This is a genomic window from Pseudomonas sp. GD04019, from assembly GCF_029837695.1.
GTDB lineage: Bacteria > Pseudomonadota > Gammaproteobacteria > Pseudomonadales > Pseudomonadaceae > Aquipseudomonas.
The window spans coordinates 449,990-493,057 of the sequence record NZ_JAOEEA010000002.1; the positions used below are offsets into that span (position 1 = coordinate 449,990).

Below are 43,068 nucleotides of genomic sequence, written 5' to 3' on the forward strand. Positions count from 1 at the left end.
GCGCGGTCAGGCCAACCACAAGCGTCCGTACTGGATGAGTAGCGAGGGGCTGCTGTACTTCGCCGGCCTGTGGGAGGCCTACCCGACGGCGGGGCAGACCTACCTGAGCGTGGCGATGATTACCGCGCCGGCCAACTATCTGCGCCGCCCGGTGTTGCTCGACCAGGCCGCTACCCGCGTTTGGCTCGATCCGCAGGCCTCGGTCGAGCAGTTGCAGACGTTGTTGGTGGCGCCGCAGCCCCAGTTGCGCGAGCGGGTGCTGAGTACGCTGATCAATGATCCTGCATTCGAGGGGCCGGAGTGTCTTACTCCGGGGTAGGTGGGATCGTCACTTGGGAGTGAATGGTGGACTGTTCGCTGCGCTCCTGAGTCCACCCTACGGGGTGGGGATGTTTGCTTCGTGGTATTCCGGGCGCTGGGCCAGGCCTTCCTTTAGTAGCTCTACCAGCAGGCGCACCTTGGGTGAGAGGTGGCGCTGCTGTGGGTAGAGCGCCCATACGGCGGTGTGCGGAGGGCGCTGTTGCGGCAGCAGGTCGACCAGCGCGCCGCTGCGCAGGTGCGGCTGTACGTAGTAGTCCGGCAACTGGCACAGGCCGAAGCCGCGCAGGGCGGCGTCGAGTACCGCCTCGCCGCTGTTGCAGCGCCAGTTGCCCTGCACTCGTTGGCTCAGCTCGCGCCCGTCCTGCTGGAAGCTCCACTGATCGCTGCTGCCGACCAGGCAGTTGTGCCGGCCCAATTCGGACAGCGAGTGCGGTCGGCCGTAGCGCTCCAGGTAGGCGGGCGCCGCGCACAGATGCATGACCCGTGGTGCCAGGCGGGTAGCGACCAGTCGCGAGTCCTGCAAACGGCCGAGGCGAATGGCCAGGTCCATGCTGCTGTGCAGCAGGTCGAGGGTCTGGTTGCTCAGTTCGATCTCCACTCGCAGCTGGGGATGGTGCGCCATGAACTGGTTGACTAGCGGCACGATGAAGCGCTCGCCGTAGGCCACCGCGCAGGTCATGCGCAGCAGACCCTTGGGTTCGTCGTTGAGGTCGCCGATGGCGCGCAGCGCTTCCTCGCGGGCGTCCTGCAGGCGTTGGCAGTGCTGCAGGAAGGTCTGCCCGGCCTCGGTCAGCGTCACCTTGCGCGTGCTGCGGTAGAACAGGCGGGTCTGCAGGCGTTCCTCGAGGCGCGCCACCTGGCGGCTGACCTGCGAGGTAGATAGCCCTAGACGCTGCGCTGCGGCGGCGAAACGGCCGCATTCGGCGACCGCGACGAACTCGTCCAGGCCTTCCCAGTTGCTCATCGATTATCCCTGGTTGGCAATAATGTTTTGCTGATTGCTTGGATTATCCAGAAAAACGCTGAGGTCTACACTCTCGGCACTTTTCATCCACTGGAGAACGTCCATGATCAAGTCCCGTGCCGCCGTCGCGTTCGGCCCCAACCAGCCGCTCAAGATCGTCGAAGTGGACGTCGCTCCGCCCAAGGCCGGTGAAGTGCTGGTGCGCATCGTCGCCACCGGCGTGTGCCACACCGATGCCTACACCCTGTCCGGTGCCGACTCCGAGGGCGTGTTCCCGTCGATTCTCGGCCACGAGGGTGGCGGCATCGTCGAGGCGGTGGGCGAGGGCGTGACCTCGGTAAAGGTGGGTGACCACGTGATTCCGCTGTACACCGCCGAATGCCGCGAGTGCAAATTCTGCAAATCCGGCAAGACCAACCTGTGCCAGAAGGTGCGCGCCACCCAGGGCAAGGGCCTGATGCCGGACGGCACCAGCCGCTTCAGCTACAACGGCGAGCCGATCTACCACTACATGGGCTGCTCGACCTTCTCCGAGTACACCGTGCTGCCGGAAATCTCCCTGGCGGTGATCCCGAAAGACGCGCCGCTGGAGAAGGTCTGCCTGCTCGGTTGCGGTGTTACCACCGGCATCGGCGCCGTGCTCAACACCGCCAAGGTGGAAGAGGGCGCTACCGTGGCCATCTTCGGCCTGGGTGGCATCGGCCTGGCGGCGATCATCGGCGCCAAAATGGCCAAGGCCTCGCGCATCATCGCGGTCGACATCAACCCGGCCAAGTTCGACGTGGCCCGTGAGCTGGGCGCGACCGATTTCGTCAATCCGAAGGACCACGCCAAGCCGATCCAGGAAGTCATCGTCGAGATGACCGATGGCGGCGTCGACTACAGCTTCGAGTGCGTCGGCAATGTGCAGCTGATGCGCGCGGCGCTGGAGTGCGCGCACAAGGGCTGGGGCGAGAGCGTGATCATCGGCGTGGCCGGTGCCGGCGAAGAGATCGCCACCCGTCCGTTCCAGCTGGTCACTGGTCGCGTCTGGCGCGGTTCGGCGTTCGGCGGCGTCAAGGGCCGCACTGAGCTGCCGAGCTATGTGGAGAAGTCGCAGAAGGGCGAGATCCCGCTGGACACCTTCATCACCCACACCATGGGCCTGGATGAGATCAACAGTGCTTTCGACCTGATGCACGAAGGCAAGAGCATCCGCACCGTCATCCACTACTGATGCCGGGCCGGGGGCCAAGGCCCCCGGCGCTCGACTCTCGGACGGAGCCATTCCATGACCCTCGAAATCGTTTCCAGCAACAAGAGCTGCGGCGGCTGGCACAAGCGCTACCGCCATCGCTCCACTGCGCTCAACTGCGACATGGTGTTCGCCGTGTACCTGCCTCCGCAGGCGGAGCAGGGCGCCAAGCTGCCGGTGCTGTACTGGCTGAGCGGCCTGACCTGCACCGACGAGAACTTCATGCAGAAGGCTGGCGCGCAGAAACTGGCCGCCGAACTCGGCCTGATCATCGTCGCCCCGGACACCAGCCCGCGTGGCGAAGGCGTGCCGGATGATGTGAACAAGGCCTGGGACTTCGGCCTCGGCGCCGGCTTCTACCTCAACGCCACTCAGGAACCCTGGGCGCGTCACTACCGCATGTACGACTACGTGGTGCAGGAGCTGCCGGCGCTGATCGAGGCCAACTTCCCGGTCACTGACAAACGCGGCATCGCCGGCCACTCCATGGGCGGCCACGGTGCACTGATCTGCGCGCTGAAAAATCCGGGGCGCTACCAGTCGGTTTCGGCTTTCTCGCCGATCACCAATCCGCTCAACTGCCCCTGGGGCGAAAAGGCGTTCTCCAACTACCTGGGCGACGACCGTTCGCGCTGGCGTGAGTGGGATGCCTGTGTGTTGCTGGCCGAGGCCACGGAGAAGCTGCCGATCCTGGTCGACCAGGGCGATCGCGACGACTTCCTCGAAGTCCAGCTCAAGCCCCAGGCCCTGCAGGCCGCGGCCAAGGCTGCCGAGCATCCGCTGACCTTGCGGATGCAGCCGGGCTACGACCACAGCTACTACTTCATCGCCAGCTTCATCGACGATCACCTGCGCCACCACGCGGTGGCGTTGGCCTGATCGATGAGCCTGCGCGAAGGGCTCGGGCTGCTACTGCTGCTGGGTGGGGTAGCACTGCTGCCTTTCGCCTGGTGGCTGAGCCGCGGCTGGCTGGTCGTCGCCCTGGCGCTGGTCTGCGTTGGCGGGCCGCTGTTCTTCACTGCGCGCCGGGCACGGCGCATGGCGCAGACGGATGATCGCTCCGGGCCGCTGGTACTCGGTGAGGCCAGGGGCTTTGCCGGGCATCGCGCCTTCGACGAATCCAGCGATGACTGATGTGTCGAGATGAGAAGGGTTCGCAGGGTGCCGCCCTGCGGTAGAATCGCGGCCTGATTTTTTCTAGGCCAGGTTTTCAGTCCTATGCGTATCGGTCACGGTTACGACGTTCATCGCTTCGGCGATGGCGATTTCATCACCCTCGGCGGTGTGCGCATTCCCCACAAGTTCGGCCTGGTCGCCCACTCCGATGGCGACGTGCTGCTGCACGCCCTGAGCGATGCGCTGCTCGGTGCTTGCGCGCTGGGCGACATCGGCAAGCACTTCCCCGATACCGACCCGACCTTCAAGGGCGCCGACAGCCGCGCGCTGCTGCGCCATGTGCTCGGTCTGATCCACGCCAAGGGCTATGTGGTCGGCAACGTCGACGCCACCATCGTCGCCCAGGCGCCGAAGATGGCGCCGCATATCGACACCATGCGCAGCCTGATCGCCGAAGACCTGCAGGTCGAGCTGGATGCGGTCAACGTCAAGGCCACCACCACAGAGAAGCTTGGTTTTACCGGCCGTGAGGAAGGCATCGCGGTTCACGCCGTGGCGCTGCTGGTAAAAGCATGACCGAGCTGGAACTGCTGGGCCCGCGCGCCCATGGCGAGGCCTGTGGCCAGGCCGTGCTCAAGGCCACCGCCGAGGACTTCCAGGTCGACGAGGTGCTGGATATTCCGCTGTCCGGCACTGGCGAACATTTGTGGCTGTGGGTGGAGAAGCGCGGCCTCAACACCGAGGAGGCAGCGCGCCGCCTGGCCCGTGCAGCTGGGGTGTCGCAGCGCAATATCAGCTACGCCGGACTGAAGGATCGCCAGGCACTGACCCGCCAGTGGTTCAGCCTGCACCTGCCGGGCAAGGCCGATCCCGACCTGTCCGCCGCCGAGGGCGAGACCCTGGCCATCCTCAAGGCCGTGCGCCACTCACGCAAACTGCAGCGCGGTGCCCACTCGGCCAACGGCTTCACCCTGCGCCTGACCGGCCTCAAGGCCGACCGCGAGCTGCTGGAGCAACGCCTGCAGCGCATCCGCGAGCAGGGCGTGCCCAACTACTACGGCCTGCAGCGCTTCGGCTGGCAGGGCGGCAACGTCGGCGATGCGCGTGCCTTCGCCGAGCGCAGCGAGCTACCGGAGCAGCGCAACACCCGTTCGCGTCTGCTCTCGTCGGCGCGCAGCTACCTGTTCAACCGTGCCCTGGCGGCGCGCGTGGTGGATGGCAGCTGGAACCGGGCGCAGGTTGGCGATCTGCTGGCCTTCACCGACAGCCGCAGCTTCTTTATGGCCGGCGAGGCGGAGACCAGCGATCCGCGCCTGGCCATTCTCGATCTGCACCCGACCGGCCCGTTGTGGGGCGAGGGGGCGTCGCCTGCCGCAGGTTCGGCACAGGTGCTGGAGCAGGGGCTGGCCGAGGCCGAGCCGGCGTTGACCGCCTGGCTGGCGAAGGCGGGCATGGCGCACGAACGGCGTATCCTGCGCCTCCCCATCGCCGGGCTGACGTGGCATTATCCGGAGCCTGAGATAGTGCAACTGCAATTCGTCCTGCCGGCCGGATGCTTCGCCACCGCGGTGGTGCGCGAACTGGTCGATCTGCTGCCGGCAGGGCACACGGACTCCCCATGCGAATTCTGATCTCCAACGACGACGGGGTGATGGCACCCGGTATCGCCGCGCTGCATGGCGCGCTGCAAGACTATGCCGAGTGCACCATCGTCGCGCCCACCGAAGACAAGAGCGGTGCCAGCAGCTCGCTGACCCTGGACCGCCCGCTGCATCCGGCGACCATGCCCAACGGCTATATCGGCCTCAATGGCACGCCGACCGATTGCGTGCACCTGGGCCTCAACGGCCTGCTGGAGCAGGTGCCGGACATGGTGGTGTCGGGCATCAACCTGGGCGCCAACCTGGGTGACGACGTGCTGTATTCCGGCACCGTCGCCGCCGCGCTGGAAGGCCGCTTCCTGGCCAAGCCGGCCTTCGCCTTCTCGCTGGTGTCGCGGCGTACCGACAATCTGGCAACTGCCGCCTACTTCGCTCGCAAGCTGGTGGAGGCCCACGAGCGGCTCGACCTGCCGCCGCGCACCGTGCTCAACGTCAATGTGCCGAACCTGCCGCTGGAGCATATCCGCGGCATCCAGCTGACCCGCCTGGGCCATCGCGCCCGCGCCGCCGCGCCGGTGAAGATGGTCAATCCACGGGGCAAGGAAGGCTATTGGATCTCCGTCTCCGGCGATGCCGAGGATGGTGGGCCGGGCACCGACTTCCATGCCGTGATGCAGGGCTATGTGTCGATCACCCCGCTGCAGCTCGATCGCACCCTGCACGAGGCGTTCGACGGCATCGGCGGTTGGCTGGAGGGGCTGGTCTGATGCGCGGCCAGGATCATCTGCAGCGCCAGGGCGTCGGCATGACCTCGCAGCGCACTCGCGAGCGCCTGATCGAGCGGCTGTACGAGGAAGGCCTGTCCAACCCGCACGTGCTGGAAGTTATTCGCCGTACGCCGCGCCATCTGTTCGTCGACGAGGCACTGGCGCACCGCGCCTACGAAGACACCGCGCTACCCATTGGCCACAACCAGACGATTTCCCAGCCTTATATAGTCGGGCGCATGACCGAGCTGCTGCTCGCCGGCGGCCCGCTGGACAAGGTGCTGGAGATCGGCACCGGCTCCGGCTACCAGACCGCCGTGCTGGCCCAACTGGTGGAGCGGGTGTTCTCGGTGGAGCGCATCCAGTCCCTGCAGGACCGCGCCAAGGAGCGCCTGGTCGAGCTCAAGCTGCGCAACGTGGTGTTCCGCTGGGGTGATGGCTGGGAGGGCTGGAACGCTCTCGGCCCGTACAACGGCATCATCGTCACCGCCGCTGCCGCCGAAGTGCCGCAGGCGCTGCTGGATCAGCTGGCCGTCGGCGGCCGCCTGGTCATCCCGGTGGGCGCCGGAGAAACCCAGGAGCTGCTTTTGATCGTGCGAGAAGAGGATGGCTATTCCCGTCACGTGCTCGACCTGGTGCGCTTCGTGCCGCTGCTCAACGGCCCTCTGGCCTGAGACCTTGGCGCGTTGTTGCGGCACAGTGCCGGCGGCGAAAGCTGGCGATGCCGGATAATTCCGGCACAATGCGCGACATCTATCTACAAGAAACACCGGCAGGGGAGCACGGGGTGAGTCTCACGAGCGGACAGCAGCGAAAGCGCCTGACAGGCCTCGGCCTGGGGGCAGCAGTCTTCGCAGCCATACTGTCGGGCTGCAGCAGCTCGCCTTCTACATCGCCGCAGGTGGTGGACCGCACCCACGGCGGCGGCACTGCCGCACCGGCGCGCCCGCAGACTACGGCTGGCCAGTACGTGGTGCAGCGTGGCGACACTCTCTACTCGATCGCCTTCCGCTTTGGCTGGGACTGGAAAGCCCTGGCCGCGCGCAACAATATTCCTGCGCCTTACACCATTCGCCCAGGGCAGCGCGTGCGTTTCGATCTGCCGCAGCAGGGCGGTGCGCCGGTGATGGCGCAGCCGAGCCGGCCGCCGGCAACCAGCGTACCGAGTACTCCAGCGCAGACGGCCCCGCGTCCGCCGGTGACCACGCCACCTCCGGCGGTGACCCCGTCTCAGCCGCAGCAGCCGGTCAGCCAGCCACCCGTAGCTACCAGCAGCACACCGGCAACGCCTGGCAAGGTGCAGCAGGTACCGCGTTCGGCGAAGGGCTGGGCATGGCCTTCTGCAGGCGTGCTGATCGGCAAATTCTCGTCAAACGGGAGTTTGAATAAAGGAATTGATATCGCTGGGGAATTGGGCCAGCCTGTTTTAGCTGCGTCTGATGGTTCCGTTGTGTACGCCGGAAGTGGTTTACGGGGCTACGGCGAACTGGTGATCATCAAGCACAGCGATGCCTACGTAAGCGCCTACGGACATAACCGCAGGCTGCTGGTGCGGGAGGGACAGCAGGTCAAAGTCGGACAGCATATCGCCGAGATGGGATCCACGGGCACTGATCGGGTGAAACTCCATTTTGAGATTCGCCGCCAGGGCAAACCGGTAGACCCCCTGCAATATCTGCCTCGTCGTTGACTCTGCAGCCAGCCTGCTCCATGCGTGGGAGGAGCGGGCTTTGGTGTTGCCAGGGAGTCATCCAGCTATTCATCAGGTGCGCCATGCATCGGCGGCAGGTCAGTCTTGTGCTGACTTGGGGGGCCGGTTCTCCCTGATGCGGAACTGGATTGGGTGCCGCCAAGGCTTGTTGTCGAACTCAGCACAGGACAACAACAATGGCACTCAGCAAAGAAGCGCCGGAGTTTGACGTCGACGATGAGGTTCTCCTGATGGAGCCCGGCATCGTCCTGGAAGACATGACAGAGGAAGCCGAGCTGTCTCTTTCCAGCGCCAAATCCAAGAACTCGACCACTACTCTCAAACAGCACAAGTACATCGATTACACCCGGGCGCTCGACGCGACCCAGCTGTACCTCAACGAGATAGGTTTCTCCCCTCTGCTGACCCCTCAGGAAGAAGTGCACTTCGCGCGATTGGCGCAGAAGGGCGACCCTGCCGGGCGCAAGCGCATGATCGAAAGCAACCTGCGCCTGGTGGTGAAAATCGCCCGACGCTACGTCAACCGCGGACTTTCCCTGCTGGATCTGATCGAAGAGGGCAACCTCGGCCTGATCCGCGCGGTGGAGAAGTTCGATCCCGAGCGCGGTTTCCGTTTCTCCACCTATGCCACCTGGTGGATTCGCCAGACCATCGAACGGGCGATCATGAATCAGACCCGCACGATTCGCCTGCCGATTCATGTGGTGAAGGAGCTCAACGTCTACCTGCGCGCCGCTCGCGAGCTGACCCAGAAACTGGATCACGAGCCCTCGGCCGAAGAGATCGCCAATCTGCTGGAGAAGCCGGTGGATGAGGTCAAGCGCATGCTCGGCCTCAACGAGCGGGTTACTTCGGTGGACGTTTCTCTGGGCCCGGACTCGGACAAGACCTTGCTCGATACCCTCACCGATGACCGCCCCAGCGATCCTTGTGATCTGCTGCAGGACGATGATCTGTCCGAGAGTATCGACCAGTGGCTATCCGAGCTGACCGACAAGCAGCGCGAGGTGGTGGTGCGGCGCTTCGGCCTGCGCGGTCATGAGAGCTGCACGCTGGAGGAGGTCGGCCAGGAAATCGGCCTGACTCGCGAGCGGGTACGGCAGATCCAGGTCGAGGCGCTCAAGCGTCTGCGCGAGATTCTGGAGAAGAACGGCCTTTCCAGCGACGCTTTGTTCCAATAGCTCAGCCAAGCGGATTGCTCCACCCACCAAGCCCGGCGCTAGCCGGGCTTTTTATTGCTCGTCCATGTAAGCAATTACTTACGTGACTTGTAAGTGATCTCAGGAAGAATGCATTGGTTGCGATACATTCTTATCTGTTGATTTTTGGTAAGTATATGAAATTAAATGATTTATCTTTGAAAGCGACATTGTTGTAGTGGTGTTTGCTGGCCGCGGGAGGCCTTGTTCGGCTGCGGCGAAACGCTAATATGAAGCCGTGCCTAGGGAGAAGGCACGGGAGCCAGGACGGCGACCAGGGAACCACTGCAGGATGCAGTTCATCAGGAAGATGAAAGGATTCTCAGGGAGTAGGGAAGAAAGAGCGGGCGGCTAATCACCGCCCCTTTTTTTGCCTGTAGAAAAGGCAGAAACGAAAAGGCCCGCAACATGCGGGCCTTTTGCGTTCTGGGGCTTAGCGCTCCAGTTGCGGCAGCTTGTCCTTCACGCCATCCCACTCCTCGGCGTCCGGCAGCGCTTCCTTTCGCTCGGTGATGTTCGGCCAGACTTCCGCCAGCTCGGCGTTGAGCTCGATGAATTCCTGCATGTTCTCCGGTACTTCATCCTCGGAGAAGATGGCCTGGGCCGGGCATTCCGGCTCGCACAGGGCGCAGTCGATGCACTCGTCCGGGTGGATCACCAGAAAGTTCGGGCCTTCATAGAAGCAGTCCACCGGGCAGACTTCCACGCAGTCGGTGTATTTGCACTTGATGCAGTTGTCGGTAACGACGAAGGTCATCTCTGATTCTCTCCTCGGGCGGCGGCCTGACCCAATCTGTGCGGGTTTGCAGGCGCTCGGTATTGGCCGCGGCTCAGGCTGTAAACCGGGCAGTCGTAAAAATGCGCGCGATTCTATCAGCTTGAGCCGGATGGCGTTAGCTGCGCGTCTTCCATGTATATATCAGCTCCAGGGCGCGGCGCGGTGTCAGATCATCGGGATTGATCTTGCCCAACTCCTCCAGAACCGGATGGGGCAGGGCGGCGAACATGTCGCTCTGCAGCGGTGCGCTGGGTTGGCCGGGTTCACTGCGCGGTATCTCGTGGGGCAGGCTGGTAGTCTCCAGGCGCGCCAGATGCTCACGAGCGCGCTGGATCACCGGGCTGGGTACGCCGGCCAGCTGGGCCACCGCCAGGCCGTAACTCTGGCTGGCCGGGCCGGGTAATACGTGGTGCAGGAAGACGATGCGCTCGTTGTGCTCGGTGGCGTTGAGGTGCACGTTGGCCACCACCGGCTCGCTCTCCGGCAGTACGGTCAGCTCGAAGTAGTGGGTGGCGAACAGGGTCCAGGCGCGCAGCTTGGCCAGATGCTCGGCGGCTGACCAGGCCAGCGACAGGCCGTCGAAGGTGCTGGTACCGCGGCCGACCTCATCCATCAACACCAGGCTGCGGTCGCTGGCGTTGTGCAGGATGTTGGCGGTCTCGCTCATCTCGACCATGAAGGTCGAGCGGCCACCGGCCAGGTCGTCGGAAGAGCCGATACGGGTGAAGATGCGGTCCACCAGCGACAGCTCGCAGGCGGCTGCCGGCACGAAGCTGCCGATATGGGCCAGCAGCACGATCAACGCAGTCTGGCGCATGTAGGTGGACTTACCGCCCATGTTCGGACCGGTAATGATCAGCATGCGGGTGTCGTCGTCGAGCCCCAGATCGTTGGCAACAAACGGTGTTTCCAGCACCTGCTCGACCACCGGGTGGCGACCCTGGTCGATGCGGAGGCAGGGTTCTTCGACGAAGCGCGGGCGGTTCAGGTCGAGGTTCAGCGCGCGCTCGGCCAGGTTGCTCAGTACGTCCAGCTCGGCCAGGGCACTGGCGGTGTCCTGTAGCGGCGCCAGATGGGTGATGAGCAGTTCCAGCAGCTCTTCATACAGCTGCTTCTCGCGGGCCAGAGCGCGGCTCTTGGCCGACAGCGCCTTGTCCTCGAAGGTTTTCAGCTCCGGGGTGATGAAGCGCTCGGCACCCTTGAGGGTCTGGCGGCGGATGTAGTCGGCCGGGGCCGATTCGGCTTGCTTGCTCGGCAGCTCGATGAAGTAGCCGTGCACGCGGTTGTAGCCGACCTTGAGGTTGGCCAGGCCGGTGCGCTCCTTCTCGCGCGCCTCCAGGTCCATCAGGTACTGGCCGGCGTTCTCGCTGATCGACTGCAGCTCGTCCAGCTCGGCGTCGTAACCGGTCTTCAGTACGCCGCCGTCGCGGATCACCGCCGGCGGGTTGTCGATGATCGCCCGGGCCAGCAGATCGGCCAGCTCCGGGTAGGTGCGGATGTTTACCGCCAGCTCGGCCAGGTGCGGGGCGTCCAGCTCGGCCATCGCGCCTTGCAGTTGCGGCAGGGCAGCGAGAGCGTCGCGTAGGCGCGCGAGGTCGCGCGGACGAGCGTTGCGCAGGCCGATACGGGCGAGGATACGTTCGACGTCGCCGATGTCCTTGAGCTGCGGTTGCAGCAACTCGAAGCGGTAGCGGTCGAGCAGGCAGGCGATGGCCTCCTGGCGCGCCTCCAGCACGGAGCGATCGCGCAGCGGGCGATTCAGCCAGCGGGTCAGCAGGCGCGAGCCCATGGCGGTCTGGCAGCGGTCGACCACCGACTGCAGGGTGTTGTCGCGGCCGCCGGCCAGGTTGGTGTCCAGCTCCAGGTTGCGGCGGCTGGCGCCGTCGAGGATGACGGTGTCGTCCAGGCGCTCGTGGCGCAGATTGCGCAGATGCGGCAGGGCGGTGCGCTGGGTCTCCTTGGCGTAGACCAGCAGGCAGCCGGCGGCGCCGATGGCCAGGGTCAGGCCTTCGCAGCCGAAGCCCTTGAGATCCTGCACGCCGAACTGCTGGCACAGGCTCTTGCGCGCGCTGTCGCGCTCGAAGTCCCAAGGCGCGCGACGGCGTACGCCGCGGCGCTTTTCGATCGGCAGGCCCTGAGGCCAGTCGTCGGGGATCAGCAGTTCGGCGGGGCTCAGGCGCTCCAGCTCGGCCAGCAGATTCTCCCAGCCTTTCATCTCCTGCACGCTGAAACGGCCGCTGGTGATATCCAGCACGGCCAGGCCGAACAGCTTCTCGTCGCCGAGGATGGCGCCGACCAGGTTGTCGCGGCGCTCGTCGAGGAATGCTTCGTCGCTGATGGTGCCAGGGGTGATGATGCGTACCACCTGGCGTTCCACCGGCCCCTTGCTGGTGGCCGGATCGCCGATCTGCTCGCAGATCGCCACGGCCTCGCCGAACTTCACTAGGCGCGCCAGATAGCCTTCGGCCGAGTGGAACGGAATCCCGGCCATGGGAATGGCCTGGCCGGCAGACTGACCGCGGGCGGTGAGGGTGATGTCGAGCAGCGCGGCGGCCTTTTTGGCATCCTCGTAGAACAGCTCGTAGAAGTCGCCCATGCGGTAGAACATCAGCATGTCCGGGTGCTGGTTCTTCAGCTTCCAGTACTGCTGCATCATCGGTGTGTGCTGGGAAAAATCGGAAATATCTTTTGCCATCAGTGACTTACAGCTATCCGTAATTTTTTGTGGGGCAGGATTGGGGCAATTCACGTTGCTTTGTTCATGCCGTTCCAGATGTGCTGCAGCTCGTTTGGAGACTCATCGTCCATCCATTTGGCGTACACCTGAACAAGCATGGTGAAGTCTTTATGGCCCATCTGCTTGGCGATGAACGCAAGGTTACCACGGGCCACCAAGCACCAGCAGGCGTAGGTGTGGCGGGTCTGATAGGGGCGGCGTGGGCGGATCTCGGCGCGGCGCTGGATGTTGCCCCACTTGGTATTCCAGGCGGTGGGGCCAAACCAGATGTTCACGTTTTTCTTGCGCGCCTGGATGACTGGCGAGATCAGTGGGGTGGCGGTCTCTTGCACGGATTCGTGCCGGGTGAGTTGGACGGTGATTTCCTGCGCCTGCAGGCCGTGCTCGATGGCCAGCAGCTGCTTGCATGCTTCCAGGGCTGGGGGAAACAGCATCACCGTGCGCTTCTTGCCAGTCTTGGGCAGCTTGAAGGTGCCCTTGCTGGTGATGGCGCGGTTGACGTTGATCAGGCCCCGCTCCAGGTCGATGTCTTCGCGGGCAAGGGCGCACAGTTCGCCGGGCCGCAGGCCGGTGTAGACAGCCAGGGTGATGGCCGCATGATCCATGGGGTGCAGGCAGCCCTTGTTTAGCAGCAGCTCCAGCTCGGCCTTGGTCAGCGGGTCGGGGTCGCGGTCGGTCATTTCAAAGCGGGTGCAGGCGCTGGCCAGGCCCGGTTTGCAGTAGCCGTTGGCCTCGCACCAGCCGAGAAAGCCGGCGAGTGTGGCCAGGTAGTGGTTGGCTGTGGATGTGGCGCGATCCTCGATCAGATCCACGCGCAGCTGCTGGATGTCCTCGGGCAGCAGTACGCTTGCCAGGCGATCTTTGCCGAGCATGCCCACGCAGATGTCGATAGCCCAGCCATAGCGGCGCTCGGTTTCCTCGGTGATGTCCACTGCTTTCAGCGGCTTGTAGCGGGCGGCAAGGACGTGCAGGCGCTCATCCCGGCTGTTGCTGTAGTTGCCGGCCTGGCGCGAGTTGGGGAAGTGCTGGGCATAGTCGAACCTGCCCAGCTTGATGTCATGAAGAACAGCCGCCCGGAGTTGGGCGGCGTGCTTGATGTTGGCCTTGGTCACTGGGAGACCTAGGGTCTCCCGGTAGCGGCGCTTGCGCCACATGAACACGATGCGGATGCTGTTGCCGTGGATCTCGACCCCGGTGTGTTTCGCCAGTTCGGCCTCTAGGCCGCTTCCTGGGGTGCGCTCTCGACCCACTTGTCTACCTCCTCGATGTTGATGAACACGCGCCCGTCACGCGCTTTGCGCCACATGCGGCCCTGTGCCCAGGTGCCATCCTTCACCTTGTGTTGAATGGCGTTGGGGGTGTAGCCGAACAGCTCTGCGGCTTTAGGGATGAGTACCCAGCGAGGTGTGCTCATACGACCTCCTGTTGAGTCTTCAGCGCCTTGCGCTTCTTCGAGCAGGCCGCGTGGCTGCCGGCGCTGCGGGTGCGCTGGCAGATGTCGCAGACGTTCTTCCAGTCGTAGTAGCGGCCGCCTGCTTCGAGGTGCTTGGGGCGGCGCCTGAGGAGTGGGGTAGTGCTCATGCGGCCTCCCTGGTGTCTTGCTCGACGAACAGCGGGTTAGCGCGCAGCAGGGCTTCAAGTGCCGGCGGCGATACTGAGTTGCCGACCATGCGCACCTGGTCGCGGGCCTTGATCTTGCGGCCATCGTGGCCCTTGTCGATCACGTAACTGGTAGGGAAGCCTTGGGCGCGGTACAGCTCGGCAGGGGTGAGCATGCGCATGCCGATGTCGACGATCACATAGGGGTTGCCCTTGACCATTACCGTCACCAGCGCCAGCCGGTCTCGGGTGGTGATGGTGGCTGCCGGGTCGCGCGGGTCGTAGGTGTTGTCGCTGCCGTAGTAGCCCATCAGGAATGCCGCCACGCGCAGGGCACCGGCCTCCACCTCGGGTGCCAGGGTGCATTCCATTAGCGCCAGATCCTCGGCACCTGCGGTAATCACTGGGGCTGTGTCGCGCGGATCCCGCCCGACGCAGCCATTGCGCAGGGTCACAAGGCTGGCGGTGACGACGTTCTGCTGGCTTCCCGTGGTGGTGATGGCCGTTGCCGGGCGAGTTGGGTGGTGGCCTGGCGTGGTGCAGTAGCCGCCGTTGTGCTGCGCCAGGTAGGCAACTGTCAGAGCGAAGTGCCCGCCCTTGACCCCTGCACACAGCGTCGGCACGGGGGCGTCCGCTGGGCTGTTGCGCTGGCGGCTGGCGTTGGCGTGTTCGGTGATGAAGGGTGCCAGCTCCGGCTGCACGAGCGCGAAGCCCTGGCTGCCGGTGATGGTTCTGGCCGGCGTGTTGGTTGGCTGGCCACGGAACTCGGTGCCACCGTGGTTCACGCTGACGATAAACGGGTCAGGATGGTTCAGCACGAAGCGCTCGATGCCCTTGCGGATGCGCGCCATGGTCTTCTCTACGAGCGGCCGCTTGACCTTGAAGCGCTTTCCGCCTTCCTTGTCGAGGAAGATGGAGGGGCAGGGGATCGACCAGTCGATGCAGCTGGCCACCGGCACCCACGGTAGCTGCCCGGGTTTAGGCACCTTTGCGTGGGTGGGCTCCGGCCAATGCAGTGGCATGCCGTCGCGGCGAGCGATGAAGAATAGGCGCTCCCTAGTGGTTGGGGCGCCGTAGTCGGCCGCGTTGATCTTGCCGTACAGCACCTGATAACCCTGCCGCTTGAACTCGGCGACGAGGCGGTGCCAGTAGCGGCCCTGCTTTTTGGGGCTGGGGATCAGGTACTGGTTTTGTACTGGCACGCGCTCACCTGGCTCGGCGATGCGGTGGACTGTCTTGCCGGTGCGTGGGCACTCGACCATATCCAGTGTTACTACGCGGCCAGTAGCTGGGCAGCGCTTGGCGATCAGGTTGCCCCATTTCAGGATTTGGATGACGTTCTCCATGGTGACCAGCAGCGGTTTGGTCTTGCCCGTCCAGCGCAGCATTTCCCAGGACAGCGACCTGCTCTGCACGCTGCGGGGCTGCCCGCCCTTGGCTTGGCTGTGGTCAGTGCATTCCGGGCTGCCGTGCAGGTGGCCTACGGGGCGCCCGCCAGTGGCCTCGATGGGGCATTGCTTGCGTACGTCTTCCTGGTAGTGGTCGGCGTATGGATGGTTGCGTTCGTGCAGGCTGATGGCCTCAGCATCGTGGTTGAGGGCTACGTCTACCGGCTCGCCTGTGGCGTTCTCGATGGCGATAGAGGCGCCACCGCCCCCGGCAAAGATGTCGACCTTGATGTATCCGTGCAGGTTGAGCGAGAGCTGGCGACGTACTGCTGTGGCAACGGCGTGCAGCTGGTGATTGAAGGCGGTCATGGCTGGGCGCTCCTTGCTACAGTCGGTGTGTCTACAAATTGCGGGGTGTTATTGGAATGGATAGAGAAACGAAGACCAGGGCCTTGACCGAGACCTTGAACGACCTGCTGAAGAATCCGCCGGCCCCCATCCCCACGGATGTTGGTGCTGCTGGTGTTGCTGTATTCGCCGCTTTGATCGAGGACTGGGAAGGGCTCAGCCCCTTTGCGCAAGGGCAGTTGCTGCTGGCAGTCGCCATCCTGGCTCAGCATCAGGGCGCAGAGTTGCGCGCCGGCATGACCACTGCAGAGATCATCAGTAAGCTCCGAGGCGGCCCGAGGTAGGTGCGAATACCCCTTGGCAAGCTGCGCTGCGGGCGGGGTCGGGGAGCGGAGCGATAGGCTCAATTCCTGTGCGCGGCGCACGCCTGTCGTGGGGTATGCGACTGCGGCGCAGGCGCTGGACTGGGGGAGGAAGATGCCTGCCGCTGCGCGGCAGAGGCTCTTTGTTTCGCCACCCGGAGGCATTGCAGGGCGGCCCATCGGCAGCGAGGCGAGCAGGTAGCGACGTGCCAGGCCGCCGCCGCGCTTTCGCGCGGCCGAGGCTTGGGTGCGGTGGGTGGCGAGGCTCATGGCTGTGCCTCCTCGGTCGAGACTTTTTCAACGTCGCTGATGGGGCCGACTGCGACCCCGATTTTGTTGTCTTCCGTGTAAAAGACTTTTATGGCGGCGCCCTGTGTATCCAGAAGGAACCCGGCCGCGTGGCCGATAAGCTCAGCCGCAAACCGTTGCCTGCCTTCGGTGGTGTTGGGGGCCAGCAGAATGGCTTGCCTGAAGATCCGGGCGGTTTCTTTTGCTGGCTGGCAAAGGGGGGTTACCTTGCTCATGCGCGGCCCTCCTGTTGTTCGGGCAGGGTTGGGGCAAGCGAAAAGCCAGCCGGTTGGGTGGCGGACACGGTGCCGCCGCGCTGGGTGATTTGCAGGTCAAGCCAGTGAAAGAAGCCTTTGGGCGCCTCGTAGTAGGCGGCCATCTGCTCGACCTGGCGAAGCACGTCCAGTTGGGCGTGCGCGGTGGGGCGGCGGCTGTTCCATGCCTCGGCCAGCAGGGGGCGCGGATCATCGCCGCAGGCGTAGCGGACTACTCCGCTGCTGACGCACTGTTTCTCGGCGCATTCGATGATCTGGCCTCCGCACTCTAGGCGGATGAAGTGCGCGGTGCCGCCGCAGCAAGGGCAGGGAAGTAGGCGAGGTGTGATCATGCGATTAGCTCCTTCTGCAGCTGCTCCAGGGCGACGGCCTGGCGGGCGGCGGTTTGCAGGCTCCACAGTGCTTCCGTGCCGAGGTGGCTGCGGATCTCGCGCTGGAGGGCGGCGGTGTAGGCCTCGGTTTCAGCGAGGCGCTTGGTCATGCGTTCGTGATCGCGCACCAGCTGGCCGGCGGCGTCGGGCTGGAGGCGAACAGGTTTCCATGAGCGCATGGGGCACCTCACAGGCACAGCGGCTGGCCAAGACCCTGCTCGGCATGATCCAGGTCGACGGCGGCCCACATTCTCGGGCGGGCTTGATCGTGGTTGGTCGGCGCCAGGGCTGATCGGAGGGACTCGGCGTGGTTGTGCGCCAGCTGGTCGCTGTCTTCCATGGCCTTGCGGAGGAGGTCGCGGGCGTGGCTGTCGGAGTCGACTGCACCGAGGAGCTGGAAGCGGAACTCGCCATGCTCGCCGTCACAGAAGAAGTGCGCCTCGTCGTGCAGCCACTCGATCAGGTCGGTGTCGGTGATGGGGCTGTCGGCCATGGAGCAGGTGCGCTCGGGCTGGTCGAGGATGGCTTTCACGCGGGCGGCCAGGGCATTGATGTTGGCCTGAGCGACTGCTGCTTGGTTGGTCTTGGTGCTGCCGCTGCGGGTGAACTGGTAGGCCGCCGTGCCCAGCTGCTTGGCGGCGGCCTGCAGGGTGTGCCAGTCGGCGGTCGTCAGGCGCTTGCTGGTTTCTTCCTGCAGCGCGGCGAGTAGGTCACGGATGACGTTCTCGCGGTCGTTCTCGGCGAAGGCCATTTGCTCGCGGAGTTGGCGCAGCTGGTTTTCGTGCTCGTCCGACTCGGCCGTGCTGTTGCGCCGCAGGGTGGTCAGCTCGCGGGTGAGGGTGTCGAGCTGGCGCAGGGCGTCGATCAGGCGGTCACGCTTCGCCTGCAGGAGGTTTTGCCAGTAGTCCTCGGCGGCGGCGCGGCCTTGCTCGTGGCCAGCGTCGCGGCCGGTCTTGAGGGCGAGGCAGTAGGTTAGGCCGATCAAGAGCGCAACGCAGAGCGCGATGGCGAACAGCGCGTAGATCTGTTGGGTGGTCAGTTCCATGGTGGTCTCCTAGGGTTCGCTTGGCTGGTGGTGGCAGCTGTTGCGTGGTCAGGTGGCTTCGGGTTCTGGTTGGGTTAGTGCCTTCTCCAGCTTTGCGTCAGCCATGCCGGCGCGGTGCTCGATGTGGGCGGCCAGGTGGTGGATCTCGAAGTAACGAATGGCGCGGTTGCCGTCTTCCAGGGTGGTGACCGGGATTGGCAGCCGATCGGTGCCGGGCACTGGCTTGAACGTCTCCTCGCTGAGGTAGCGGAAGAAGGTTGCGCGGGCTGCCTCTACGGGGATGAGTACGGAACCGAACTGGCGAAACAGCAGCTCGATGGTGGTGGCCCTCGGGGCCGGTTGTAGGCGCAGGGCCTTCTGCGTCTCTTCCTGGCTCATGCGTGTTGAGCCTCCTGACGCAGGCGGCGCAGCGGGTCACGGTCGCCCCAGCGCGGTTTCGGTTTCTGTGGGGTGCTGCTGAGTGTCTTGCCGTGCTGGCTCATGGCGTGGCGCAGCTGGGCCAGTACGCGCTCGGCACTACCGCCGAAGCCGGTGAAGCGAATCTCGCGCTTGCAGATGGCCTCGATGGAGGCGAACAGCTCGATGCCCTCCAGATCCGGCCCGAGGCGCAGGGAGGTGCGGTGAGTGAAGCCTTCGCCCATGTCTGCGGCGAGGCGCGCAACGGCGCCGGCCAGCTTCATGTGCTCCAGCTGCAGGCCAGTGGCGCCCTCCTGCTTGAGGCCGGCGGCGCTGGTGGCCAGCGCCAGGTGTGAGCTGATGACTTCGGGGGTGCGGGCGGCCTCCGGCATGCGCAGGAGGCTGATCAGGGTTTCGTCTAGTAGCTTGGCGTCCTTCATGGTCTTGACCTTCAACGGTTGCGGGCTGGGTGGTTCCAGGCGATGACGCAGTGGGTGCGCACCAGCTCCTGCCATTCCGGCTGTACCTTGGCGAGCGCGGCGCGGCGCTGTTCCAGGGTGTCCAGCCGGATGATCTCGGCAGCGATGTGGCGGGGGCGCTTGCCCTGCTGGTCAGGCGACATCGCGCGGATCTTGTGTGGTCTCTGGCATTGGCGCCTGGATGCCCAAGCGCCCGGCCAGCCAGTGCAGGCTGCCCTCCATCAGGCGCGTGGTTCGCGGGTACTGCAGCCCATGCTCCGGGTGGTTGTAGCGGTGCTCGCGCGTTACCAGGTGGTGCTTGGTGGCCTCGGGGTTGGCGGGCAGGTTGTGTTTGGTGAGCAGGCCTTTCTCGCGCATGAGCTTCATCAGTGCGCGATGGCCGATACCCAGCCGCTGGGCGGCGTCTTTGAGTGCAATGGATGGCATGGTGGGCACCTCACGCTGCGGCCTTGGGCGCGGCACAGGCCGCCAGGTGTTCCACGCTCTTGAGCAGCCGCTCATAGCAGCTGTGGTGCATGCCGTAGGCGGTGAAGCACGAGGTGCGTGGGCGGGTCTCGCCAATGCTGAGAATGGCGGTGATGCCGCTGCGGCTGTGGGTGCGATGGATGGCTACGCGCACGGGGTGTTCGTGGCCCAAGTGCAAGTCCAGGGTGCCGCCCTTGCGCACGAGCAACTGCAGGGCCGCGTCTTGGTCGGCGTCTAGCAGTGGCTCGGGCTCGGGCAGTACCGGGAAGCGAGTGACGCGGGCCGGTGCAGGCGCGGCGCTGTCTACCCGGCCGTTGGCGATGGCGTCGATGAAGTCGGCCAGGTGGATGTGCCGCTCAGGGTCGTTGCTTTGCAGGGTGATGTGGTGGCGCTCTTCGCCCATCTCCACAGTGGCTTCGGTGCTTTCAGTGCTGCGCTCGATGTGCAGCTTGAACATCACCTGCTGACGGCTGTAGGCCGAGCGCACGGCATGACCAAAGGTGCCGGACATGTTGACCTGGGCTGCCAGGCGGATTAGGGAGTCTTCGGGGAGGGTGAAGTTGCTCATGCTGCGGCCTCCTGCTCAGCAGAGGCTGCAGCGGCGAACTCCGTATCGGATGCGGCTGCTTGGTCGGCAGAGCGGTACTGGCTGGCATTCATTGCCAGGCCGTGTAGGCGCTGCATGGCGTGGTAGCTGATCACGTCAAGGCTTGTGGCGGCGCTTACCAGACCAAGGAAGAAGTAGAAGCTCCTGGTGGCTGAGTCGTGATCCTTGGCGTAGCGAATATCGCTGAGTGATTCGCGCAGGCGTTCACGCCAGATTTCGAGGCTGATGGCTTCGATGCTCATGCGGCGCGCCCTCCATCGTTCGGGCCGATGGGGGTCGGCTTGGTGGCTACGGCGCGGGGCTTGTGGCGGGTGAACTGGGCGCCGGATTCGCGGGCGGCTCGGCGCAGTTCAAAGATGCGCTCGGGCTCGCAGGCCGGAAGCGCGTGGAGGGATGCAGACATGGTTTACCTCGGCTCTGTGGTGGAGAGACGAGGCAAATAAAACGCATCGTTGTTATCGTGTCAACACAATATGTTTTATTTCTGATTGAAGGGGCTTCACCCGAAGATGGCTTGCTGCCAGTGCTCCTCGCTGATGATGGCGATCTGGCTTCCACTTTCTCGGAGTTCGACGGCTTTCTTGATCTTGGTTCCGTAGCTGCTGTGCAGCCACTGTTCGTTGCCGATGCTGCCGACAACGAGGAAGTGGATCTTTTTGCTTACCCCGGCGCCGATCAAGCCGCCGCGCTCGGTGACAAGGGCTTCACAGTCCTTGCGAGGGCCGTAGGCCATGATGCCGGTGAACAGGAAGACGCGATTCGGCCATTCCAGCTGTGGTTGAGGTTGATTCAGGGGGAGGGAGGATGGCGCCTGGAAAGGCTGGGCGGTGCCAACCTTCAGGCCAGAGAACTGTCGGAGCATCTCCAGCAGTTCGGTGGCTTCGTCCGCATCCAGCCGGTTGTCGCTGAGCATGTCAGCTAGGCGCCGATAGAGGATGTTGACTACGGGGTCTGCCAGGTGGTTGAGGTTTGTTTCAATCCAGCTCTTGAGGAATTCGGCCTCCTGCTGGTTGATTGTTCCGTCAGCTGTGATGCCGGCGGCGAGGCCAATCAGGGCGTCCGCTGAGCGCCGGTCAATGCGGGCTTCATGAAAAAAGCGACTGTTCTGGAACTCCTGGTGCAGGTCTACCATGAGGCTCTTCTCCTTCGGCGGCTTCGTCCGTGCTCTGCTCAATGAGCTTGCTGATGTCGGGAGTAAAGGTCACCTGCATCCCGGTCTTGCTGCAGGTGTGTGTAATCTCGGTAGTGGTGTCTACCTGGAGGTCTTCCCCTCGCAGCCCCTGCCATTGGGCTAGGTACTGCAGGGAGCCATACTTCTCCAGCTTCTTGAGGGTGCGGCTAACCCCGCCCTTCCAGCCCAGAACAGGCAGCTCGTTGCGGAGCGCTGCTTCTGACAGTTCGGGCTTCGTAGTGGCTAGTTGACGGCCAACTTCCCAGCACTTGATCAGGCCCGCGTCTTCGGCTGACCAGGTTGCTTGCCAGTCCAGGCCTGTGCGGATGGGGAGTGTGATGCTGCGTTGGAGAACCGGCATTACAGGGCTCCTCCATGCCAAACCACTCGGCCGACGATCTGGAGCTGGTCAATATCTGAATCGCTGACAGGCTGGTCGGGGTATGCGCGCTTGTCTTCGTTGTCGCTGCGGATCAGCCAGCCGCCAGTCAGAGACTGGATCAGGCGCTTGATGATTAGCTCCCCGTTGCCCTTGAGGATGGCAAAGATGCGGCCATCACGCGGCGTGGTTTGGCTTTCGTCCAGTAGGACTACATCACCGTCGCAGACGGTAGGCTCCATACTGTGGCCCTGAACGTAGATGACGTGCAGGTTGCGCTCGCGCAGGCCCATGCGGGTCAGCCATGCGCGCTTGAACACGAGGCCGCCTTTTACCTCGACGTGATCATTTAGCTGGCCATTGCCGGCGGCGCCGTGGACTGTGTATTGCGGCACCAGGGCATAGTCCTGCGCGGCTGGGGTGTAGCCATAGGCCCCGGCGTGCTCTCCGACCTGGTGCGTGTCGCCCTCCACCAGTTCAAGCAGGGTTGAGTCGAGGGCTGCAGCCAGGAGGCGCAGGTCTGAAAGGCTGGGCTCGCGCTTGTCGCGCTCGTAGTTGCCTATGCGAGCTTGGCCGCTCTCCCAGCCACAGGCGGTGGCGAGTGCGGTTTGCGATAGGCCTTTCGCGCGGCGAAGTCGGGCGAGGCGATTACCAAGAGTTTCCATGCTCGGGAAAATATCACGATCCGTTTATTTTCAATGCGACTAAACGTGTTGTAAAAACAACAATACGTTGTTAATGTCTCTCCGACGCTAATCGGAGGTCGCAACATGAACCGCATATCCGAGCTAAGGCGAGGCGCTGGTGTTGCCCAGCTCGCCCTGGCTAACGAGCTTGGCTGGTCTCAGGGACGGCTTAGCAACTACGAGGCCGGCCGCCGTGAGCCAGGGCTGGCTGAGTGCAGGGCTATCGTCCGGGCGCTTGTCCGGTTGGGCGCTCCCTGCACCCTGGATGACGTGTTTCCGCCTGAGCAGGAGTCGCCTGCGCGGGCTGCCTAGAAAAAAGGCGCCCTAAGGCGCCTTGTTCCTCCGGCGCACACCACCACAGTGTTGCCGGTGCCTGGGCACGGATGCCTAGGGTTGCCTGCCTCTCCACCACAGATCAGCAGGCTGTTTCGGTAGGGCGCTCGCGGAGCGGGTGCCCTGCCTGGGGTGCGGCGGTCTCTCCACCACAGATCAACCGTCGCAAGTGACCACCTGACGAGTGACCACGACGCAACTGTAGCAAGCAGGGGCGGCGGGGTCACTGGCAGACTTTTAGGAGAATTGCCAATGACTCGACTCTGGCAGAGCAGCATCGAGCGCGCGCGGCGCACCGTGCTGAGCCTCAAGCAGGCGCTGTATCACGCTGTACAGGACTACCCCGGCGGTGCCACCGCCATTGCCGCCGTAGACGGCAACATCAACGCCACTACCCTCAGCCACAAGCTGAGCCTCACCGGCACCAACCCCAAGCACAAGATCAACGTGGATGAGCTGCAGCTGATCCTCGACTTGACGCGTGATCGGCGTCTTGTTGACGCGATCCTGCAGCCGATTGGCTGGGTCGGTATCGACGTATCTGACCTGAGCGATACGGACACGGAAGCCTCGCTGCTGGCCGCGATCAGCGAGCTGCTGAGCGAGGAAAGCCGGGTGACCGCGCACCTCTCCAAGAGTCTGCAGGATGGGCACCTGGATGATGGCGAGCTGGACGAGTTCGAGCTGCTGGCCCTGCGCCTGGTTCAGGCTGCGTACAAGCTGCGCGCTGTGGTTCGGGCTCGTCATGCGGAGGACGTTGCCCATGGCTGATAACGCAGACATTGCCAATGACTTGATGCTGGAGCGCATCGAGCAGCAGCTGGCGGCGCGCCAGCCTGCGCAGGGGGGGGCATCGGCAGAGGATTGCGAGGGGTGCGGGGTAGCCATTCCGCCTGCTCGCTTGCAGGCCATGGCCGGGCGCGGCTGCTTGCGCTGCATCGAGTGTCAGCAGGATCACGAGCGGAAAGGGGGTAGGGGATGATTGCTATCTCAGATCGAATTCATGTGGCTGCTGATCAGATTGCCATGGTTGAAGTGCCCGATTGGACAGATGGGGTGATCGTGCGGCTCAAGGATGGTGAGCGTTACTCGGTAGATCTGCGTGGCCGTGCTCGGTTTGCGCGGGCCGATGAGTTGGTCCAGCAGATTGACGCGGAATTGGCTGGGCGCGCTGGGGCGGGGGTGGCTGATGTCTGACTCTCATTCCCTGATTGATGATGTGCTCGACCAACTGCGCGATGGAGGGCTTGACCCTGACCTGCCGCTGCTGACGAACGGGACGCGGGTGCGTTGCCGGGACTCGCACGACAAGGGCAACAGCCGCACCGGGTTCTACCGGATCTATGAGCATGTGAACGAGGGCCGCACCTTCTACGCCGGAGCATTTGGCTCGTGGCGTGAGGGCGAAAAGGGCTCGTTCCACAAGCTCAAGCCCGTGGGCGGGCGGATGAGCGCCGAGGACAAGAAGGTGATCGCGGCGCGGGTCGAGGCGGCGAAACAGCGCGAGGCCTCGCTGCGGGCGGCCAGGGTGGCGAAGGCCGCCCGTCGCGCTGCTGGCATGTGGAAGGCACTGCCGACCAAGGGGCGCTGCGGCTACCTGGATCGCAAGCAGATTGGTGCCTTTGGCCTGCGCTTTGGGCGCAAGCCTGACACGGCCTTAGTGCCACTGGTGAACGTGCGCGATGAGGTGGTGGGCCTGCAGGTGTTGTTCGGTACGCCGGACAAGGATGGCCTGAGCAAGCGCTATTGGCCTGCGGGCCTTGACCCTGTGGGGGCCTTCCACCTGATCGGCCCGCGCCCCGAGCCGGGCGAGGCCGTGTTGATCTGTGAGGGGTACGCCACGGGCGCCAGCCTGCACATGGCGACGGGGTTGTGCGTGGCAGTGGCGTTCACGGCGGGCAACCTGATGCCGGTGGCCGAGGCGATGCGCGAGCGTTACCCGGGACGGCAGTTTGTGTTCTGCGCGGACGATGACTGGCAGACGAAGAACCACAAGGGCGAGCCCTGGAACCCTGGCCGCGAGAAGGCCGAGAACGCGGCTGTAGTGATTGGCGGCCGGGTGGTGTACCCGGTGTTCGAGGGTGAGCGGGCAGAGAAGTGGACGGACTTCAATGACCTGCATCTGGCCGAGGGTTTTGATGCGGTGCGTCGCCAGGTGATGGCGGTGGCCAGGCCGGCTGCGGAAGGGGAGTGGATGTCGAGCTTGCGCCGCACGAACCAGGGCGCCCTGGTGGCGCACGCGCTCAACGTGACGCTGATTCTGGAGAACGACGAACGCTGGGCCGGGGTGATCGGCGAAGATGTGTTTTCCGGGCGCTCGGCGAAGCGGCGGGCGTCTCCATGTGCTCCGGGTGCCGGCGAGTGGAGCGACCTGGACGATACGCTGACGTCGCTCTGGATGGCTGAGCAGTACGGTCTGTTGGTGAAGTCCGTCACTGTGATGGAGGCTGCTGCTGTGGTGGCTAGCCGCCGCCAGTTTCACCCGGTGCGTGACTATCTTCGTGGATTGGAGTGGGATGGCATCCCGCGCCTGAGTACGTGGCTGAAGGATTACCTGGGCGCGCAGGCGTTGGCGGGGCGGGATGAGTACCTGGCCTCGGCGGGGATGCGCTGGCTGGTGTCTGCCGTGGCGCGGGTGATGCGGCCGGGGTGCAAGGCGGATTGTGTGCTGATCCTGGAAGGTGATCAGGGCTTGAACAAGTCCTCGGCGCTGGGTGTGCTCGGTGGCGAGTGGTTCATGGATACGCCGATTGCACTGGGCGACAAGGACGCCTATCAGCAGCTACAGGGCGTGTGGATTGCCGAGCTGGCCGAGCTGGATGCGCTGAACAAGGTGGATTCGCTCAAGGCGAAGTCGTTCTTCGGTGCGTCGGTCGATACGTTCCGGCCGAGTTATGGGCGGCGCAATATCCGCCTGCCACGCCAGTGTGTGTTCGCTGGCACGACGAACCAGGACGAGTATCTGCGCGACCCGACCGGCAACCGGCGCTACTGGCCGGTGGCGTGTACGCGGGTGTCGCTCGATGCCTTGCGCGAGGCGCGTGACCAGCTATGGGCCGAGGCTTACCAGCTATATCAGGAGGGTGAGCCTTGGTGGCCGCAGCCGAGTGAGAAAGTGTGGTTCGAGGACGAGCAGGATGTGCGCTTCGCGAGCGATGCCTGGGAGACGAGCATTGTGCGCTGGCTGGAGAACAACCCCTGTGCGAGCGTAACCAGCGCGGAGCTTCTGGAGAAGGCGTTGAACCTTGATCCTGGCCACTGGGGGCGGCCTGAGCAGACGCGTGTTGGACAGATCATGCACCGGCTTGGTTGGCGCCGGAAGCGCTTGGCGCCCTCTGGCCGGTATGGCGTGCGGCCGTATGCGTATGTGCGGCCGGATGGCTGGCAGCCCCGTGGGCAGATGCCTTTGGCGCAGAAGGAGCCGGTGCTGTGATCGACTACATGGATGAGGCGTTGCGATTGTGGGCGGCTGAGTTCCATGCGCCTGATGGCGTGCCGATTGTGGGTGGTGGCGGTGGTAGTTCGCTTGCTACCCTGATCGCCTGCAAGGGTGAGTTGATCCGCAGTACGGCTCAAGGGCGGGTGCTGCTGGAGCGGTCGGCCGAGATTGAGCTGATCGTGAACAAGCACCTGCCATTCGAGGAACACCAGGTGGTGATCGAGCACTACACCAACCATGACAGCCTTGAGCATCAGCGATACGAGGCGTGTGGCTGTAGCCGGGCGCAGTTCTACCGACGATTGCACAAGGCCCATGAGTCGATCAGGGATCAGCTCATCAACCGGAAGCGCGCCGCATGAGGCGCGCTTTTTCTTTCGTGACCCACTTGCCTGCCGCGCCTTTCTTGCTGGGGCGGCGTAATGTCGCGCCGTTGCTTGCCGTGGCTCACGTCCTAACCTGTCCCGCCGCCTGCCCGCATATATGCGGTGGGCAGGCGCGTATACACGCGCACGCGTGTGCTCGCACGCTCACCTATATATAAATCCTTTAGACAGGTGGGGAAGTGGGGTTAGATCAAGTGGGGCCTGTTGTTCCTGCGTTCAACCTGCTTTTTTGTGCTGGGCCTGATAGGGGCAGCGCCTGCGGCGCAGGTAGCCGGATGCGGATAATGCGCCGATCTTTTCCAGACAGACACCCGACCAACTATGGTTCTTTGCCCTGTGGCAATCCTGACCCATTGTTGCCATGAGATTGGAGGGGTATAAATCACGCATCCTCACGTAGGAGCGTCACCAAGAATCACCACACGAAACCCGGCCACTGCGCCGGGTTTTCTGTTTCTGGCGCCTGGGCTTCCCCGCCCTGGTCACGGCGCCTGGCGGCAAGGATGCCGCACCCCATCACAGGCCTCGCCATTCGGCGGGGCTTTTTCGTTTCTGGCTATCGAGGTGAACCGATGAACGAGCATCAGCAGGCGCTGGCAGATATGCCGCTGTGGCTGTGGTTGGTGCTGGCCCTGGTGGCTGGTGTATCTGGCGAAGCATGGCGAGCGGACAAGGCCGGGCTGACTGGCTGGGCGCTGGTCAAGCGCATCGGCCTGCGTTCTGCCGCTTCCGCTGTGTTCGGCCTGGCCACCTTCGCCGTCACCTGGGCGTGTGGTGCGCACATCCTGGTGGCGGTGGCGGTCGGCTGCATCGTGGCCACCATGGGTGCCGATGTCGCTAGCGCTCTGTACGAGCGAGCGCTGGCCAGGCGGCTGGGTGTTGGCGAGGTGCCGAGCAATGCCAGCCAGCCCGACTAAGCGGCTCAGCTCCTCGGCCAAGGGCTACGGCCATCGCTGGAAGCTGGCACGAGCCGACCACCTGCGCCGCCACCCGCTATGTGTGTTCTGCCAGCGGGCTGGCCGAGCGGTGCCGGCGGTGCTGGTCGACCACATCAAGGCGCACCGACTGGGTGAGGCCAAGCTGAGCGGAGACCCGGAGCAGATCGCGCAGGCCTGGAAGCTCTTCTGGGATCGCACCAACTGGCAGTCGCTGTGCAAGCGTTGCCATGACTCGACCAAGCAGCGGATGGAGAAGTCGGGCCGCCTCGGCTGCTCCGACTCGGGCCTGCCGCTCGACCCGAACCACCATTGGAACCGCACGCCGGCCAGGGGGTAGGGGGGGGTGAAAAACTTCCTACCGCCTCGACCTCGAACGACCTAGGGATCGCGGTGTGCAACGCCGGGAAAAATGGGGGGGTGGGGGCTTCATTTTTTAACACGAAACCCGCGTGCTTCCTAGCTTTCAGCCTGGTGCTCGCGCCTCTCGAAAGGAGACCAGCATGGCCGGGAATGCCAACTCTGGCCGGCCTTCGCTGCCGGCTACCGTTCACATGCTGCGCGGCGACCCCAGCAAGCAGGGCATGGCTGCGCTGCAAGCCGCTGCGCAGGCACCCGCTGTGCCGGTACAGGCCCCGCCGAAACCCGACTTCCTGAGCCCCGAGGGCGCCCAGGAGTGGGATCGTGTGACCGAGGCGCTGCTGGCGCTGGGCTGGGTTAGTGAGCTGGACATGATGGCGCTCGCCTCGTACTGCGAGGCGGTGGGCGACTGGGTGCGGTTCCGCCGCAAGATCGCCGACCTGAATGCTGAGCTGGAGGGCGACGGCGACGTGCAGACGTTCAAGACCGGCGCTCAGCAGATCAGCATCTGGCGGCAGCTCGCTAACGATGCCGAGCGCCGCGCGAACCAAGCGGGGGCGCTGTTCGGCTTTTCCCCGGTTGCGCGCCGCGCCATGAAGGCGCTGGTGCCTCAAGGCGAGTTGTTTCCCAATGCACCAAGAGACGCTGCTGACAAATACTTCAGCTGATTGCCGCGTGCGTGGCTTCGCCATGGCCGTGCTGGCTCGCCAGGTCGTGGCCGGGCCGGATGTTCGCAACGCCTGCCAGCGGCATCTGGACGATCTGGAGCATGGGCACCTGCGTGGCCTGGTGTGGGATCAGGCTGCAGCCGACCGCGCCATCGGCTTCTTCGAGGACGTGCTATGCCTCAACGGTGGCGACTACGAGGGCTCACCTTTCCAGCTCGGGCCGTGGCAGGCGTTCGTCGTGGGCAGCCTGTTCGGCTGGTACGTTGACGACGGCGTGCGCCGCTACCGTCTGGCCTATATCGAGACGGGCAAGGGCTCCGGCAAGTCGCCGCTGATCGCTGGTATCGGACTGTATGGCCTGGTAGCCGACGGCGAGCAGCGCGCCGAGATCTACGCCGCCGCGACCAAGAAAGATCAGGCCATGATCATGTTCCGCGACGCGGTGTCGATGGTCACCATGTCGCCCAAGCTGGCGGCGCGCATCGAGCAGAGCGGCCGCAATGAGAAGATCTGGAACCTGTTCTACCCGAACACCAACAGCTTCTTCAGGGCCATCAGTAACGACGATGGCCAGTCCGGGCCGCGCCCGCACATGGGCCTGCTGGATGAGGTGCACGAACACAAGACGGCCTCCGCCGTCGAGATGATGCGGGCTGGCACCAAGAACCGGCGCCGCGCCCTGGTGGCGATGATCACCAACAGTGGGTCGGATAAGAACAGCGTGGCCGGCCAGTACCACGATTACGGCGTGCGCGTATGCCGTGGCGATGTCGTCGACGACACCTTCTTCGCCTTCATCTGCTCGCTAGACGAGGGCGACGATCCGCTGACCGATGAGGCCTGCTGGCCCAAGGTCAACCCGTCGCTCGACTTCATCCCCGAGGGCCGCACCGATGGCATCCCCGGCCGCCGCTATCTGCGCGAGCAGGTGCTGGCGGCGCGTGGATTGCCAGCCAAGGAAGCGGTGGTGCGGCGCCTGAACTTCTGCCAGTGGACTGCCTCGGAGAATCCCTGGATCGGTGGCGACGTGTGGCTGGCTGCCTCCGAGCGGGTGCCCATGCGGATGCTGCGCAATCGGCCGTGCGTGGCCGGCCTGGACTTGTCCAGCACCACCGACCTGACATCGTTCGTGTTGCTGTTCTACCCGACCGTTGCCGATCCGCATTGGCGGCTGCTGCCGTACTTCTGGATTCCCGACCACGATCTGGAAGGCCGGGAGAACCGCGACCGAGTGCCATACCGGGTCTGGATCGCCGAGGGGCATCTGGAGACGACGCCGGGGCGGGCCATCAGCAAGCTGCATGTGCTGCGCCGGCTGCAAAAGATCTGCGGCTACTTCGATGTGCGCAAGGTGGGCTACGACCGCTGGCGGATCGAAGACCTGAAAGAGCTGATGATCGAGCACGACATCGTGCTGCCGGAGCTGGAGCCGTTCGGCCAGGGCTATCAGAGCATGGGGCCTGCCGTGGATGAGTTCGAGCGCCGGCTGCTGGGTATGCCGCAGCAGGTGCTGGACGATGACGGCAATGTGATCGACCTCGACCCGAGCGAGTACGAGGTGGTGGAGACCCTGCGACATGACGGCAACCCGGTGTTGACCATGTGCGCGGCGAACGCGGTGACCACCTCCGACCCTGCGAACAACCGCAAGGTCGACAAGGCCAAGTCCAACGGCCGCATCGACGGCATCGTGGCCTCGGTCATTGCTACCGGCGTCAGCGGCTCGGTGCCACCTGGTGGCGGTAAATCCATCTACGACGAAGGCGTTGGTATATGAGCATCACCCTGGTGCAGATCCTTTCGTGGCTCGCCGGGCTGGCAGGCTTCGGCCTGCTGGTCGCGGGCGTGGCTCAACTCAACGTGCCGGCGGCTTTCATCGTCGCCGGCACTGGCCTGCTGGCCTGGTCGCGCATGGCTGACCAGGCGGTGGCTGCTGCGATCAAACAGAAGGGGGGCTGAGCATGTTCTTTTCGAGCCTGCGCGGCCCTGGCCAGGGCGAGGGCACCCTGGAGACGTTCGGCGACTACTGGCGCGGCCTGATTGGTTCCGGTCGCGGCAACAGTGCTGGCGTGGTGATCACCCCGGATACAGCGCTGGGCGTGCCCATCCTGCATAACTGCGTCACCCTGCTGGCCGAGAGCCTGGCTCAGTTGCCTCTGGAGGTGTATGAGCGCAAGGGAAAAGGCCAGCGTGACGCGGCTATCAACCACCCGCTGTATGACGTACTGCGCTACCAGCCCAATGGATTCCAGACGCCTTTCGAGCTGAAGGAATGCGAGCAGATGGCGTGCGGTCTGCGCGGCAACAGCTTCACCTGGATCGACCGCCGTGAGGATGGCAACGTCTCCGCACTCTGGCCGCTGAGTAACGATAAGGTGCAGGTGCTCAGGGGGGGGGACCTGCTGCCTTACTATCGAGTCGGCACTGCCGACCCTGTTCCCATGCGCATGATCCACCATGTGCGTTGGGGCTCGACCAACCACTATCTGGGTTTGTCGCCCATCGAACTGCACGCCGAGACGGTGGGCATGGCGCAGGCTATCACCCGCTACACCGGCAAGTCGTTTGCCAACGGCGCTACGGTGTCCGGGGTGATCCAGCGCCCGCGCGAGTCTCCGGCGATCAAAGATCAGAAGAGCATCGATAAGATCATTGAGCAGTGGGGCGAGAAGTACAGCGGCATCGATAACGCGAAGAAGGTTGCGCTGCTGCAGGAGGGTATGGAGTTCAAGCCGATCTCCATGAACAACGTCGACGCCGACGTGGTGAACATCCTCAAGCTCACCGGCACCAACGTGGCGCGGATCTACAAGATCCCGCTGCCGATGGTGAACGACCTGGAGAAGGCGAACTACAACACCATCGAGCAGCTGCTTATCCAGTTCGTGGTGTTCGCCTTGCTGCCGTGGGCCAAGCGCCACGAGCAGGCAATGATGCGCGACTTCCTGCTGCCGCAGGATCGGCACCGCTACTTCATCGAGTTCAACCTATCCGGCCTGATGCGCGGCGACCAAAAGAGCCGCTACGAGGCGTATGCCATCGGCCGGCAATGGGGCTGGCTCTCGGTGAACGACATTCGCCGGCTGGAGAACATGCCGCCGGTTCCGGGTGGCGACACCTACCTGCAGCCTCTGAACATGATCGATGCCTCCAAGGGCATGCCCGATCTGAACAACCCCAACGTGCGTGCGCAGCTGGAGCTGCAGCAGGCCGAGATCACGAGGATCTTGAACGAATGAAACGCCACCTACGTGCGTCCAGCCTGCTGTTCAACACGCCGCTGCTGGTGACGCCAGACATGCTCGACCTGGGGGTTAGCTGGGCCAATCGGGTCATGCACCTGAACATCGTCAACATCGGTTCCGGCGCTGCGGGCGAGGCAAAGCTCTGGCATGACGATGACGACGAGCACTACGCCCTCCGGGCTGAGCGCATGGAAGAGAGTCGCCGCCAGGCCATTGGCCGTACCGGCGTCGAGGTGATTCCTGTCAGCGGCATTCTGGTGAGCCGTGGCGCTCACCTTGATGCCTGCGAGGTGATGACCAGCTACGAGGATCTGCGCCGCCAGCTGCGCACGGCCATGGCTGACCCGATGGTGGAGCGCATCGTGCTCGACATCGACAGCCCCGGCGGCTCGGCTGTTGGTGCCTTCGAGCTGGCCAGCGAGATCCGCGCGATGACGCAGCAGAAGCCCATCACTGGCCTGGTCAACTTCATGGCCTACAGCGGTGGCTACCTGCTGGCCTCGGCCTGCAGCGAGGTGGTGGTGAGCCGTACCAGTGGAATCGGCTCCATCGGGGTGATCGCCAAGCACCTTGACCGCTCCAAGCTGGAGGAAAACGCCGGGGTGAAGGTCACCACGGTGTTTGCCGGTGCTCACAAGAATGATATGAGCCCGCACGAGCCGCTGACCGAGCAATCGCTGCAGTTCCTCAATGACCTGGTGCAAGAGAGCTACCAGATGTTCGTTGGCGCTGTGGCTGAGTATCGCGGCCTCAGTGTCGAGCAGGTGAAGGCAACCGAGGCGGCCTTGTACCAGGGCCAGAAAGGTATCACCGCAGGCCTGGCTGATCGGCTGCAGAGCCCGCAGGACGCTGTTGACCAGCTGTCGCGGGCGGTAGCGGAAAGCCGTGCGCAGCGCGGCGGTGGTGGCCTCTCGGTACGCGCCCGCGCCGCTGCTATCCAGTCCCAACTCTGACCGCGTTCGCGGCAGTTCACGAGCCCGCCTAGTGCGGGCTTTTTCATGCCTAGGAGGCACTATGTCCAAAGTTCTACAACTGCGTAGCGAACGCGCCGAGCTGAACACCAAGCTGCAGGCGCTGGCGAAAATCGAGGCGGACGGCGGCAGCCTGAACGCCGAACAGCTGGAAGAGTTCACCAGCCTGGAGGCGCAGATTGCCGATCTGAGTTCCAAGCTGGCCCGTGCCGAGGCTGCCGAGAAGGCTGCCGCGCTGTCGGCGGTGCCGGTGAATGAGGGCGCGCAAGGCGTGCAAGGCCCGCCTGCCAGCCGCATGGGTGGTGGCGAGGGTAAAGAGCAGGTGAAGGGTGCCGGCATGGCGCAGATGGTTCGCCTGCTTGCTGCCGCCCAAGGTAACCAGCAGCTGGCTGCTCACCTCGCCAAGGAAGGTAACTTCGGCTCTGATGTGCAGATGGCGCTGTCCACCGTCACCGCTGGCGCGGGCGGTGTCTTGGTGCCGACGAACATGGCTTCGGAGGTAATCGAGGCTCTGCGGCCCACCTCGATTGTTCGCAAGATGGGTGTGATCAGCTTGCCGCTGAACAACGGCAACCTGACCATGCCGCGTATCAGCGGCAACACCGTGGTGGGCTACATCGGCACAGAGACCGACATCCCGCTGACTGGCATGACCTTCGCTGACACCAAGCTGTCGGCGAAGAAGATGGCAGCCCTGGTGCCGGTGTCCAACGACCTGCTGCGTATGTCCGGTGTAAACCCGCGTGTCGACCAGCTGGTCGCCAACGATCTGGCCACCAGCATGGGGCTGTCCGAGGATCTGCACTTCATCCGCGCCGATGGTACTGGTGTGCTGCCCAAGGGGCTGCGCTATTGGGCTATCGCGCAGAACTTGGTTCCGGCGCCGGCCATGGCGGGCATTGAGCTGCAGGCCATCGACCTCTACCTGGGCGGCATGATGCTGCGCCTGGAGACGGCCAATGTGCAGATGCAGTCCTGTGGCTGGCTGATGCACCCGCGCGTACTGCGTTGGCTGCAGTCTCTGCGTGACGGCAACGGCAATAAGGCCTACCCGGAAATCGAGCAGGGCCTGCTGAAAGGCTACCCGGTTGGTCTGTCCAACCAGATCCCGGTGAACCTGGGGGCGGGCAGCAACCAGACCGAGATCTACTTCGTCAACTTCGCCGACATGATGATCGGCGAGGACATGGATCTGGTGATCGATTTCAGCAAAGAGGCCACCTACAAGGACGGTGGCGGCGAGGTGGTCAGCGCCTTCCAGCGCGACCAGACCCTGGTGCGCGTCATCGCCAAGCACGACTTTGGCCCCCGCCATGTGGAGTCCATCGTGGTTGGTACTGCCTGCGACTGGGGTGCTGGCATGTGATTCACCGCCCCGCCTTCGGGCGGGGCGCTTCTGATCTCCATTACATACAGGTGATTCCATGAGCGATAAACGCACCCCGGTGCAGTTCCTCAAGTCCTGGCGCGGCTACTCGAATGGCGAGATTGCTGGCTTCGATCAGGCAGGTGCGCAGCACCTCGTCGACAACGGTGTCGCCGAGTTCTACAGCGCCGATGGCCAGCCGGCCTCTGGCAAGGGTAAGGGCTCGGGCAAAGGCTCCGGCAAAGGATCGGGCAAAGGCTCTGACAAGGGCCAGGCGCCCGCTGCGCCAACTCCTGACCCCGATGCGCCGCCTGCAGGCGGTGGCACCGATAACGACGACGAAGAAGAGAAGCCCTAACCATGGCCCGCCGCATCGCATACGAGGGTGATCTGTCGATCACCCTGGACCAGGTGGCCCTGCAGTGCAGGGTCGAGCCTGATGACCTGCAGCCTGAGCTGATCAATGGGGTGATCATCCCCGGCGTTATCGCCCAGGCCGAGGCCAAGACAGGCGCTGCGGTGCGTGCGGCTGTGTATGTGGAGGAGTGGCCCGAGTCCTATGGCTCGGGTCATGCCCTCGATGTCGGCCAGGCTTCGGAGGTTGTGTCTGTCTCGCGTGTGCTCGCGGACGGCGCGCTGGAGCCGCTGACTGTAATCACCCGCCTGCAGCGTGAGCAGCGGGAAAGTTTCTTGCACTTCCCAGCGGGTCGCCCGGCTGGGGTGCTTTCGATTAAGTACAAGGCCGGCGCGGATCTGGAGGCGTATCAGGGCGTGAAGCTCTGGCTGCTAATGGCCGCGGCTACCGCCTACGAGTTCCGCGAGACGCTGGTGGTCGGCACCATCCTGGCCGAGCTGCCCTCGCACTTCACCGATTCACTGCTGGCCGAGATTGAAGTGCCGCCGAGGTTCTGACATGAGAGCAGGTAGCTTGCGCCATCGCGCCGTACTGCTGGAGCTGGGGGCGAGTCTGGCTCCGGTCGAGATCGGCCAGCGCTGGGTTGGTATCCGCACCAAAGAGCAGGCGGACGCCCCGGCCGCGATTGGCTTGCGCTCGCGGACTTTGGCCGAGGTGCGGGCGCGCTTCGCCCTCGACTACCAGGCCGGGCGCTACCTGCGTCATGGCTCGCGTCTGCTGCACATCACCAGTGTGCGAGACCCTCGCGGCAACAAGGCCGAGCTGGTCTTGTCCTGCGAGGAGCTGGTGGGCCATGCCGCCCAGTACACCCCCGCCAGCGGCGGCGCTGTCGTGCCGTGCCGGGTGTTCCTGAAGCATGGCGTTGCCCGGGTGGGCGATGTAGGACGGACGGAATACACCACCCAGCTGGAGGCTGCCTTGATCGAGGTGGGCCGTCCGCAACCGGGGGCGTTGTTCGTGGTGGGTGGCGAGACCTGGCGCGTGGCCGGCCTCGTCGAGGATGAGGACGACCGCGTGGTGCGGCGCATGTGGGTGAAACGGCAATGAGCTTCAACGTCTACCTGCAGGGCGCAGATGGAGGCGCCGAGCGCTTCGGCATCGCCCCGGCCCGCTACCTGCGTATGGAGATCAACGCCGTCAATCGTGCGGCCCGCTGGGTGCGCCGGGTGCTGCTGATCGAGCCCATGGCCAAGGCCACGGGAATCCGCAAGGTGATTCTCGGTGACCGCATCGCCTTGCGAGCGGCCACCAGTACCGTTCCGGCCGCCAGCATAGTGCCTGCCTCGCATGGCATCCCGGCGCGCTGCTACCGGCACCGTGCCGAGGCTGTGGACGGCTCCGGAACTCGCGCCCGCATCGTGGTCGACTGGTGGCAGGGCGAGAAGATCGGCGCCGGGTTTATCAACCCTGCGAGCGCCCGGCGCCTGCCGTTGGCTACCCGCAGCGTGCGTGAGCGCAAGCTGAAAAAGCCGGCGCGGTTCAATCCGCACATCAAGCAGTACCGCTACGAATACCCTGTGCCTCGGGATGCTCTCGGCCCGTCCGCCGCCGCGCTGATGCAGGTGGTGATGGACGACCGCCTGCATGAGCAGGCCGCCGACAAGGTGGCCGAGGAGTTCAACCTGGAGCTGGATAAGGAGCTGTTCTGATGAACCTTGCAGAACTGCCCGGCAACCTGGTGACGGCTGAGCTGGTCGCGCGCCTGTCCACGCTGCCGTCGCCTGACGATTTCCCCTTTGCCCTGTCCGGCGTCGAGCGGGGCCGGTTCTACGAGGATCTGGCCGACAGCGCCGTGTTGCCGCTGGCCACCGTGGTGCCTGCCTCCAGCGCTGGCGTGGAGGGGCAACAGCAACAGGCCAGCGCCCAGCGGCAGCGCCAGTACCAGGTGGAAGTGGTCTTCTCCCTGGATGACTACCCCGGCCGTACTCCTGACGAAGTGGTGAGCGCGATTGAGTGGATCGTGTGTGCCGCGCTTGGCGGCCCGGTGCGTGATCGCGCGCTGGGTGGCCTGGCGCTGCGCCTGCTGGTTGCTCAGGTCGAATACGGGTGGCCGCAGAAGGGGTACAGCGCCGCCAGCATCACCCTGACCGTAGCCGCCACCTACCTCGACCGCTACCAGTAACCCTCAACCCGCCGCACCAAGCCAGCCGCCTCCGGGCGGCTTTTCGTTCCTGGAGGAACCATGCCCAAGATCATCGTTACCGCTGCCTTCAACTTCCGCGAAGGCCCCAAGACCACCACCTACAAGCCCTCGAAGGAAGAGCAGGAGGTGTCCGCCGCCTGCGCCGCCCACGCCGTGGGCGTGCTGAAGGCGGCGCACTACCCCAAGGCCAAGGCCGAGCTGAAGCCTGCACAGGCCTCTGAGCCGCCGGCCGCCGGCTAATCCACGAACCTCCCGCAAACTGCACAGGAAGCAATCCTATGATGACCGTTCAAGATGCCAGCCTGATTGGCTTTGGCGAGCTGTTTTCCCGCCGCTACCAGACCCAGCTGGCGCTGCTGCCGTGGGGCAACACCAGCGAGCTGAAAATCGGCCACAGCGAAGAGCAGCAGAAGCTGCGCAACCACATCACTGGCGTGGGCAACCGCAACTCGGTGAGTCAGATCACTGATGTGACCTGCAGCTTCACCCTGTATGACGTGAACCCGCGCAACCTGGCCCTGGTCGGTCGCGGCACCATCAAGGGTGTGGCCGCTGGCGTAGTGACTGACGAGGCGCAGGCCTGCGAGGGTGTGGTGGGCGAGCTGATCCCGTTCGATAACCTGCCCGATCTTTCCGTGGCGCCTGTCCTCAAAACGGCGGGTGATGTTTCTCTGGCAGCCGGTGAGGACTACCTGCTGACGCCCTACGGCATCCAGGTGCTGAGCACGGCCAAGATCGACTCGACCGGCGTGAAGTGCAGCTACACCAAGCTGAAGGCCGATGTGGTGCAGATGCTGACCACCTCGGCCGCCGAGCTGGAGGTGTACTTTGCAGGCCTCAACAGCGCGCAGAACGGCGCCCCGATGCCGGCCCGCCTGCGCCGCTTGAAGATCGGTCTGGTGCAGGAGATCCAGCTGTCTGGCACCTCGTATGCCGCGTTCAACGTGACCGGCGAGCTGCTGGCTGACCCGCTGGTGACTGCCTCGGATATGTCGCAGTTCTATGAGCTGGGCATGAAGGCGGCCGCGTAAGAAGCCCAGGCCCGGCCCTGTTGGGCCGGGTTTCGGTGATGACATGCTGGTGCTAGATTTGCGCTACGCCAACAAAGGAGTGAAGCGCAATGCAGTGTCCTGCTTGTGAGTTTGAGGCCGCCCAGGCTGATTTCGGTGAACCGTTAAAGTGCCCAGGCTGTGGCGCTTTCTATGCCAAGGCATTGGCTCGCAAGCAGCAGCAGACTGCTCCGCAGCAAGCGCTGCCTCTCCCGGTTAAGCCGGCCAGTGTCGCCCCTAAGGTCTGGCAGAAGCCTCTGGCAATTGTGGCGGCGGTATTGTTCGCGGTGTTTATTGCTGCTGGGCCATACATCACCGTTTTCCAAATCAAACAAGCCGCGAAAGCCCGTGATGCAGAGGCCATGGCTGAGTACGTCGATTTTCTTAGCGTCAGGGCCAGTCTCAAGGATCAGCTCAATGCCTTCGTGATGAAGAGGGCGGCTGAGTCTGAAAATCTGAAGAACAACCCCTTTGCTGCGCTTGGTATGGCGCTGGCTGGTACGTTTGTCGAGAAAATGGTGGACTCTTACGTCACCCCTGATGGCCTGACCGCATTGATGGCGGGAGATAAACCGGAGAAGCCTGGTTCCCGGCCGCCGACTACAGACCGACCAGAGTCGTCAGGGGGCTCAGAAAAGGAGCCGTTTGCTAATGCCTCCTATGGCTATGAGGGCTTCAGCAAATTTGTGGTTGAAGTGACCGACAAGCAAGGCGAGGCGGTGCGCTTCATTCTTCGCCGTGAAGGTCTGTTCGGTTGGCGCTTGAGTGACATCAGGGTGCCGCTGGGCAGCTGACTTTAGTTATCCCCAAACCCGCTCCGGCGGGTTTTTTATTGCCCGGAGATAAGTGAATGGCCGGTATCAGAGAGCGCCTTGTCCAGCTCACCGTGCGTGCCCGCGAGTTCCTGAGCAAGGATATTGCGCCCGCCACCGATGCGATGCGCGACCTGTCCGCAGAGGGGCGCCGGCTGAAGGCCGAGCTGGCCGAGGCAGGCCGTGCTCGTGGCCTGGTGCGCACCCTGCGCGATACCGAGGGAGCCACCGGCAGTCTGGAGCGCGCCTGGCGCGATGCCCAGTCGACTCTGGACGATCTAACCCGCGAGGTCGGCGACCACGAGCAGGCTACGGCGGGCCAGCGTATCGCCCTGCGCGAAGCGCGGCGTACCGCCGACGAGGCCAAGGCTGCCTACGACCGCAGCCAGCGTGCGATCAAAAACCTGCGCACCGAGCTGAAAGGGCTCGGTGTCGATGCTGACAACCTTGGCTCGGAAGAAGACCGCCTCACTGCCGAGATCAACCAGAACAAACAGGCGGTGGACGACAACCGCGAGGCAATCAAGCAGAAGCGCATCGAGGAGAAGAAGGCGGCCGAGGCCGCGCAGGAGCACGCTTCCCGTGTTGATGCGGCGCGTGGTGCGTTGGCCTCTGGTGCCAAGCAGGTGCTGGCGTTCGCTGCTGCATTCGTTGGTTTGAATGCTCTGATGGGGGCGGTTGGGCGCGGCCTCGACCTGGTGCGCAGTGGCATCGTAACGATGCTGCAGACCGGCGATCAGTTCGAGGGGCTACAGACCCGCATGAATGCCCTGATGGGCTCGATGGCAGCCGGCGAGGCGGCCACCGCCTGGGTCAAGGATTTCGCCACGCGCACGCCGCTTGAGTTGCAGGAGGTAACCGACGCCTTCGCTCAGCTGCAGGCCTACGGCGTAGACCCGATGAACGGGACGCTGCAGGCGCTGGTCGACCAGAACGAAAAGCTCGGCGGTGGCATGGAGCGCCTGCAGGGGATTATCTCCGCAGTCGGCCAGGCCTACGCCAAGCAGAAGCTGCAGACCGAGGAGATCCTGCAGCTGGTCGAGCGCGGCGTGCCCGTGTGGGACATGCTTAGCAAGGTGACCGGCAAGAATGCCGCCGATCTGCAGGAGCTGGCCAGCAAGGGCAAGCTCGGGCGCGATGTGCTGGCGGCCTTGGTTAAGGAAATTGGCCGGCTAAGCGAGGGCGCTGCCGAGTCCAACATGGGCCGTCTCAGCGGCATCATCAGCAACCTGAAAGATCAGGTCACCGACTTCTACGACCGCATCTCCAAGGCCGGCGCGCTGGAGTACGTCAAGGGAGAGCTGAAGCAACTCAGCGACCGCATCAGCCAGATGGCCGCCGATGGCAGCCTGGACAGGCTGGCCAAGGGACTCTCCGATGCCTTCATCAAGGGGGTGGAGAAAGCCAAAGAACTGGCCGCTGGCCTGAAGGATATCGATTTCGCCGAGCTGGCCGGCAAGGCAGAGTCGGCCGTCGAGAAGATCGGCGCCGCCGTGGACAGCACAGTCACCGCTGGCCGCTATGCCGTGGCTGTTCTGAGCACTGCGTGGAATGCCTTCTCGGCGGTCGTGAACAGCACGGCCGCGACCCTGATCAAGGCGGTGCAGCTCACCCTCGGCTCGCTCGTGCTGGGGGCTGGGCAGATTGCCGAGTTCTTCGGCAACGAGGAGTTGAAGGCCAAGGCAGACGGCCTCTACACCTTCCTGGGTGATCTGAGCGCTGGCTATGCCGAGCAAGCCAAAACGGATCTGAGCCAGATCAGCTCGGCCTGGGACATCAACACCCAGTCCGTTGCAGCCAGCGCGCGCGAGCAGACAGACGCCCTGCAGACTGAGGCGGACATTCAGCGCCAGATCAACCAGGCCACGGCCGACCATCTGGTGGCCAATCAGCAGAAAGTCCGCGATGCCTACGTGCAGGCCGCCATCGACGGGCAGCAGGCTATCACCGACCTGGCGAACGCCCAGCGGCTGATCGACACGGCCAGTTCGGTCGAGCAGTTGGAGGGGCTGCGCAAGGCCCTGCTCGCCGCCTACCAGGGCGGCACCCTGAGCATGGAGGCTTACGGCCAAGCCAGCGCCCTGCTCAACGACAAGCTGCGCACTCTCAAGGGTGGTGCAGAAGGCGCGGCCGATGGCCTGTCCGATCTGTCGGACGGCTTCGACGATCTGCAGTCCATCCTGGGCGATGTGCGCTCGGCGATGAACGAGGTGGACTTCAACCGCCTGCGCCAGGGCATCCGCAAGGCCTACACGGACGGCAAGATCAGTGCCGACGAGTTCGCCCAGGCGCAGAAGGCGCTGAATGAGCGCATCACCGAGCTGAAGCCTGCCGCCGATGCCGGTGCGCGTAGCGTGCGCGACATGGGCGCCGAGGTGGAAGCTGGCGCCGGCCAGGCTGCTGCGGGCTTCCGCAGTGTGGGTGACGCTGCCGAGGAGGCCTCGGCTCAGGCGGACTTCTTCGGCCAGGTGCTGACCCAGGCGCGCGAGCCCCTGGCGGCCATGAGCGAAGAGGCACTCAAGGCCTTCGACGCCATGCAGGGCATCACCAGCACCGACTGGGGCATCGACACCAGCAGTGCTGAGCGCACCGCCGAGGCGCTGGAGGAGGTCACCCGCAAGGCTGGCGAGATGCAGACCGAGCTGAACAAGTTCGGCTCGCTCTCCAGTGGCTTCGGCGTGTGGATGATGCAGACGCTGATCCGCTCCAAGGAAGTGCAGGCCAGCTTCCTTGAACAGAAGCTCAGCCTGCAGCGCCTGCTGGAGGGCTACGAGGACGGCAGCCGCTCGCTGCCGGAGTTCCTCGCCTCGGCCAAGTCGGCGCAGCAGAGCATGAAGCTGCTCGATGAAAGCGACCTGAGCCAGCTGGAGTCGGCCATTGCCTCGGCTGAGCAGCGCATGCAGCAGCTCGGCGATGCCAGCCGCAACACCCTGGATGGGCTGCGCGACGAGCTGGATCGGCTGCAGGGCAACGAAGAAGACATCGAGCGCCGCCGCTACGCCTCTCGGCTGCGTGACCTGCAGGCGCAGCTGGCTGAGGCGCAGGGCGCGGGTGACGCGGTGTCGGTCGCCAACCTGACGCAATCGCTCAGCGTGCTGCGGCAGATCCAGACCGCAACTGAAGAGCAGCGCGCCAGGCAGAACCTGGAGAAGCAAAGCCAGGGCGCAGGCGGCGCTGCGCCCCAGCCCGCCGCGCAGCAGCCGGCGCGGATCATCCGCCTGGAAACGGCGCGAGGTCGGGTGGTCGATGTCAGCGTGGCAGATGCTCAAAGTGAAACCGGATTGCTCGACATCCTCGCGGATGCCGGGCTAAGGACGTTGTGATGGTGATGACTCTCGATAGTGTCGACCTGGCGGACGATCCCGACCTGGCCGGCGAGCAGCTGGAATGGGTGGACCGGTACGAGTGGGATGCCGTCGAGCAGACCCAGGAACGCAGCCTGGCCGGCAACCTGATCCTGCAGGAGGGCGTCAAGGTGTACGGGCGCCCGATCACCCTGGCCAGCAACGCCGCCGCCTGGTTCACCCTGGCCAAGGTGCGCGAGCTGGAGGTACTGCGCGATCAGGTGGGCAAGGTGATGCTGTTGACCCTGCCCGATGGCGAGCAGCACCACGTCACCTGGAACCGCACAGCAGGCGCCCCCGTGCAGGCGGTGCCGCTGTTCCGGCGGGTGGTGTACCAGCTCGATGACCTGTTCACCCTGACCCTGCGCCTGATCACCGTGGCCCCGCCACCAGCCCCTTGACCTGAACCCTCCCTGAGCCCGCCGCGTGCGGGTTTTTTTGTGCCCGGAGAATGGCATGACCATCAATGTTGACGATGTAAAGCTGCTCAAGTCCCAGCGCCTCACCGACGAGTCGGACGGCGGCGGTCGCGCCACTGGCGAGGCCGTGGTGGATGGCCAGGAAAACAACCTGTTCCCCGACATCTCCCGCCTCGACCGCACCTTGGGCCGCATCGCCCTGCGCAAGGGCTTTGCCGGCGTGGTGGCGCAGAATGCCGACGCCTACCTGGGCGCCCATGCCATCGTCACCAAGGCCCCGGCCGACCCGCGCGTGAGCGTGGTGCTGTTCAACACCGACAGCCAGACCGACGAGCGCGCCGCTGCGCGCAACCATATCGAGAGCTACGTGGTGCCCTCGGTGACGGCGCCCTTCGAGCTGCTGGGCAACCAGCTCACCGGCCAGCGTGCGCTTGCCTGCATCCAGCGCGAGGAGCAGCGCCTGCCCGAAGTGGGTGAGGTGTACCAGCTGGTGAGCGGTGCCACCACCCAGTACGTGCGCATCACCAAGGTCGAGGAGCGCCTGGAGAACTTCACCTACGAATACTCCAACGGCAACTTCGTCAACTTCACCCGCCGCCGGCTCGACCTCACCATCAGCGCGCCGCTGAGCAGCACCTACCCGGGCGGCCAGCCGACCCCGGCCGGCACCACGCTGCCGAAAAGCTCGGTGCTCAGCACCCAGGTGGCGGACGCCGCCCGTTACTACGGGCTGAGCCCGCTGGCGGTGGCCGTGAGTCAGGGCGACCTGACCCTCAAGGTGCAGAGCGTGTACGCGCCCCTGGTGCCGAGCGCCACCCGCGAGACCCCGCTGATCGACCAGCTGGGCGGCTATCGTCGCCGCACCATCGTGGCCAGCGGCCCGGCCCGTACTCTGT

At 64.5% G+C, this 43,068-nt stretch carries 57 protein-coding genes (1 of these 57 running past the window's edge); 36 read left to right on the forward strand and 21 right to left on the reverse strand.

Annotated features, from left to right (window positions below; translation table 11 throughout):
* Positions 1-319 carry the 3' portion of an SOS response-associated peptidase gene (locus tag N7607_RS04830; RefSeq protein ID WP_279868277.1) on the forward strand. It extends 299 nt beyond the left edge of the window, so only the last 319 of its 618 coding nucleotides appear in the window; its start codon lies off the left edge, out of view; the stop codon is at positions 317-319.
* Positions 320-376: 57 nt separating this feature from the next.
* Here N7607_RS04830 and N7607_RS04835 read toward each other — a convergent pair whose 3' ends face one another.
* On the reverse strand, positions 377-1,285 hold the full coding sequence (locus tag N7607_RS04835; protein WP_279868276.1) for a LysR substrate-binding domain-containing protein: 909 nt from the start codon (positions 1,283-1,285) through the stop codon (positions 377-379).
* A gap of 103 nt (positions 1,286-1,388) precedes the next feature.
* On the opposite strand from N7607_RS04835, the gene N7607_RS04840 reads away from it, so the two are divergent.
* The 9 genes from N7607_RS04840 to rpoS all read left to right on the forward strand — a co-directional run bounded on the left by N7607_RS04840 (position 1,389) and on the right by rpoS (position 8,895).
* Positions 1,389-2,501 carry an S-(hydroxymethyl)glutathione dehydrogenase/class III alcohol dehydrogenase gene (locus N7607_RS04840; RefSeq protein WP_279868275.1) on the forward strand — a complete coding sequence of 371 codons (1,113 nt, stop codon included), beginning with the start codon at positions 1,389-1,391 and terminating at the stop codon, positions 2,499-2,501.
* Positions 2,502-2,555: 54 nt separating this feature from the next.
* The gene (fghA, locus tag N7607_RS04845) at positions 2,556-3,398 is read left to right on the forward strand and encodes an S-formylglutathione hydrolase (protein WP_279868274.1); all 843 of its coding nucleotides are present in this window, start codon (positions 2,556-2,558) and stop codon (positions 3,396-3,398) included.
* A gap of 3 nt (positions 3,399-3,401) precedes the next feature.
* Complete coding sequence (locus N7607_RS04850) at positions 3,402-3,653, forward strand: hypothetical protein (RefSeq protein WP_279868273.1); 252 nt, start codon at positions 3,402-3,404, stop codon at positions 3,651-3,653.
* Positions 3,654-3,737: 84 nt separating this feature from the next.
* Positions 3,738-4,211, forward strand: coding sequence for a 2-C-methyl-D-erythritol 2,4-cyclodiphosphate synthase (gene ispF / locus N7607_RS04855; protein ID WP_279868272.1), 474 nt, complete (start codon positions 3,738-3,740; stop codon positions 4,209-4,211).
* Positions 4,208-5,266, forward strand: coding sequence for a tRNA pseudouridine(13) synthase TruD (gene truD / locus N7607_RS04860; protein ID WP_279868271.1), 1,059 nt, complete (start codon positions 4,208-4,210; stop codon positions 5,264-5,266). Before ispF ends, truD begins: the two co-directional genes overlap by 4 nt.
* Positions 5,254-6,003 carry a 5'/3'-nucleotidase SurE gene (surE, locus tag N7607_RS04865; protein ID WP_279868270.1) on the forward strand — a complete coding sequence of 250 codons (750 nt, stop codon included), beginning with the start codon at positions 5,254-5,256 and terminating at the stop codon, positions 6,001-6,003. The genes truD and surE overlap by 13 nt, the downstream gene beginning before the upstream one ends.
* 38 nt (positions 6,004-6,041) lie before the next feature.
* The gene (locus tag N7607_RS04870; protein ID WP_171016283.1) at positions 6,042-6,677 is read left to right on the forward strand and encodes a protein-L-isoaspartate(D-aspartate) O-methyltransferase; all 636 of its coding nucleotides are present in this window, start codon (positions 6,042-6,044) and stop codon (positions 6,675-6,677) included.
* Positions 6,678-6,745: 68 nt separating this feature from the next.
* Positions 6,746-7,693, forward strand: a complete 948-nt coding sequence (locus tag N7607_RS04875) for a peptidoglycan DD-metalloendopeptidase family protein (RefSeq protein ID WP_279868269.1) — start codon at positions 6,746-6,748, stop codon at positions 7,691-7,693.
* Positions 7,694-7,890: 197 nt separating this feature from the next.
* Positions 7,891-8,895: an RNA polymerase sigma factor RpoS gene (gene rpoS / locus N7607_RS04880; RefSeq protein ID WP_137971233.1), complete on the forward strand. Its 1,005-nt coding sequence runs from the start codon at positions 7,891-7,893 to the stop codon at positions 8,893-8,895.
* A gap of 451 nt (positions 8,896-9,346) precedes the next feature.
* On the opposite strand, the gene fdxA is transcribed toward rpoS, so the two are convergent.
* From fdxA to N7607_RS04910, 6 genes are all read right to left on the reverse strand, one after another.
* Positions 9,347-9,670, reverse strand: coding sequence for a ferredoxin FdxA (fdxA, locus tag N7607_RS04885; RefSeq protein WP_137971234.1), 324 nt, complete (start codon positions 9,668-9,670; stop codon positions 9,347-9,349).
* Between the two features lie 136 nt (positions 9,671-9,806).
* Positions 9,807-12,374, reverse strand: coding sequence for a DNA mismatch repair protein MutS (gene mutS, locus N7607_RS04890; RefSeq protein ID WP_279868382.1), 2,568 nt, complete (start codon positions 12,372-12,374; stop codon positions 9,807-9,809).
* Positions 12,375-12,436: 62 nt separating this feature from the next.
* Complete coding sequence (locus N7607_RS04895) at positions 12,437-13,678, reverse strand: site-specific integrase (RefSeq protein ID WP_279868268.1); 1,242 nt, start codon at positions 13,676-13,678, stop codon at positions 12,437-12,439.
* Complete coding sequence (locus N7607_RS04900) at positions 13,645-13,842, reverse strand: excisionase (protein ID WP_279868267.1); 198 nt, start codon at positions 13,840-13,842, stop codon at positions 13,645-13,647. Before N7607_RS04900 ends, N7607_RS04895 begins: the two co-directional genes overlap by 34 nt.
* The gene (locus tag N7607_RS04905; RefSeq protein ID WP_279868266.1) at positions 13,839-14,009 is read right to left on the reverse strand and encodes a hypothetical protein; all 171 of its coding nucleotides are present in this window, start codon (positions 14,007-14,009) and stop codon (positions 13,839-13,841) included. The genes N7607_RS04900 and N7607_RS04905 overlap by 4 nt, the downstream gene beginning before the upstream one ends.
* Complete coding sequence (locus tag N7607_RS04910; protein ID WP_279868265.1) at positions 14,006-15,784, reverse strand: DNA cytosine methyltransferase; 1,779 nt, start codon at positions 15,782-15,784, stop codon at positions 14,006-14,008. Before N7607_RS04910 ends, N7607_RS04905 begins: the two co-directional genes overlap by 4 nt.
* An 83-nt stretch (positions 15,785-15,867) precedes the next feature.
* On the opposite strand from N7607_RS04910, the gene N7607_RS04915 reads away from it, so the two are divergent.
* Positions 15,868-16,107 carry a hypothetical protein gene (locus N7607_RS04915; RefSeq protein ID WP_279868264.1) on the forward strand — a complete coding sequence of 80 codons (240 nt, stop codon included), beginning with the start codon at positions 15,868-15,870 and terminating at the stop codon, positions 16,105-16,107.
* 284 nt (positions 16,108-16,391) lie between these two features.
* Here N7607_RS04915 and N7607_RS04920 read toward each other — a convergent pair whose 3' ends face one another.
* From N7607_RS04920 to N7607_RS04985, 14 genes are all read right to left on the reverse strand, one after another.
* Positions 16,392-16,649 carry a hypothetical protein gene (locus N7607_RS04920; RefSeq protein WP_279868263.1) on the reverse strand — a complete coding sequence of 86 codons (258 nt, stop codon included), beginning with the start codon at positions 16,647-16,649 and terminating at the stop codon, positions 16,392-16,394.
* On the reverse strand, positions 16,646-17,020 hold the full coding sequence (locus N7607_RS04925; RefSeq protein WP_279868262.1) for a hypothetical protein: 375 nt from the start codon (positions 17,018-17,020) through the stop codon (positions 16,646-16,648). The genes N7607_RS04920 and N7607_RS04925 overlap by 4 nt, the downstream gene beginning before the upstream one ends.
* Positions 17,017-17,238: a hypothetical protein gene (locus tag N7607_RS04930; RefSeq protein ID WP_279868261.1), complete on the reverse strand. Its 222-nt coding sequence runs from the start codon at positions 17,236-17,238 to the stop codon at positions 17,017-17,019. The genes N7607_RS04925 and N7607_RS04930 overlap by 4 nt, the downstream gene beginning before the upstream one ends.
* A gap of 8 nt (positions 17,239-17,246) precedes the next feature.
* Entirely contained in the window at positions 17,247-18,104 is an 858-nt protein-coding gene (locus N7607_RS04935) for a hypothetical protein (RefSeq protein ID WP_279868260.1), read from the reverse strand.
* 48 nt (positions 18,105-18,152) lie between these two features.
* Complete coding sequence (locus N7607_RS04940) at positions 18,153-18,482, reverse strand: pyocin activator PrtN family protein (protein WP_279868259.1); 330 nt, start codon at positions 18,480-18,482, stop codon at positions 18,153-18,155.
* Positions 18,479-18,940 carry a hypothetical protein gene (locus N7607_RS04945; RefSeq protein ID WP_279868258.1) on the reverse strand — a complete coding sequence of 154 codons (462 nt, stop codon included), beginning with the start codon at positions 18,938-18,940 and terminating at the stop codon, positions 18,479-18,481. The genes N7607_RS04940 and N7607_RS04945 overlap by 4 nt, the downstream gene beginning before the upstream one ends.
* Before the next feature lie 11 nt (positions 18,941-18,951).
* Positions 18,952-19,122 (reverse strand): hypothetical protein, encoded by a 171-nt coding sequence (locus tag N7607_RS04950; RefSeq protein WP_279868257.1) that lies wholly within the window; start codon positions 19,120-19,122, stop codon positions 18,952-18,954.
* Positions 19,112-19,405: a phage antirepressor KilAC domain-containing protein gene (locus tag N7607_RS04955; RefSeq protein WP_279868256.1), complete on the reverse strand. Its 294-nt coding sequence runs from the start codon at positions 19,403-19,405 to the stop codon at positions 19,112-19,114. The genes N7607_RS04950 and N7607_RS04955 overlap by 11 nt, the downstream gene beginning before the upstream one ends.
* Positions 19,406-19,415: 10 nt before the next feature.
* On the reverse strand, positions 19,416-20,012 hold the full coding sequence (locus N7607_RS04960) for a hypothetical protein (RefSeq protein WP_279868255.1): 597 nt from the start codon (positions 20,010-20,012) through the stop codon (positions 19,416-19,418).
* On the reverse strand, positions 20,009-20,293 hold the full coding sequence (locus N7607_RS04965; RefSeq protein WP_279868254.1) for a hypothetical protein: 285 nt from the start codon (positions 20,291-20,293) through the stop codon (positions 20,009-20,011). The genes N7607_RS04960 and N7607_RS04965 overlap by 4 nt, the downstream gene beginning before the upstream one ends.
* A complete protein-coding gene (locus N7607_RS04970) occupies positions 20,290-20,454 on the reverse strand; it encodes a hypothetical protein (protein ID WP_279868253.1) in 165 nt (54 codons plus the stop codon). The genes N7607_RS04965 and N7607_RS04970 overlap by 4 nt, the downstream gene beginning before the upstream one ends.
* Before the next feature lie 96 nt (positions 20,455-20,550).
* A complete protein-coding gene (locus N7607_RS04975; protein WP_279868251.1) occupies positions 20,551-21,183 on the reverse strand; it encodes a BRCT domain-containing protein in 633 nt (210 codons plus the stop codon).
* Positions 21,137-21,583: a hypothetical protein gene (locus N7607_RS04980; protein WP_279868250.1), complete on the reverse strand. Its 447-nt coding sequence runs from the start codon at positions 21,581-21,583 to the stop codon at positions 21,137-21,139. The genes N7607_RS04975 and N7607_RS04980 overlap by 47 nt, the downstream gene beginning before the upstream one ends.
* Positions 21,583-22,266: a LexA family transcriptional regulator gene (locus tag N7607_RS04985; RefSeq protein WP_279868248.1), complete on the reverse strand. Its 684-nt coding sequence runs from the start codon at positions 22,264-22,266 to the stop codon at positions 21,583-21,585. The genes N7607_RS04980 and N7607_RS04985 overlap by 1 nt, the downstream gene beginning before the upstream one ends.
* A 105-nt stretch (positions 22,267-22,371) precedes the next feature.
* Here N7607_RS04985 and N7607_RS04990 point away from each other — a divergent pair, with 105 nt between their 5' ends.
* The 25 genes from N7607_RS04990 to N7607_RS05110 all read left to right on the forward strand — a co-directional run.
* A complete protein-coding gene (locus tag N7607_RS04990; RefSeq protein WP_279868247.1) occupies positions 22,372-22,599 on the forward strand; it encodes a helix-turn-helix transcriptional regulator in 228 nt (75 codons plus the stop codon).
* A gap of 273 nt (positions 22,600-22,872) precedes the next feature.
* Entirely contained in the window at positions 22,873-23,391 is a 519-nt protein-coding gene (locus N7607_RS04995) for a phage regulatory CII family protein (protein WP_279868245.1), read from the forward strand.
* Positions 23,384-23,602 (forward strand): TraR/DksA C4-type zinc finger protein, encoded by a 219-nt coding sequence (locus tag N7607_RS05000; protein WP_279868244.1) that lies wholly within the window; start codon positions 23,384-23,386, stop codon positions 23,600-23,602. Before N7607_RS04995 ends, N7607_RS05000 begins: the two co-directional genes overlap by 8 nt.
* The gene (locus N7607_RS05005; protein WP_279868243.1) at positions 23,599-23,817 is read left to right on the forward strand and encodes a hypothetical protein; all 219 of its coding nucleotides are present in this window, start codon (positions 23,599-23,601) and stop codon (positions 23,815-23,817) included. Before N7607_RS05000 ends, N7607_RS05005 begins: the two co-directional genes overlap by 4 nt.
* Complete coding sequence (locus N7607_RS05010; RefSeq protein WP_279868242.1) at positions 23,810-26,053, forward strand: VapE domain-containing protein; 2,244 nt, start codon at positions 23,810-23,812, stop codon at positions 26,051-26,053. Before N7607_RS05005 ends, N7607_RS05010 begins: the two co-directional genes overlap by 8 nt.
* Positions 26,050-26,421 carry a hypothetical protein gene (locus tag N7607_RS05015; RefSeq protein ID WP_279868241.1) on the forward strand — a complete coding sequence of 124 codons (372 nt, stop codon included), beginning with the start codon at positions 26,050-26,052 and terminating at the stop codon, positions 26,419-26,421. The genes N7607_RS05010 and N7607_RS05015 overlap by 4 nt, the downstream gene beginning before the upstream one ends.
* 596 nt (positions 26,422-27,017) lie before the next feature.
* Positions 27,018-27,362, forward strand: coding sequence for a phage holin family protein (locus N7607_RS05020; RefSeq protein WP_279868240.1), 345 nt, complete (start codon positions 27,018-27,020; stop codon positions 27,360-27,362).
* Positions 27,343-27,720, forward strand: a complete 378-nt coding sequence (locus N7607_RS05025) for an HNH endonuclease signature motif containing protein (protein WP_279868239.1) — start codon at positions 27,343-27,345, stop codon at positions 27,718-27,720. Before N7607_RS05020 ends, N7607_RS05025 begins: the two co-directional genes overlap by 20 nt.
* A 163-nt stretch (positions 27,721-27,883) precedes the next feature.
* Entirely contained in the window at positions 27,884-28,408 is a 525-nt protein-coding gene (locus N7607_RS05030; RefSeq protein ID WP_279868238.1) for a P27 family phage terminase small subunit, read from the forward strand.
* 7 nt (positions 28,409-28,415) lie between these two features.
* Positions 28,416-30,185: a terminase TerL endonuclease subunit gene (locus N7607_RS05035; protein ID WP_279868237.1), complete on the forward strand. Its 1,770-nt coding sequence runs from the start codon at positions 28,416-28,418 to the stop codon at positions 30,183-30,185.
* Positions 30,182-30,367 (forward strand): hypothetical protein, encoded by a 186-nt coding sequence (locus N7607_RS05040; RefSeq protein ID WP_279868236.1) that lies wholly within the window; start codon positions 30,182-30,184, stop codon positions 30,365-30,367. The genes N7607_RS05035 and N7607_RS05040 overlap by 4 nt, the downstream gene beginning before the upstream one ends.
* A gap of 2 nt (positions 30,368-30,369) precedes the next feature.
* Complete coding sequence (locus N7607_RS05045) at positions 30,370-31,647, forward strand: phage portal protein (protein ID WP_279868235.1); 1,278 nt, start codon at positions 30,370-30,372, stop codon at positions 31,645-31,647.
* Entirely contained in the window at positions 31,644-32,606 is a 963-nt protein-coding gene (gene sppA, locus N7607_RS05050) for a signal peptide peptidase SppA (RefSeq protein WP_279868233.1), read from the forward strand. Before N7607_RS05045 ends, sppA begins: the two co-directional genes overlap by 4 nt.
* 61 nt (positions 32,607-32,667) lie before the next feature.
* On the forward strand, positions 32,668-33,990 hold the full coding sequence (locus N7607_RS05055; protein ID WP_279868231.1) for a phage major capsid protein: 1,323 nt from the start codon (positions 32,668-32,670) through the stop codon (positions 33,988-33,990).
* 58 nt (positions 33,991-34,048) lie between these two features.
* Entirely contained in the window at positions 34,049-34,348 is a 300-nt protein-coding gene (locus N7607_RS05060; protein ID WP_279868230.1) for a hypothetical protein, read from the forward strand.
* Positions 34,349-34,350: 2 nt separating this feature from the next.
* The gene (locus N7607_RS05065) at positions 34,351-34,902 is read left to right on the forward strand and encodes a hypothetical protein (protein ID WP_279868229.1); all 552 of its coding nucleotides are present in this window, start codon (positions 34,351-34,353) and stop codon (positions 34,900-34,902) included.
* Between the two features lies 1 nt (position 34,903).
* Complete coding sequence (locus N7607_RS05070; RefSeq protein WP_279868228.1) at positions 34,904-35,452, forward strand: hypothetical protein; 549 nt, start codon at positions 34,904-34,906, stop codon at positions 35,450-35,452.
* Positions 35,449-36,054, forward strand: coding sequence for a hypothetical protein (locus tag N7607_RS05075; RefSeq protein ID WP_279868226.1), 606 nt, complete (start codon positions 35,449-35,451; stop codon positions 36,052-36,054). Before N7607_RS05070 ends, N7607_RS05075 begins: the two co-directional genes overlap by 4 nt.
* Positions 36,054-36,527, forward strand: coding sequence for a hypothetical protein (locus N7607_RS05080; RefSeq protein ID WP_279868225.1), 474 nt, complete (start codon positions 36,054-36,056; stop codon positions 36,525-36,527). Before N7607_RS05075 ends, N7607_RS05080 begins: the two co-directional genes overlap by 1 nt.
* Positions 36,528-36,587: 60 nt before the next feature.
* The gene (locus tag N7607_RS05085) at positions 36,588-36,788 is read left to right on the forward strand and encodes a hypothetical protein (protein WP_279868223.1); all 201 of its coding nucleotides are present in this window, start codon (positions 36,588-36,590) and stop codon (positions 36,786-36,788) included.
* 38 nt (positions 36,789-36,826) lie between these two features.
* Complete coding sequence (locus N7607_RS05090; RefSeq protein ID WP_279868222.1) at positions 36,827-37,579, forward strand: hypothetical protein; 753 nt, start codon at positions 36,827-36,829, stop codon at positions 37,577-37,579.
* A gap of 89 nt (positions 37,580-37,668) precedes the next feature.
* On the forward strand, positions 37,669-38,391 hold the full coding sequence (locus N7607_RS05095; RefSeq protein WP_279868220.1) for a DUF2939 domain-containing protein: 723 nt from the start codon (positions 37,669-37,671) through the stop codon (positions 38,389-38,391).
* 56 nt (positions 38,392-38,447) lie between these two features.
* The gene (locus N7607_RS05100) at positions 38,448-41,732 is read left to right on the forward strand and encodes a tape measure protein (protein ID WP_279868218.1); all 3,285 of its coding nucleotides are present in this window, start codon (positions 38,448-38,450) and stop codon (positions 41,730-41,732) included.
* Entirely contained in the window at positions 41,732-42,154 is a 423-nt protein-coding gene (locus N7607_RS05105; protein ID WP_279868217.1) for a hypothetical protein, read from the forward strand. The genes N7607_RS05100 and N7607_RS05105 overlap by 1 nt, the downstream gene beginning before the upstream one ends.
* Before the next feature lie 55 nt (positions 42,155-42,209).
* A partial coding sequence (locus tag N7607_RS05110; protein ID WP_279868215.1) for a hypothetical protein occupies positions 42,210-43,068 on the forward strand: 859 nt, incomplete at its 3' end.

Excerpts from the sequence above, each read along its gene's own strand:
- N7607_RS04835 (WP_279868276.1), bottom strand. The coding sequence starts at position 1,285 with ATGAGCAACTGGGAAGGCCTGGACGAGTTCGTCGCGGTCGCCGAATGC.
- N7607_RS04840 (WP_279868275.1), top strand. The coding sequence starts at position 1,389 with ATGATCAAGTCCCGTGCCGCCGTCGCGTTCGGCCCCAACCAGCCGCTC.
- fghA (WP_279868274.1), top strand. The coding sequence starts at position 2,556 with ATGACCCTCGAAATCGTTTCCAGCAACAAGAGCTGCGGCGGCTGGCAC.
- N7607_RS04850 (WP_279868273.1), top strand. The coding sequence starts at position 3,402 with ATGAGCCTGCGCGAAGGGCTCGGGCTGCTACTGCTGCTGGGTGGGGTA.
- ispF (WP_279868272.1), top strand. The coding sequence starts at position 3,738 with ATGCGTATCGGTCACGGTTACGACGTTCATCGCTTCGGCGATGGCGAT.
- truD (WP_279868271.1), top strand. The coding sequence starts at position 4,208 with ATGACCGAGCTGGAACTGCTGGGCCCGCGCGCCCATGGCGAGGCCTGT.
- surE (WP_279868270.1), top strand. The coding sequence starts at position 5,254 with ATGCGAATTCTGATCTCCAACGACGACGGGGTGATGGCACCCGGTATC.
- N7607_RS04870 (WP_171016283.1), top strand. The coding sequence starts at position 6,042 with ATGACCTCGCAGCGCACTCGCGAGCGCCTGATCGAGCGGCTGTACGAG.
- N7607_RS04875 (WP_279868269.1), top strand. The coding sequence starts at position 6,746 with ATGCGCGACATCTATCTACAAGAAACACCGGCAGGGGAGCACGGGGTG.
- rpoS (WP_137971233.1), top strand. The coding sequence starts at position 7,891 with ATGGCACTCAGCAAAGAAGCGCCGGAGTTTGACGTCGACGATGAGGTT.
- fdxA (WP_137971234.1), bottom strand. The coding sequence starts at position 9,670 with ATGACCTTCGTCGTTACCGACAACTGCATCAAGTGCAAATACACCGAC.
- N7607_RS04900 (WP_279868267.1), bottom strand. The coding sequence starts at position 13,842 with ATGAGCACACCTCGCTGGGTACTCATCCCTAAAGCCGCAGAGCTGTTC.
- N7607_RS04905 (WP_279868266.1), bottom strand. The coding sequence starts at position 14,009 with ATGAGCACTACCCCACTCCTCAGGCGCCGCCCCAAGCACCTCGAAGCA.
- N7607_RS04910 (WP_279868265.1), bottom strand. The coding sequence starts at position 15,784 with ATGACCGCCTTCAATCACCAGCTGCACGCCGTTGCCACAGCAGTACGT.
- N7607_RS04920 (WP_279868263.1), bottom strand. The coding sequence starts at position 16,649 with ATGAGCAAGGTAACCCCCCTTTGCCAGCCAGCAAAAGAAACCGCCCGG.
- N7607_RS04925 (WP_279868262.1), bottom strand. The coding sequence starts at position 17,020 with ATGATCACACCTCGCCTACTTCCCTGCCCTTGCTGCGGCGGCACCGCG.
- N7607_RS04930 (WP_279868261.1), bottom strand. The coding sequence starts at position 17,238 with ATGCGCTCATGGAAACCTGTTCGCCTCCAGCCCGACGCCGCCGGCCAG.
- N7607_RS04935 (WP_279868260.1), bottom strand. The coding sequence starts at position 18,104 with ATGGAACTGACCACCCAACAGATCTACGCGCTGTTCGCCATCGCGCTC.
- N7607_RS04940 (WP_279868259.1), bottom strand. The coding sequence starts at position 18,482 with ATGAGCCAGGAAGAGACGCAGAAGGCCCTGCGCCTACAACCGGCCCCG.
- N7607_RS04945 (WP_279868258.1), bottom strand. The coding sequence starts at position 18,940 with ATGAAGGACGCCAAGCTACTAGACGAAACCCTGATCAGCCTCCTGCGC.
- N7607_RS04950 (WP_279868257.1), bottom strand. The coding sequence starts at position 19,122 with ATGTCGCCTGACCAGCAGGGCAAGCGCCCCCGCCACATCGCTGCCGAG.
- N7607_RS04955 (WP_279868256.1), bottom strand. The coding sequence starts at position 19,405 with ATGCCATCCATTGCACTCAAAGACGCCGCCCAGCGGCTGGGTATCGGC.
- N7607_RS04960 (WP_279868255.1), bottom strand. The coding sequence starts at position 20,012 with ATGAGCAACTTCACCCTCCCCGAAGACTCCCTAATCCGCCTGGCAGCC.
- N7607_RS04965 (WP_279868254.1), bottom strand. The coding sequence starts at position 20,293 with ATGAGCATCGAAGCCATCAGCCTCGAAATCTGGCGTGAACGCCTGCGC.
- N7607_RS04970 (WP_279868253.1), bottom strand. The coding sequence starts at position 20,454 with ATGTCTGCATCCCTCCACGCGCTTCCGGCCTGCGAGCCCGAGCGCATC.
- N7607_RS04975 (WP_279868251.1), bottom strand. The coding sequence starts at position 21,183 with ATGGTAGACCTGCACCAGGAGTTCCAGAACAGTCGCTTTTTTCATGAA.
- N7607_RS04980 (WP_279868250.1), bottom strand. The coding sequence starts at position 21,583 with ATGCCGGTTCTCCAACGCAGCATCACACTCCCCATCCGCACAGGCCTG.
- N7607_RS04985 (WP_279868248.1), bottom strand. The coding sequence starts at position 22,266 with ATGGAAACTCTTGGTAATCGCCTCGCCCGACTTCGCCGCGCGAAAGGC.
- N7607_RS04990 (WP_279868247.1), top strand. The coding sequence starts at position 22,372 with ATGAACCGCATATCCGAGCTAAGGCGAGGCGCTGGTGTTGCCCAGCTC.
- N7607_RS04995 (WP_279868245.1), top strand. The coding sequence starts at position 22,873 with ATGACTCGACTCTGGCAGAGCAGCATCGAGCGCGCGCGGCGCACCGTG.
- N7607_RS05000 (WP_279868244.1), top strand. The coding sequence starts at position 23,384 with ATGGCTGATAACGCAGACATTGCCAATGACTTGATGCTGGAGCGCATC.
- N7607_RS05005 (WP_279868243.1), top strand. The coding sequence starts at position 23,599 with ATGATTGCTATCTCAGATCGAATTCATGTGGCTGCTGATCAGATTGCC.
- N7607_RS05010 (WP_279868242.1), top strand. The coding sequence starts at position 23,810 with ATGTCTGACTCTCATTCCCTGATTGATGATGTGCTCGACCAACTGCGC.
- N7607_RS05020 (WP_279868240.1), top strand. The coding sequence starts at position 27,018 with ATGAACGAGCATCAGCAGGCGCTGGCAGATATGCCGCTGTGGCTGTGG.
- N7607_RS05025 (WP_279868239.1), top strand. The coding sequence starts at position 27,343 with ATGCCAGCCAGCCCGACTAAGCGGCTCAGCTCCTCGGCCAAGGGCTAC.
- N7607_RS05030 (WP_279868238.1), top strand. The coding sequence starts at position 27,884 with ATGGCCGGGAATGCCAACTCTGGCCGGCCTTCGCTGCCGGCTACCGTT.
- N7607_RS05040 (WP_279868236.1), top strand. The coding sequence starts at position 30,182 with ATGAGCATCACCCTGGTGCAGATCCTTTCGTGGCTCGCCGGGCTGGCA.
- N7607_RS05045 (WP_279868235.1), top strand. The coding sequence starts at position 30,370 with ATGTTCTTTTCGAGCCTGCGCGGCCCTGGCCAGGGCGAGGGCACCCTG.
- sppA (WP_279868233.1), top strand. The coding sequence starts at position 31,644 with ATGAAACGCCACCTACGTGCGTCCAGCCTGCTGTTCAACACGCCGCTG.
- N7607_RS05055 (WP_279868231.1), top strand. The coding sequence starts at position 32,668 with ATGTCCAAAGTTCTACAACTGCGTAGCGAACGCGCCGAGCTGAACACC.
- N7607_RS05060 (WP_279868230.1), top strand. The coding sequence starts at position 34,049 with ATGAGCGATAAACGCACCCCGGTGCAGTTCCTCAAGTCCTGGCGCGGC.
- N7607_RS05065 (WP_279868229.1), top strand. The coding sequence starts at position 34,351 with ATGGCCCGCCGCATCGCATACGAGGGTGATCTGTCGATCACCCTGGAC.
- N7607_RS05070 (WP_279868228.1), top strand. The coding sequence starts at position 34,904 with ATGAGAGCAGGTAGCTTGCGCCATCGCGCCGTACTGCTGGAGCTGGGG.
- N7607_RS05075 (WP_279868226.1), top strand. The coding sequence starts at position 35,449 with ATGAGCTTCAACGTCTACCTGCAGGGCGCAGATGGAGGCGCCGAGCGC.
- N7607_RS05080 (WP_279868225.1), top strand. The coding sequence starts at position 36,054 with ATGAACCTTGCAGAACTGCCCGGCAACCTGGTGACGGCTGAGCTGGTC.
- N7607_RS05085 (WP_279868223.1), top strand. The coding sequence starts at position 36,588 with ATGCCCAAGATCATCGTTACCGCTGCCTTCAACTTCCGCGAAGGCCCC.
- N7607_RS05090 (WP_279868222.1), top strand. The coding sequence starts at position 36,827 with ATGATGACCGTTCAAGATGCCAGCCTGATTGGCTTTGGCGAGCTGTTT.
- N7607_RS05095 (WP_279868220.1), top strand. The coding sequence starts at position 37,669 with ATGCAGTGTCCTGCTTGTGAGTTTGAGGCCGCCCAGGCTGATTTCGGT.
- N7607_RS05100 (WP_279868218.1), top strand. The coding sequence starts at position 38,448 with ATGGCCGGTATCAGAGAGCGCCTTGTCCAGCTCACCGTGCGTGCCCGC.
- N7607_RS05105 (WP_279868217.1), top strand. The coding sequence starts at position 41,732 with ATGGTGATGACTCTCGATAGTGTCGACCTGGCGGACGATCCCGACCTG.